43 protein-coding genes and 2 tRNA genes are annotated in these 46,475 nt (G+C 33.5%); 26 read left to right on the top strand and 19 right to left on the bottom strand.

Going from position 1 to position 46,475, the window contains the following annotated elements; translation table 11 throughout:
• Positions 1-261: 261 nt before the first annotated feature.
• From rfbD to rfbB, 3 genes are read left to right on the top strand one after another with little or no spacing between them, the layout of a single operon-like run.
• Entirely contained in the window at positions 262-1,212 is a 951-nt protein-coding gene (gene rfbD, locus ABIN61_06165) for a dTDP-4-dehydrorhamnose reductase (GenBank protein ID MEO0293788.1), read from the top strand.
• Entirely contained in the window at positions 1,202-1,765 is a 564-nt protein-coding gene (rfbC, locus tag ABIN61_06160) for a dTDP-4-dehydrorhamnose 3,5-epimerase (GenBank protein ID MEO0293787.1), read from the top strand. The genes rfbD and rfbC overlap by 11 nt, the downstream gene beginning before the upstream one ends.
• Positions 1,749-2,900 carry a dTDP-glucose 4,6-dehydratase gene (rfbB, locus tag ABIN61_06155; GenBank protein ID MEO0293786.1) on the top strand — a complete coding sequence of 384 codons (1,152 nt, stop codon included), beginning with the start codon at positions 1,749-1,751 and terminating at the stop codon, positions 2,898-2,900. The genes rfbC and rfbB overlap by 17 nt, the downstream gene beginning before the upstream one ends.
• Positions 2,901-3,006: 106 nt before the next feature.
• Here rfbB and ABIN61_06150 read toward each other — a convergent pair whose 3' ends face one another.
• A complete protein-coding gene (locus ABIN61_06150) occupies positions 3,007-3,204 on the bottom strand; it encodes a cold shock domain-containing protein (GenBank protein MEO0293785.1) in 198 nt (65 codons plus the stop codon).
• 323 nt (positions 3,205-3,527) lie between these two features.
• Here ABIN61_06150 and ABIN61_06145 point away from each other — a divergent pair, with 323 nt between their 5' ends.
• The 9 genes from ABIN61_06145 to ABIN61_06105 all read left to right on the top strand — a co-directional run bounded on the left by ABIN61_06145 (position 3,528) and on the right by ABIN61_06105 (position 14,191).
• Positions 3,528-4,436, top strand: coding sequence for a C1 family peptidase (locus ABIN61_06145; protein MEO0293784.1), 909 nt, complete (start codon positions 3,528-3,530; stop codon positions 4,434-4,436).
• 218 nt (positions 4,437-4,654) lie between these two features.
• Positions 4,655-7,021 carry an AAA family ATPase gene (locus ABIN61_06140; GenBank protein ID MEO0293783.1) on the top strand — a complete coding sequence of 789 codons (2,367 nt, stop codon included), beginning with the start codon at positions 4,655-4,657 and terminating at the stop codon, positions 7,019-7,021.
• A 42-nt stretch (positions 7,022-7,063) separates the two neighbouring features.
• Positions 7,064-8,476 carry a transglutaminase-like domain-containing protein gene (locus tag ABIN61_06135; protein MEO0293782.1) on the top strand — a complete coding sequence of 471 codons (1,413 nt, stop codon included), beginning with the start codon at positions 7,064-7,066 and terminating at the stop codon, positions 8,474-8,476.
• The gene (locus ABIN61_06130) at positions 8,469-9,206 is read left to right on the top strand and encodes an ABC transporter ATP-binding protein (protein MEO0293781.1); all 738 of its coding nucleotides are present in this window, start codon (positions 8,469-8,471) and stop codon (positions 9,204-9,206) included. The genes ABIN61_06135 and ABIN61_06130 overlap by 8 nt, the downstream gene beginning before the upstream one ends.
• Positions 9,196-9,822 (top strand): phosphoribosylglycinamide formyltransferase, encoded by a 627-nt coding sequence (gene purN / locus ABIN61_06125; protein MEO0293780.1) that lies wholly within the window; start codon positions 9,196-9,198, stop codon positions 9,820-9,822. Before ABIN61_06130 ends, purN begins: the two co-directional genes overlap by 11 nt.
• Complete coding sequence (locus tag ABIN61_06120; GenBank protein MEO0293779.1) at positions 9,812-10,807, top strand: Gfo/Idh/MocA family oxidoreductase; 996 nt, start codon at positions 9,812-9,814, stop codon at positions 10,805-10,807. The genes purN and ABIN61_06120 overlap by 11 nt, the downstream gene beginning before the upstream one ends.
• A gap of 13 nt (positions 10,808-10,820) precedes the next feature.
• The gene (lnt, locus tag ABIN61_06115; protein MEO0293778.1) at positions 10,821-12,329 is read left to right on the top strand and encodes an apolipoprotein N-acyltransferase; all 1,509 of its coding nucleotides are present in this window, start codon (positions 10,821-10,823) and stop codon (positions 12,327-12,329) included.
• Positions 12,307-13,677: an HD domain-containing protein gene (locus ABIN61_06110; protein ID MEO0293777.1), complete on the top strand. Its 1,371-nt coding sequence runs from the start codon at positions 12,307-12,309 to the stop codon at positions 13,675-13,677. The genes lnt and ABIN61_06110 overlap by 23 nt, the downstream gene beginning before the upstream one ends.
• Before the next feature lie 55 nt (positions 13,678-13,732).
• The gene (locus ABIN61_06105) at positions 13,733-14,191 is read left to right on the top strand and encodes a hypothetical protein (protein MEO0293776.1); all 459 of its coding nucleotides are present in this window, start codon (positions 13,733-13,735) and stop codon (positions 14,189-14,191) included.
• A gap of 15 nt (positions 14,192-14,206) precedes the next feature.
• Here the strand turns inward: ABIN61_06105 and ABIN61_06100 are convergent, their stop codons facing one another.
• The 6 genes from ABIN61_06100 to era form a co-directional block, all read right to left on the bottom strand.
• On the bottom strand, positions 14,207-15,007 hold the full coding sequence (locus tag ABIN61_06100) for a geranylgeranylglycerol-phosphate geranylgeranyltransferase (GenBank protein MEO0293775.1): 801 nt from the start codon (positions 15,005-15,007) through the stop codon (positions 14,207-14,209).
• A complete protein-coding gene (metG, locus tag ABIN61_06095; GenBank protein MEO0293774.1) occupies positions 15,007-17,001 on the bottom strand; it encodes a methionine--tRNA ligase in 1,995 nt (664 codons plus the stop codon). The genes ABIN61_06100 and metG overlap by 1 nt, the downstream gene beginning before the upstream one ends.
• Positions 16,974-17,774, bottom strand: coding sequence for a regulatory iron-sulfur-containing complex subunit RicT (ricT, locus tag ABIN61_06090; protein MEO0293773.1), 801 nt, complete (start codon positions 17,772-17,774; stop codon positions 16,974-16,976). Before ricT ends, metG begins: the two co-directional genes overlap by 28 nt.
• Before the next feature lies 1 nt (position 17,775).
• Positions 17,776-18,663 (bottom strand): AAA family ATPase, encoded by an 888-nt coding sequence (locus ABIN61_06085; protein MEO0293772.1) that lies wholly within the window; start codon positions 18,661-18,663, stop codon positions 17,776-17,778.
• 2 nt (positions 18,664-18,665) lie between these two features.
• The gene (locus ABIN61_06080) at positions 18,666-19,793 is read right to left on the bottom strand and encodes a peptidoglycan DD-metalloendopeptidase family protein (GenBank protein MEO0293771.1); all 1,128 of its coding nucleotides are present in this window, start codon (positions 19,791-19,793) and stop codon (positions 18,666-18,668) included.
• A gap of 107 nt (positions 19,794-19,900) precedes the next feature.
• A complete protein-coding gene (era, locus tag ABIN61_06075) occupies positions 19,901-20,752 on the bottom strand; it encodes a GTPase Era (protein ID MEO0293770.1) in 852 nt (283 codons plus the stop codon).
• Positions 20,753-21,373: 621 nt separating this feature from the next.
• Here era and ABIN61_06070 point away from each other — a divergent pair.
• The 8 genes from ABIN61_06070 (at position 21,374) to ABIN61_06035 (ending at position 28,250) form a co-directional block, all read left to right on the top strand.
• Positions 21,374-22,798 carry a hypothetical protein gene (locus ABIN61_06070; GenBank protein MEO0293769.1) on the top strand — a complete coding sequence of 475 codons (1,425 nt, stop codon included), beginning with the start codon at positions 21,374-21,376 and terminating at the stop codon, positions 22,796-22,798.
• A 430-nt stretch (positions 22,799-23,228) separates the two neighbouring features.
• Positions 23,229-23,301 (top strand) — tRNA-Arg (locus tag ABIN61_06065).
• Positions 23,302-23,324: 23 nt separating this feature from the next.
• Positions 23,325-24,002, top strand: a complete 678-nt coding sequence (locus ABIN61_06060) for a tetratricopeptide repeat protein (protein ID MEO0293768.1) — start codon at positions 23,325-23,327, stop codon at positions 24,000-24,002.
• Positions 23,995-25,080, top strand: a complete 1,086-nt coding sequence (locus tag ABIN61_06055) for a M24 family metallopeptidase (protein MEO0293767.1) — start codon at positions 23,995-23,997, stop codon at positions 25,078-25,080. The genes ABIN61_06060 and ABIN61_06055 overlap by 8 nt, the downstream gene beginning before the upstream one ends.
• Entirely contained in the window at positions 25,059-26,492 is a 1,434-nt protein-coding gene (locus ABIN61_06050; protein ID MEO0293766.1) for a rhomboid family intramembrane serine protease, read from the top strand. The genes ABIN61_06055 and ABIN61_06050 overlap by 22 nt, the downstream gene beginning before the upstream one ends.
• Positions 26,470-27,012 (top strand): HDIG domain-containing metalloprotein, encoded by a 543-nt coding sequence (locus tag ABIN61_06045; protein ID MEO0293765.1) that lies wholly within the window; start codon positions 26,470-26,472, stop codon positions 27,010-27,012. The genes ABIN61_06050 and ABIN61_06045 overlap by 23 nt, the downstream gene beginning before the upstream one ends.
• Positions 26,996-27,334, top strand: a complete 339-nt coding sequence (locus ABIN61_06040; GenBank protein MEO0293764.1) for a hypothetical protein — start codon at positions 26,996-26,998, stop codon at positions 27,332-27,334. Before ABIN61_06045 ends, ABIN61_06040 begins: the two co-directional genes overlap by 17 nt.
• Complete coding sequence (locus ABIN61_06035) at positions 27,315-28,250, top strand: radical SAM protein (GenBank protein MEO0293763.1); 936 nt, start codon at positions 27,315-27,317, stop codon at positions 28,248-28,250. The genes ABIN61_06040 and ABIN61_06035 overlap by 20 nt, the downstream gene beginning before the upstream one ends.
• On the opposite strand, the gene uvrA is transcribed toward ABIN61_06035, so the two are convergent.
• From uvrA to ftcD, 10 genes are all read right to left on the bottom strand, one after another.
• Positions 28,247-31,012, bottom strand: coding sequence for an excinuclease ABC subunit UvrA (uvrA, locus tag ABIN61_06030; GenBank protein MEO0293762.1), 2,766 nt, complete (start codon positions 31,010-31,012; stop codon positions 28,247-28,249). The two genes, ABIN61_06035 and uvrA, sit on opposite strands and share 4 nt — an antisense overlap.
• On the bottom strand, positions 30,999-32,384 hold the full coding sequence (gatB, locus tag ABIN61_06025) for an Asp-tRNA(Asn)/Glu-tRNA(Gln) amidotransferase subunit GatB (protein ID MEO0293761.1): 1,386 nt from the start codon (positions 32,382-32,384) through the stop codon (positions 30,999-31,001). Before gatB ends, uvrA begins: the two co-directional genes overlap by 14 nt.
• A complete protein-coding gene (gene gatA / locus ABIN61_06020) occupies positions 32,377-33,777 on the bottom strand; it encodes an Asp-tRNA(Asn)/Glu-tRNA(Gln) amidotransferase subunit GatA (GenBank protein MEO0293760.1) in 1,401 nt (466 codons plus the stop codon). Before gatA ends, gatB begins: the two co-directional genes overlap by 8 nt.
• A complete protein-coding gene (locus ABIN61_06015; protein MEO0293759.1) occupies positions 33,761-34,054 on the bottom strand; it encodes an aspartyl/glutamyl-tRNA amidotransferase subunit C in 294 nt (97 codons plus the stop codon). Before ABIN61_06015 ends, gatA begins: the two co-directional genes overlap by 17 nt.
• Positions 34,051-36,096 (bottom strand): UvrD-helicase domain-containing protein, encoded by a 2,046-nt coding sequence (locus tag ABIN61_06010; protein ID MEO0293758.1) that lies wholly within the window; start codon positions 36,094-36,096, stop codon positions 34,051-34,053. Before ABIN61_06010 ends, ABIN61_06015 begins: the two co-directional genes overlap by 4 nt.
• Positions 36,097-36,124: 28 nt before the next feature.
• On the bottom strand, positions 36,125-37,900 hold the full coding sequence (locus ABIN61_06005; protein ID MEO0293757.1) for an OmpA family protein: 1,776 nt from the start codon (positions 37,898-37,900) through the stop codon (positions 36,125-36,127).
• Positions 37,901-38,308 (bottom strand): cyclic nucleotide-binding domain-containing protein, encoded by a 408-nt coding sequence (locus tag ABIN61_06000; protein MEO0293756.1) that lies wholly within the window; start codon positions 38,306-38,308, stop codon positions 37,901-37,903.
• A 105-nt stretch (positions 38,309-38,413) separates the two neighbouring features.
• Positions 38,414-38,486 (bottom strand) — tRNA-Lys (locus tag ABIN61_05995).
• 47 nt (positions 38,487-38,533) lie between these two features.
• Complete coding sequence (locus ABIN61_05990; protein MEO0293755.1) at positions 38,534-39,154, bottom strand: cyclodeaminase/cyclohydrolase family protein; 621 nt, start codon at positions 39,152-39,154, stop codon at positions 38,534-38,536.
• A complete protein-coding gene (gene ftcD, locus ABIN61_05985; protein MEO0293754.1) occupies positions 39,135-40,157 on the bottom strand; it encodes a glutamate formimidoyltransferase in 1,023 nt (340 codons plus the stop codon). The genes ABIN61_05990 and ftcD overlap by 20 nt, the downstream gene beginning before the upstream one ends.
• A 134-nt stretch (positions 40,158-40,291) precedes the next feature.
• Here ftcD and ABIN61_05980 point away from each other — a divergent pair, with 134 nt between their 5' ends.
• Genes ABIN61_05980 through ABIN61_05955 form a run of 6 tightly spaced genes read left to right on the top strand, consistent with a single transcriptional unit; the run spans position 40,292 to position 44,304 of the window.
• A complete protein-coding gene (locus ABIN61_05980; protein ID MEO0293753.1) occupies positions 40,292-40,741 on the top strand; it encodes an OmpA family protein in 450 nt (149 codons plus the stop codon).
• A 28-nt stretch (positions 40,742-40,769) separates the two neighbouring features.
• Positions 40,770-41,441, top strand: coding sequence for a tol-pal system protein YbgF (gene ybgF / locus ABIN61_05975; protein ID MEO0293752.1), 672 nt, complete (start codon positions 40,770-40,772; stop codon positions 41,439-41,441).
• Positions 41,438-42,106: a MotA/TolQ/ExbB proton channel family protein gene (locus tag ABIN61_05970; GenBank protein MEO0293751.1), complete on the top strand. Its 669-nt coding sequence runs from the start codon at positions 41,438-41,440 to the stop codon at positions 42,104-42,106. The genes ybgF and ABIN61_05970 overlap by 4 nt, the downstream gene beginning before the upstream one ends.
• Positions 42,093-42,494 (top strand): biopolymer transporter ExbD, encoded by a 402-nt coding sequence (locus ABIN61_05965; protein MEO0293750.1) that lies wholly within the window; start codon positions 42,093-42,095, stop codon positions 42,492-42,494. The genes ABIN61_05970 and ABIN61_05965 overlap by 14 nt, the downstream gene beginning before the upstream one ends.
• The gene (locus tag ABIN61_05960) at positions 42,491-43,078 is read left to right on the top strand and encodes a TonB C-terminal domain-containing protein (protein ID MEO0293749.1); all 588 of its coding nucleotides are present in this window, start codon (positions 42,491-42,493) and stop codon (positions 43,076-43,078) included. The genes ABIN61_05965 and ABIN61_05960 overlap by 4 nt, the downstream gene beginning before the upstream one ends.
• Positions 43,075-44,304 carry a Tol-Pal system beta propeller repeat protein TolB gene (locus ABIN61_05955; GenBank protein ID MEO0293748.1) on the top strand — a complete coding sequence of 410 codons (1,230 nt, stop codon included), beginning with the start codon at positions 43,075-43,077 and terminating at the stop codon, positions 44,302-44,304. The genes ABIN61_05960 and ABIN61_05955 overlap by 4 nt, the downstream gene beginning before the upstream one ends.
• 82 nt (positions 44,305-44,386) lie before the next feature.
• Here ABIN61_05955 and ABIN61_05950 read toward each other — a convergent pair whose 3' ends face one another.
• Entirely contained in the window at positions 44,387-46,054 is a 1,668-nt protein-coding gene (locus ABIN61_05950) for a hypothetical protein (GenBank protein MEO0293747.1), read from the bottom strand.
• Positions 46,055-46,129: 75 nt separating this feature from the next.
• Positions 46,130-46,475, bottom strand: a 346-nt coding sequence (locus tag ABIN61_05945) for an HIT domain-containing protein (protein ID MEO0293746.1), incomplete at its 5' end; no start/stop codon positions are given.

Here is a 46,475-nt window from a genome sequence, read left to right as displayed (position 1 = left end):
TGAGCAACAAGAAACAAAGGCAATATCTCAAAAAGGAATGGAGGTATATTTATTATCGCATCTTTGAGGAGTTGAACTATTGGTTCACTCAAATCCAGTTCAGACGAGGAGTACGGTTGGAATCCAACGAGAAGACGAAATTTATAAGCCTCTTTCCCGAAATGGAGGTGTCTTTATGAAAAAAATGGGGGGTTGTCAGTATGTTCTTTTAACCATCTCTATTGACAAATTTTCCCTCCCCTCTATCTTTAAAGATAAGAAATGTCTTATCCTAAATCCATACTAATTACTGGAGCAGAAGGACAGCTCGGTTCCGAGTTAGTTGAGATATTATCCAAGAATTATAGAACTTTTGGGGCGGACCTAAAAGACTTTGATATTACCGATTTTAAAACTACAGAAAATTGTATTAAAAAGGTAAAACCTCAGATAATAATTCATACTGCAGCTTATACTGATGTAGATGGATGCGAAAAAGAAAAAGAAAAAGCCTTTAAAGTGAATTCCCTGGGCACAAGAAACCTTTCTATAGTAGCAAGAAAAATCAATGCTAAATTTTTTTATATAAGCACTGATTATGTTTTTAGTGGAGAGAAAGAAGAACCTTATTATGAATACGACCAACCAAGTCCGATAAACATCTATGGGAAAACAAAACTTTTGGGCGAAATCTTCGTTAAAGAACAACTAAATAACTTCTTTATCCTCCGTATAGCCTGGCTCTATGGAAAAAATGGAATAAATTTCATAAAGAAAATAATTCAGCTTGCCAAAACAAATGAAGAAATTAAAGTGGTTAACGACCAATTTGGTTCTCCAACTTGGACGGTAAGCGTAATTAATCAGATAGAAAAACTTTTAAGCACTGAACTTTACGGAACATATCATTGTTCCTCAGAAGGAAAATGTTCTTGGTTTGAATTTGCCCTTGAAATTCTAAAAGAATTGGGTTATAAAATAGAAAAGAAAGATAAAGAATCTATTATTCTAAAAATGGAAAATAAAGAGCTAAAAAGCAAATTTAAGGAAATAATCAAACTTAAAGGAATTAAAAGCGAAGAATTTAAATCTCTTGCAAAAAGACCAAAAAATTCCGTTCTCGAAAATTATCTACTCAAATTGCAAAATTTGAATATAATGCCTCACTGGAAAGAAGATCTTATAAAATTCATAAAACAACAAACAATAAGTTTTAGGAAAAATGACGTTTAAAAAACTTTCCATTCCCGATGTAATTCTCATAAGCCCTAAAGTTCTCAAAGACAAAAGAGGTTTATTTGCAGAAACTTACAAAAAATCCCTTTTTGATAAAGCTGGTATTAGGATTGATTTTGTCCAAGAGAATTACTCTAAATCTAAAAAAAATGTCCTTAGAGGGTTACATTACCAGATTCCTCCTTATGAGCAGGCGAAGCTCGTAAGCTGTATAAGAGGTAAAATTTTCGATGTTGTGGTTGATATAAGAAAGAATTCTCCTTTCTATGGAAAATGGGTGGGAGTTTACTTATCTTCAAGGGGGAAAAATGCTATTTATATCCCAGAAGGATTCGCACATGGTTATCTCGTTTTAAGTGAAGAAGCAGAAATAATATACAAAGTAAGCAAAGAATACTCAAAGGAACACGAAAGAGGAATCTTATGGAATGATCCTGAAATAAATATTAATTGGCCCCTTTCTGGAGAACCTATTTTATCAGAGAAAGATAAAAAACTACCAGCGTTTACCTTAGCAGAAAAGTTCGATCAAAATGAAAAAAGACAATAAATTAACAATTCTTATTACAGGAGGATGCGGTTTCATTGGAAGTAACTTCATCCGTTATGAATTAGAAAATTATAATAATGTCATAGTAATAAACATAGATAAATTAACCTATGCAGGAAATCCCTTAAATCTTATTGATATAGAAAAAAAATACGGTGTTAAATCTTTAAAGAGAAATTCTAATAAAAATCCTCGTTATTTTTTTATAAAAGGGGACATATGTGACAGGCCTCTTATTAATTCTATATTTTCCGGAGAATACTGGAAAGAGAAAAAGCTAATCAAGGAATTAAAAGACCATTTATTAGAAATTGACTGTGTAATAAATTTTGCTGCCGAGTCTCATGTAGATAGAAGTATCCTTGACCCTTCACCTTTTATAGATACTAACATAAAAGGAGTTCAGGTTCTATTAGAAGCTGCAAGAACTTATTGGAAAGGGAAAAATAAAAGTTTCATCCATATTTCCACAGACGAAGTTTATGGAAGTCTTGGGAAAAGAGGAAAATTTACGGAAAAATCCCCTCTTAAACCAAATAGCCCTTATTCTGCAAGTAAAGCTGCGGCAGATCTAATTTGCAGATCTTATCACAAAGCGTATAAAATTCCTGTAATAATTATTCGTAGTTCAAATAACTATGGGCCTTATCAATTCCCCGAAAAACTAATACCTCTTATGATAAAAAACGCTCTTGAAGGAAAAAAACTGCCTGTTTACGGCAAAGGCCTTAACATAAGAGATTGGCTTTACGTAAAAGACAATTGCCGTGCGATTGATCTTATTCTCAGAAACGGAGAAAAAGGAGAAATCTATAATGTCGGGGGAGAAACAGAGTTAAAAAATATAGAAGTAGTAAAAATAATCTGCGAAGTATTAAAAGAAAAGAACATCCTAAGCACAAATCCTGAAAATCTTATTCAATTTATTCCTGACCCAAGGGGAGACACTCACGACTTTAGATATTCTCTTGATTGCTCAAAAATAAAGAAAACTCTAAAATGGAAAAAAGAATATTCATTTAAAGAAGGTATAAGAAAGACAATTGATTGGTATATAAAGAATCAGAATTGGGTAAAAAAAGTGGTAAATGGAGAGTACAAAAAATACTACCGTCAAATATATGGTGATCTTTAGATTTTGGCATAAAAATCTCTTTTTCAAAAAAATTCGTGTAACCGAAAGTTTTTGATTTTATAAATAGAGTATTTGAGGAAAGAGATTTTTTAAGATAACCTTATTATTACAACTTCCTTACGTTCTCAGCCTTCTTACCTTTCTTCCCTTCCACAACATCAAAAGAAACTCTATCGCCCTCATTAAGCACATCCACACCTTCCCCAAGAGCAGATGCATGAACAAAAACATCTTCCCCACCTTCTACCTCAATAAACCCATAATTCTTCCGTGGATTAAACCACTTTACTCTACCTTCTGGCATTTTAAAAAAACCTCCTACTTTAACTTAAACCAAAAAACTTAACAAAAGAGGAAAACCTAAAGATGTTATTTTCAAAAAAGAATATTAATTCGAGAACCTCCCGTAATTAATACTCTAAATTAAGATATATAAAAATAAAAATTAGTCAAGTATTTTAATATGAAATTTCTCTCTACCTTCTGATTTCTTTGAAGAGTTTAAGCCAAAAAGAAAAACCCAAGTAAAAATCGAAAGAACTTATAGGTATTAAGCTTCCCTCTTTACAAATAGAAAATACCTGTTATTTTAAATAAACTTACCAAATTTTAAGGAAAGGAGGAAAAATGTATCCTATGTATAAAAAGGTAATAATCCCAGAAAGAGGAGAAATAGTGGGAACAGGATGGCTACCCCCACTCCCAGATTTACGTGACTATACAGAAGAACACCCCGAAATTGCCGAAATGACAAAGAAATTGGGCATATCTCAAGAAAAATCAAAACCACTTCCATCAAAAGTTGATTTAAGACCTTGGTGCTCTAAAGTTGAAGATCAAGGTGATTTGGGTTCGTGCACAGCACACGCCGGTATAGGGATAGTAGAATACTTTGAGAATAGAGCTTTTGGTAAATATATTGATGGCTCTCGGTTGTTTTTATACAAGACCACTCGTAATCTAATGGGTGTGACTGGAGATACTGGTGCCTGGCTAAGAAATGTGATGGGGGCTTTAGTTCTGTGTGGTGTTCCTGCGGAAAAGTACTGGCCTTATGTCATAAGCGATTTTGATAAAGAGCCCTCTGCTTTTGTGTATGCTATAGCTGAGAACTACGAAGCGATTAGATATTTCTGTCACGACCCTTTAGGTATGAACATTTCTCCTAGTAAAGTGCTTAGCAGTGTGAAGAAATACCTTGCTGCAGGCATTCCATCAATGTTTGGATTCTATGGATTTCCATCATTCAGTGATTCCAATGTCAAAGGTGGAATTCCCTATCCTTGTCCGGGAGAAAAAGCCGAATGGGGTCATGCTGTTATTGCAGTAGGTTACGACGATAATATGAAGATTAAAAATCTCAAGTGTAAGAAAGAGACAAAAGGAGCCTTATTAATTCGTAATTCTTGGGGTTCAAGTTGGGGAGATAAGGGATATGGATGGTTACCTTATGAGTATGTCCTTAATAAACTGGCCTTAGATTTTTGGTCTCTTCTCTCAATGGAATGGGTTGACACAAAGCAATTCGGGCTATAAGGAAATTTATAAGCAAGAACTTATCTAATTTTAATTTCTCTATTACCAATAAGACTAATAAGTTTTTGAGGCTAAATATATTACCTAAATAGCCTTTATGAATAAATAAGAGACTTGTAAAATAACCTAATTAAATACCTTAGAATAATTAACACTTTCCCGTTGACATAATTATTATAGATAATATAATTTATCTAAAACTATTTTTAGGAGGATTGATGAGAGAAGACAAATTTACAGAGAAAGCAAGGGAAGCTCTTTCTATTGCACAATCTTCCCTTTCAAAATTTAGTCATTCAGAAATGACTCCCCTTCACATTTTGTATGGATTACTTGATGATCCAGAAGGGATTGTTCCTCGTTTAATCGAAGATATGGGACTAAATACTGATTTAATAAAAAACAAAGTTTTAGATGCTCTTGATAGACTTCCTAAGGTATATGGAACTCATCAGATTTATCTATCCCCTTCTGCGAATAGGGTTCTCGATAATGCTTGGGAAGAAGCTCGTAGATTAAATGACAGATTTATTGGAACTGAGCATATATTACTCGCATTAACGGATGACACAGGGAAGGCAGGAGAAATCCTCCTTTCTTCGGGTATAACGAGAGAGAAAATCTATTCTTCTCTTAAAAATGTAAGAGGAGAATCAAGAATAGAAGATCGAGATGCGGAAAGCAAATACAAAATTTTAGAGAGATACACTAGGGATATTACAAAAGAAATAGGAGACCCTGTAATTAATAGAGAGAGAGAGATCCAAAGGGTAATGCAAATTTTAATAAGGAAGACAAAAAATAATCCTGTTCTTATTGGAGAAGCAGGGGTAGGAAAAACTGCAATAGTGGAAGGTTTGGCGCAGAGAATAAGAGAAAAAAGAGTTCCCGAATTACTTAAAAATAAGCGAATATTACAACTCGATCTTGCCGGACTTATAGCCGGAACAAAGTTCAGAGGAGAGTTTGAGGAAAGACTCAAAGCAATTTTGGATGAATTAGAAAAGAAAAAAGAAGAGCTCATTCTATTTATAGATGAAATTCACACCGTTGTTGGAGCTGGTGCTGCAGAGGGAGCGATGGATGCCTCTAATATGATGAAACCTTTTCTCGCAAGAGGAGCGATAAGAACAATAGGAGCAACAACAGTTACAGAATATAGAAAATATATAGAAAAAGATCCTGCTCTTGAGAGAAGATTCCAACCCGTATGGGTTAGCGAACCCTCAATCGCTGATGCAATAGAAATATTAAGAGGATTAAAAAATTCATATGAAAAATATCATGGTGTTAAAATAAATGATACAGCGATTGAGTATGCTGTTAAGCTTTCAAAAAGATATATAACTGACAGATATCTACCTGATAAAGCAATAGATTTACTCGATGAGGCTTGTGCAAAACTTCAACTTGAACGTTCTGCCATTCCAGAAGATTTAAAAAAGAAAGAAGAGAAAATAAAAAATCTACAAGAGGAAGCAAAGAAGTTGGCAGAAGAAGGAGATCATCGGGGCGCTCATAAGATCATTGAAGAAGAAGCAAAGTTAAGAGAGGAATATGAAAGAGAAAAAGAAAAATGGGGAGTATCTCATTCTTTAGATAAACCGATTACAGAGGAAGATATTGCATTTATAGTTTCTGAGTGGACGGGAATACCTGTGAGTAAGATGCTCGAAAAAGAAAAAGAGAAATTGATAAATCTTGAAGCAGAGATGCATAAAAGGATTGTTAATCAAGAACATGCAATAAAATCTGTAGCGGATGCGATAAGGAGAGCAAGGTCAGGAATCTCAAAGCCAGACAAACCTATAGGTTCTTTTATTTTTTTAGGACCAACGGGAGTTGGAAAAACAGAGGTAGCAAAAGTTCTCGCCAGAACTCTCTTTGATTCTGAGGATGCTCTTATAAGAGTAGATATGAGTGAGTTTATGGAAAGGCACTCTGTGGCAAGACTAATAGGAGCCCCCCCAGGATATGTGGGATACGAAGAAGGAGGATATCTCACAGAGGCTGTTAGGAAAAGACCATACAGTGTGATCCTTTACGATGAGATAGAAAAAGCTCACCCAGAGGTTTTCAATATCTTGCTTCAGGTCTTAGACGATGGACGATTGACAGATGGAAAAGGGAGAACAGTTAATTTTGCAAATACAGTTAATATAATGACCTCTAATATTGCTTCAGATATAATTCAAAATCTCGCAGATAATTATGAACTACTTGAAGAAAAAGTTAATGAACAGTTAAGGCTTAAAATGCGTCCTGAATTTTTAAATAGAATTGATGACATAATAATCTTTAGACCCTTAACTTTATCTCATGTAAAAAAAATTGCAGACATAATGATAGGAGACCTTTCAGAGCGACTAAAAGAATCAAATGTTCAATTAGAAATAACCGAAGCCGCAAAAGATTTGCTGGCAGAAAAAGGTTTTGATAAAACTTTTGGAGCAAGACCTCTTGCAAGGGTAATCCAAAAATTTATAGAAACACCTTTATCTCTTAAAATTATCGATGGAGAGATAAAGGGAGGGAAGGTTATTATAGATGCAGAAAATAAGAATTTTATCTTCAGAAGCTCTTGACTTTACCCTGAATAAGATTATTTTTCAAAAAAGGAGAAATTTTTGCGTAAAATCCGAATTTTTCTACCTATTATACTTATAATAATAGGAAGTGGTATTATTTTATTCCAGAGAAATCATCTGGAAAAAAGGGAGAGTCAATCTTCTAATCTTTTTGAAAACGACCCTAAAACCGAATATTTTGGAATCTATCTTAAAGGTTATAAAGTTGGGTATCTCGCTTCCAGAGTTGATTCAACAAAGGATGGTTATAGAGTTTATTCCACAACATATATGAAACTCTCTCCAATTGGCGGAATGGAAAAAGAAGTTACGTATAAAATTGTTGCCAATGCAGATTTCTCTTACAATCTAAAAGATTTTGAGTTTTCAATGTTCTCGGATAATTATCTATTTGAAGCAATTGGAAAAAGAGAACGTAACAACCTCATCGTTGAATTTACCTCCGGGGGAGTTAAAAGAAAAATCATTTACGAAATAAAGTCTTCTTATCTCCCTGCTACAATAGAAGGATTAGTTAAAACAGGTAAAATTGGAAATTTTAAATTTTTTGACCCTACTTTACCTTCCTCAGATTCCTTGTTTGATATCTCCGTTTCCGTAACCGGAAAGGATACAATAGATGGGATTCCTGTTATAAAATATGTGGTAAAACAATCAGGAATTGATGTTTTATTCTGGGTAACAGAAAAAGGAGAACTTCTTCGTTCTGAATCACCAATAGGCCTTCTGATGAAAAGAGAGAAAGGGTTAATAAAAAAAGATATAAAACCTGTGGGATTTAAATTATATGATTCTTATGCAATAAGAGTGGAAAAAGAAATAAAAAATCCTAGGGAAATTTCCTTTCTTAAAGTTCGGCTGGATTCGGTTCCTCTTTCTGGGTTAAGAATTGAAGATGATAGACAAACTCTTAATGGAAATATCCTTACCATTAAGAAGATCCAACCCGGTAGTTCTTCTTTAATTCCAGAAGAGGTAAAAGAGTTCTTAAAGCCAAGTCCTTTCATTCCATCCGATGATGAGAGAATAAAAACGATAGCAAAAGAGGTTGTTGGGGATAAAAGGGGTCTTGAAGCTGTAGAAAGAATAATCTCTTACGTTGATAAAAAACTTGAAGATAAACCAACATTCTCTATACCTGATCCAATTGAAGCTTTAAATTCTGGAGAGGGAGATTGTAATGAACACGCAGCCCTTGCAGTAGCCCTCCTCCAAGCCTCTGGAATTCCAGCAAGGGTAGAAGTTGGGCTCGTTTACATTAATGGAGCATTTTATTATCACGCCTGGGTTGGGGCTTATTTAGGAGGAAAGTGGGTCTCTTCCGATCCCGTTTTTGGGCAAGTGATAGCTGATCCTACCCATATAAAATTAGAATATGGGGGTTTTGAATCACAAGCTAAACTTTATAGAGTGATAAACAAACTTCAAATAACAGTTTTAGATTATGATTGAGCTTAAAAACGTTTCTAAAATTTTTGGGAAGATAAAAGCTGTAGATAGATTAAATCTACAAGTTAAATCTGGAGAACTTTTTACGCTTCTTGGGCCAAATGGAGCCGGAAAAACCACAACAGTCAAAATGATTACAGGACTTTTAGCACCTACTGAAGGGGAAATTTTCGTAAAAGGGATTAATCTACTAAAGGAACCAGAAAAAGCAAAGAGTATTATGGCTTATATTCCAGACGAACCCTTTATTTATCCTGAGTTAACTGGAAGAGAATTTATCTTCTTTGTTTCAAGATTATATGGGATGGAAAAAAAAGTAATAGAAGAAAAAATAGAAGATCTATTTAGTGAATTTAAAATAGGAGAATGGATTGATTCTCCTTCGGCAGGTTACTCTCATGGAATGAGACAAAAGGTAATATTCATTCAAGCTTTAATTCATAATCCGAGCGTTATAGTTATTGATGAGCCTCTTGTAGGTTTAGATCCATATTCTATTAGTGTTGTAAAGAAAGTTTTAAAAAGAGAAGTTAAAAATGGTTCCACAGTTTTTATCTCTACTCATTCTCTTCCCCTTGCAGAAGAAATTTCTGATAGAGTCGGAGTAATTGATGCTGGAAAACTAATTGAAGTAGGAAAGGTGGATGAACTTAAAAAAAGAATTGGATTAGCTACTTCCACTCTCGAAGAAGTGTATTTCAAACTAACTTTGGAGGCAAGGAATGCCTTGTAAAGTTGGGGTTTTGGTTTCTGGTAGAGGCTCAAACCTTCAGGCTATTATTGACAAAAGCCAAAAAGGAGAGATTGATGCTAAGGTTGTGGTCGTAATTTCTGATAATCCTGAAGCTTATGCCTTAGAAAGAGCAAAAAAAGCAGGAATCAAAAGCTATTACATTGATCCTGAAACCGAAAAACCTGTTTTAGTAGGAAAGGCGGAGGATAAATATATAGAAATTTTAAGAGAAAATGAGGTTGATCTTGTATGCCTTGCTGGGTTTATGAGAATAGTTAAAACAAAATTAATTTCAGAGTTTAAATGGAGAATGATGAATATTCACCCCTCTTTATTGCCTTCCTTTAAAGGACTTAACGCACAAAAAAAAGCTTTAGATTATGGTGTAAGGTTCTCTGGAGCTACTGTTCATTTTGTTACCGAGGATGTAGATGGGGGGCCCATAATTCTTCAGGCTGTTGTGCCTGTCTATCAAGACGACACAGTGGAAACTCTCTCGGAGAGAATTTTAAAAGAAGAACATAGAATTTATCCGGAAGCGATTGATCTCTTTTCAAAAAATAAATTAAGAATTGAAAATAATAAAGTTTTTATTTTAGAGCCAAATGGAAGATAAAATAAGAATAGGATTAGTAGGAGCTGGAGCTGTAGCGCAGATTGGTTATCTACCTGCCATAATGGAGAATGAAAATCTCTCTCTTGAGGCTCTCTGCGAGTCTGATGTGGAAAAGGTAGAAGTTATTTCAAAGAGATATAAGATAAAAAAGGTCTTTTTAGATTTTGAAAAGATGCTTGAGGATCCAGAAATTGATGCGGTTATAATAGCAACACCAAATTATTTGCATACACCTATGGCTATTTCTGCTATTGAATATGGAAAAGATGTTCTTTGCGAGCTACCCCTCGGTCTTGACGCCAACGAAGTAAAAAGATTAGGAAATGTGGTGGATTCCTCAGAGAGAATTTTGATGGCTGCTTTTAATGGAAAGTTTAGGCCTGATATTGAGAAGTTAAGAGAAATTGTTATTGGAGGAGAGATAGGAAAACTTTCCTTTGCTAAAGCAGGATGGCTTCGACCTCTACATGAAGAAAGACCAACAAGCTGGCGAAGAGACCCTTTAAAGTCTGGTGGGGGAGCAATTATGACCTTAGGAGTACAAATTTTAAGTTATGTTCTATATATTTTTGGATATAATGTAGCTTCTGTTATCGCTGGGCTGCATAGAGCAGAGAAAATAGAAGATTCCGGAATAGTGTTTTTACGTTATAAAGATGGAAGGTATTTATTACTTGAAGTAGGGTGGACTCTCCTTTTTGAAAAAGATTTTACTTATTTTAACCTTTATGGTAGAGATGGCGTTGCGTTACTCAATCCGTTTAAAATAAAAAAGTTAGAAGAAAATAAAGTAGTGGATATAACACCAAAACTTCCAAGGGATCTGGTAAAAGTTTCATATAAAATTCTTCTTGAGAATTTTGTTTCTTCCTTAAAAGAAAGGCGCTTAATTGATAACACATGGAAAGAGGCTTTTGTGATTGCCAAAATAATAGATGCGGCTTATAGATCCTCTGAAGAAAATAGAGAAGTTTACATAGATTAAGGTTTGTCAAAAGATGGGTAAAATAGAAAAATATTTTCAAAAAATCCCTTTTTATTTTTTCCCAATTATAAGTGGTATTTTATTAACACTTTCGTTTGCTCCTTTTAATTTTTCCTTTTTAGCCTGGATTTCTTTCCTTCCTCTTTTTTATTCTCTTAAAGATGGGAGGAAGGCCTTCCTTAAAGGTTTTATAATGGGAGGAACTTTTTTTCTTACTCTTCTTTACTGGGTTCCTCTTTCAAGAGTGGAAAATACAGTTAGATTTCAAGTTTTTTTAGGTTCATTTTTGCTTATTGGTTATCTCTCTTTATTCTTTGGAATTGCTGGGGTTCTTTACAAAAAACTCCAAAGACTTGGAGCCACATACCTTTTTCCTTTTATCTTTTCCGGATTAGAATTTCTAAGAAGTCTTTCTTCCGTTTGGGGCTTTACATGGGGCTCTATAGGTTTTTCTCAAAGCAATCTTGTAAGACTAATTCAATTCGCTGACATTGGAGGGCTTCCTCTTGTGAGTTTTTGGGTTCTTTCTCTAAATGTTATTTTATATTTACTCTTTGATGATCTCTTTAAAAAGAAAAAAAATGTCTTTATAAGCCTTTTTGTTTTTATAGCTTTTATAATAATACCTTTTTTTTATTCGGAAATTCAGCTAAACAAAAAACTTGAAATTTCTGGATATAAAAAAGTTGTGGTTATTCAGCCTAATATATTACCATTGGAAAAAAGAAGCGATAGAGTTAAGAGATTGATTAAAATAAAGAAAACAATCGAAAACAGTCCGGATGCAGACTTATATGTCTTGCCAGAAACCGCTTTCCCTTTTTCTCCTATAGATAAAATAGAAAAATTTTTTAATGACCTTGCAATGGAAAAGCGAGGTAGTATTATTACAGGGATGATTGATTGCGAAGAGAATCAGGAAGAGGTTTTTTATTATAATGCAGCCTTTGTTATTGATTCTGGAGGAATTAAAGGAAAGTATAGAAAGATTTATCTATTGCCTTTTGTAGAAAGATTACCTTTTGATGATGTTCTTCCTATATTAAGAAAAATAGATTTGGGTCAAGGGCAATACACCCCAGGAAAAGATTTCTCTGTTTTCAGAGAAAATGGGCTTAAGTTTTCTATTTATATCTGTTATGAGGCAATCTTTCCACAGCTTATAAGAGAGTTCGTTAAAAGAGGAGCAAACCTTTTGGTTAATATAACGGAAGATGGATGGTTTGGGGAAACAAGTGGTCCATACCAACATGCTCAAATGGCAGCTTTTCAATCGATCGTATTTAAAAGGTGCATTGTAAGGTCCGCAAATACAGGAATTTCTTTCATTTCAGATCCATATGGTAGAGTTATCTATAAGACTCGGATTTATAAATCTACTTTTATTATGGGAAAAGTTCCTCTAATTGAAGAAAAGACAATATATACTAAGATTGGAAATATCTTTGGGTGGATCTTCTTATGTATATGTATAGGAATTCTATTCGTTTTTTACAAAAATGATAAAAAAACAAAGTCTTGAAGAGGCTCTTAAAAAGATAAAGCCTTTAAAGAAAATAAAGGAATACGCCAAAAAGGCAAATAAGAAAGTTTATCTTGTGGGTGGTATGCTTAGAGACCTTCTCCTGGGTCTTGAAATAAATGATATTGACATTGCAATCAGTGGAAAAGGTGAAGATTTCGCTAAGGCTTTGGGTAGATATTTTAGGTTGAAAAAAAACTTAAACGAATTTAGAGTTATAAATGGAAATATAAATATTGATATATTGGGACTTGAGTCTATGGAAATCATAGAGGACCTTAAGAGAAGAGACTTTACCATTAATGCTATGGCTTATAACCTTATTGACAAAAGATTCATAGATCCTTTTAATGGAGTTAAAGATTTAGAAAAGGGAATCATAAGAGCTTTGGGAAGAAAAAATATTGTTGAAGATAGTTGCAGGATTCTTCGTGGACTACGCTTTAGAGCCTTCTTTGGGTTTGAGATTGAAGAAAATACTAGTGATTTATTTAAAGAATATGCACATAAACTCTCAGAAGCCCCACAAGAAAGAATTCATTATGAACTTATGATGCTCTTTAGTGCCCCCCAGGCTCATCTTGCTATAATGCCTGAAGTTTTTGAAGAAATATTCCCCGGTTTTATAAAAATGAAGGAAATAAAAGGTGGTAAAATCTCAGAAAATCTTTTGGAGCATTCAATATTAACCTTAAAAATGATTGAAATATTGGATAAAGATTTTTCGTTTTTTGGAGAATTCAAAAAGAAAGCAGAAATGTATTATGAAGAAAAGAAAGCCGAGATTAAAATTGCCGCTCTTCTTCACGATATTAAAAAACCAGAAACAATGCAAATTGAAAAAGATAAAGTTCATTTTTATGGTCACGATAGGCTTGCTTCAGATTGGTTCAAAAAGATAGGAGAAAAACTTAAATTTTCTTCTGAAGAAAGAGAGTACATTTCCAATTTAATTGCAAATCATATGAGGATTCACCTTCTACGAGCTCAACAAGAAGTGACAGAGAAAGCTAAGAGAAGATTATGCTTTGAGCTGGGCAGAGATGTCATAGGTTTATCTTTAATTTCAATAGCAGATCATTTAGCAACAGTTGGGAAAGAAGACAAAATTCTTACAGAAATCTGTAAACAGATTATTGAGTATTATTTTAGAATAGAAGATAAAGTGAGAGAGCCTATCTTAAGAGGAAGAGACCTCATAGAGATTTTTAATCTCTCCCCTGGCCCTATCTTTGGAGAGCTTTTAAGAAAAGCCCAAATTGCATATGAGGAAGGAGAAATCAAAACTAAAGAAGAAGCCATTTCGTTTGTAAGAAAATTAATTGGGGGTCTTGACAGAAAAGGCTGAAATGATAACATATATTGCGAAAAAGAAAGAAATATGAATAAAGGAGGAACCAAATATGAAGAAAATGATAATTTTTTCTTTCTTGTTGATTTTATTTTTTGGTTGTAAAAAAGTTAAAGACAACAAATTTACCCCGCCTGAGAATGGAATTGTTACAGAAGAAATGGCAAAGAGGTATGTAAGAGTTTCTATCGCTCTAACAAAAATCGCGGAGGAAGAAGCAGTTAAACTCGCAGAACTCAGAAAAAAATATAATATTTCTCAAGGAATGAGCGAGCTTAGTGATAGTGAATATGTAAAGAAAAATCCTGAGGTGGCAATGGCTTGGAAATCTTTACAGGAAGATTGGGAAAGGAAGAAAGACTCTGTGTATAAGGCTATGGGGATGAGTGAAGAAGAATGGGATTGGATTGCAGGAGCTATTATAACAAGAGAAAATAAGCCAATCCGAGAGTTTATAAGTAAGGAATTTGATAGATTAATGAAGGAAGAGAGTTCTTCCGAAAAGAAATAAAATATCCTTAACTCTTTAAAGTTTACTTATAAAAAGAGATATAAATCCCGGAAAAATCAATATTTTTAAGATCCTTTGGGCAGCAGAAAACCATAAAGGAGTGGGTGAAGATTTCTTTATTACAATAAGAATTGGCACTGCAATTCCGGGAATCGCACAAGAGGCGAAAAGCTTCCCAAAGATAAAAGAAGAACCTAATACACTAAAAAAAAGAACCCATAAAAGAAAAATAGCTAACAAACGTGTTTTCCTTATTCCGTAAACTACCGGAAATGTTCTTAAACCAGCTTCTCTATCTCCTATTAAATCTTCTCCGTCTTTCAATAATTCTCTTGGGAAGTTTAACAAAAATATTAATAATGAAGGTAATATTGCGTTTTTTATTCCAAGAGGTCTACTTGAAGCCACTCCTCCAACAATAATGGTTAAAGAAAGTAGTGAAGCTATAATAATATTCCCAATTAAAGGTAACTTCTTCAAGAAGGGCGTGTAGATAATTAATAAAATTGTTGCAGTAAATCCTACTATTAAGAGTTTCAAACCGAGAAATGACAATAATATATTTCCAAAGAGGAATAATATAATTGAAATTAATAATGCTTCATTTTTCTTAATTTTCCCAGAAGGAATTGGCCTTTCTGGTTTATTTATTTTGTCAATGGGGAGATCAAAGAAATCGTTAATTAGGTTCCCCCCAATAGTTATAAATATAGTGGATAAACCAGCAAGAAATATAGAAAAATTAATTTTAGAAACAGAAAGAAAGCCGCCAAGAAGAACAGTGGCTCCTGCAATAAAAGAGTTTAGAAGTCTCATTATGAAATTTTTGCTCCAGGATTAATTTCTTTATCTGGGCTAAGGATAGATAAGATCTTACCATCATCTGCTGCAAGAAGCATCCCTTCTGATTTTACCCCCATAATTGTTGCAGGCTTTAAATTTGTCGCAACCACAATTTTTTTATTTAAGAGTTCTTCCTTTTTATAATATTGCTTTATACCTGCTACAATGGTCCGTTTTTCTCCAGTATCTACAATGAGTTTATAAAGTTTATTAGAACCCTCAATCTCTTCCACTTTTTCTATTATTCCTATTTTAAGTTCTATTTTTTTAAAATCCTCTATTGTGATATAAGACATCTCTTTTTCTCCTTTAAACTGCTTCTCAATTTCTGAATCTTCAATCTTTCGGAAAAGAGGTTTTATTCCTTTTATTTTATGACCTCCTGGGACTTCTATTTCTTTCAATCTTTCCCATTCTTTCTCTTTTAGATTTAGCATTGTAAGGACTTTTTCTGCGCTAAATGGGACAAAAAGTTCCCCAATTGTTGCAAGAATATGGATCAAATGAGTGCATAGATAAATTGTTGTATTTGTCCTTTCTTTTGAGGTCTTCATAGTTTCCCAAGGCTTCATCTTATCATAATATCTATTTCCGATTGAGCTTATTTCCATCCAAAGTTTTATTGCATTTCTAAAATGGAATTCTGAAAGAGCTTTATCTATTTTATCAATCACATAATTCACTTCCCCCAGAATTTTCTTATCCTCTTTACTTAATTCCCCAATTTCTGGAATCTTACCATCATAATATTTCTCTATAAATTTCAAAGTCCTATTTACAAAGTTCCCAAAATTATTTATTAGTTCCTGATTCACTCTTTCCTGAAACTCTTTCCATTTGAATTCCGAGTCCTTTGTTTCTGGCATTATACAACATAAGTAATAGCGAAGAAAATCTGGAGGAAAATCCTTAAGATATTCATGAAGCCACACAGCAATATTTCTACTTGTAGAGACTTTTGCTCCTTCAAGATTTAAGTACTCATTTGCTGGAATCTCAGAAGGGAGGATAAAATTACCAAGACCCATAATTATAGCTGGCCAAATTATTCCATGGAATACGATATTATCTTTCCCAATGAAATGAACAAGAACTGTTTCTGGATCTTGCCAGTATTCTTTCCATTTTTCTGGTTCTCCTTTTTTCTCTGCCCATTCAATTGTTGAAGAAATATAACCAAGAGGGGCATCAAACCAAACATATAAAACTTTGTTTTTAGGCACATCTGGCAAAGGAACCGGAACGCCCCATTCTAAATCTCTTGTTATTGCACGAGGTTTAAGACCTTCTTTAAGCCAACCCTTAAGATAGCTCTTAACAGTTTTTTTCCAATTCTTTCCCTCTATCCATTTTTCTAAATCTCCTTGAAATTTATCTAATAGAAGATACCAATGCTTAGTCTCTTTCTTTACTGGAGTCGCTCCGCATAATTTACACCTTGGCTCTATCAAATGATCTGCCTCAAGCCAACTTCCGCAGGAATCGCAAGAATCTCCTCTGGCCTCTTCATAACCACAATGAGGGCAAATTCCTTCTACGTATCGATCTGGCAGGAATCTCTCACACCTCTCGCAATAAAACTCTCTTGAATCCTTTGGTTCTATATAACCTTTCTGATATAACTCAAGAAAAACTTTTTGGGAAAACTCATAATGGATCTTCCTTGAGGTTCCAGAAAAATTCTCAAATTTCACTCCAAGTTTTTCTAAGGAGTCTTTTATAATATTATGATAACGGGTTACAAGCTCCTTTGGAGAAATCCCCTCTTTTTCTGCAGCTATTGTGATTGGCACACCATTTTCATCAGTTCCACAAATATAAATTACGTCTTTTCCTTTTTTCTTTAGAAATCGAGTATAAATATCAGCAGGCAAATAAACCCCAGCAAAGTGCCCAATGTGAATGGGGCCATTTGCATAAGGTAAAGCACCTGTTACTATTACTTTTGCTTTTTTACTTGAATCCAAACTTCCCCCCTTTTCTTTATTTCTTCAATAGGAATCTCCTCCTGTGTTTCATCCGGGTAAGAAATTATCACAATACCCATCAACATATTTCTATATAGCACCTTCCCTTCTCCCTTATCTGTCCTAACAATTTCTTCTCTTTCAGGAAAAGCCTGAGTGAATTCATCATAAAAATCTGCTTCAAAATTTAAGCAGCAAAGTAATCTTCCACAAAGCCCAGAAATTCTCGAAGGACTAATATATATATCTTGATTTCTCGCGCTTTCAAGTTTTATTCTTGGTTTTTCTTTAAGAAAAGTATTACAACACAAAGCATTTCCGCACAGACCAAGTCCCCCAATAAAACCAGCATAATCTCTAATTCCAAGGTGTCTTAATTCTATTATACATTTAAACTTATTTCTCAGATCTTTAACCAGCTCTCTAAAATCTATCCTTTTCTCTGCAACAAAATAAAATTTATATCTTTTTCCATTCCATTCTCTATCCACTCCAATAACTTTCATTGGAAGTCCAAGTTGTTTAACTCTCTCTTTAAAAAACTCAAGAGCCCTTTTTTCTGCTTCTTTATTTTCCTTTAGCTTTTCTTTTTCTGTGTCATATATGATATGAGAAATTTTACCCACCGGTTGGATTTTTGAACGAATTTCTACATCTACTTCTCCTACATATTGCTCTTTTTTTATTTCACAGATAACCAACTCTCCTTTTTTTAAAGTGAATTCGGACTCCATAGGATATTTGACACCATGAAACTTTACAAAATATAACATTTTACACCTTTAGCATAAGATAAAATATTATTTTTTCCGGGCTTATATTTGAGTAATAATATTTATAAGCATTTTTAATATAAGAAAAAATCTCCCAGGCTTTATCATAAGTTATTTCTTTTCTTTTGTATCTATCTTCTACTTGCTTCTGGAGGTAAGGAAGTAAAAACTCTAACCCAAATTTCTCTACAATATCTTCCCTCCAATTTCTTATTCGAGATTTTGGATGTAAATTGAAGAATATTTCCTCAATTTCTTTTCCTAATTTTTCTTGAGAATTAAGAAACATTGTTTCTTCTATTCCTCTTCCAAAACGTTTAATATCCATACCTTTTAAAATCTCTTTTTGGAATTGAATAGAGAGAGGTTCAAATCTTATAAGTTTACACCTCGAAATTATTGTTTGAGGCAAAGCGTTTTTATCTTGAGTGATTAAGATAAAAATTACAAAAGGTGGTGGTTCTTCGAGGACCTTCAAAAAAGCATTAAAACCTTCTTCGGTTATTCTATCAGCCTCTGCAATTATTACAATCCTCCATGGATTTTCCATAGGAGTAATATAAACATACTCCTGAACTTTCCTTATAGTATCAATAGAAACGCTCCCTTTTTTTTGACTAACCAAAAAATAATTTTTATTCCTTCTCATTTCCATTAATTCACTTTGTTGGTATCCTTCATATTCTGGAAAGACAACCAGGAGATCGGGATGGACTCCTTTTTCAATTCTTTTCTCATCTTTTAATATCTCTTGACAGAAGGATAAGGCTAAAGAGAATTTTCCTACCCCTCGGGGTCCGTAAAAAAGAAGAGCTGGAGGAAAATCACCCTTTTTTATCATTGAAGATAAAATTTTCTTAGGAATTTCTTGGCCTTTTACTTCTTCCATCTTCATAATTTAATATAATCAAGCGGATTTACTGCTTTACCCCCCTTCCTTACCTCAAAATGAAGCATTGGTTTTTTCACCGAACCTGTTTCTCCAACCTTCCCTATTACATTTCCTTTTTCTACCTCTTCACCCACTTCCACATTGGTTGAGGATAAGTGACTATAAAGTGTTATAAAATTTTCACCGTGGTCTATAAGAATCATTTTACCATAACCGAGAAAGTGGTCATTGTAAACAACCTTTCCAGGTGCAACTGCTTTAACATCCGCCCCTAAAGGAGCTTCTATGTCTATTCCTTTATTTATTGTTTCCGTTCCATATTTCTCTTCCTTTTTTCTCCCAAAATATCCTATTATTGTTCCCTCAACAGGCAAACCTAATAGCTTTTTGTGAAAATATACACTGCCTGAAGTCTTCTCTTTTGTCGAAAGGCTTATTATCAATTTCTCAAGGTCTTCCATTGCCTTTTCCATTTCCTTGGACATTGCTATAGCCTTTTTTCTTTCTCCTTCAACTTTTGTTAAATATTCATTTTTTTCTTTTTTTGTTTTCTCAAGAGCAATTTCTTGCTCTTTTACTTCGTATAAGATTTCATCTAAAGTCTCTACCTTTCTTTCCATTATTTCTTTTTGTGTTTTAAGCCGTTCCTCCAGACGTTCAATCTCTTTTAAGACTCTCCTATCTTGATCCGCAATTAAAACAAGAAATTTTATTCTTTTTAGTGCATCCCCAAAGGAATAAGAAAGTAACACAACTTCTACAGGATGAAGTGGTCCATGGATATATATCTCTCTAATCCTCCTACTTAATATCTCTCTTTTTTCTTTAAGACGAGAATGGAGTTCATTTATAAGAAGTTCGATATTTTTTTTCTCCTCATTTATTATTTCTCTTTTTCTTTTTAAAGTATTAATGATCTCAGTATTAAGGCTTATCTCCTTATCAAGTTCTTGTAGTTTCCTCAAAATACTTGTCTCTTCTCCTTTTAATTTTGCTATTTTCTCCTTTTGCTCCTTTAATTGTTGACGAAGAATTTTTAATCTCTCTTCGGGAGACTTCACCTCTATAGATATAAGCGCAATTAAGATAGTCCACCAAACCAAGACTTTACCCCAAAAGCTTATCATTAGGTCTAAGAGTTTCTTCCTCTATAGACTCTCTTCTCTTAAAAAAAGGAAAAAAACTTTTTTTTATCCAAAAAAGAAAAGCAAAAATGGTAAAGATAAATTTTTTTCTATTCATAATACCCAAATTTTCTTACCTCTTTCTCATTTTTTCTCCAGTTCTTTTTAACCTCAACCCAGGTATTCATATAGACTTGATATCCAAGGAATCTTTCTATTTTTTTTCTTGACTCGCTTAGAACTTTCTTTAGTTTCTCTCCCCCTTTGCCTATTATGATCCCTTTTTGGGATTCCCTTTCTACAAAAATTTTTATATCTATCTTGTTGTCTTTCATATTCTCTACTTTTACAGCAACAGAATAAGGTATTTCCTGTCCATATTCTTCAAATATCGTTTCTCTTATAAACTCTTCTATAAAGAATCTTTCGTTTCTATCAGAAATATAATCCTCGGGATAAAAAGGTTCTCCTTCTTTCAGATATTCTAATAAAGAAGGAATTATTTTTTCTACGTTATCTCCTCTTAAAGCTGATATCGGGAAAATTTTGGTAAAACGTTTTGTCTCCAAACTTTCTTCTATTTTCTTCAAGTCTTCTTCCTTTATTAAGTCTATTTTATTTATTAGCAAAAAAATTGGCTTATTGTCTTCAATTGTAGAAAAATCAATATTCCTTGATTCTTCCCTATTATCAATTAGAACCATTACGAGATCTGCATCATTTATAGATTTATCTATTTGCGATTGCATTGCCTCTTCTAGTTTGTTTTTTGGTTTAAAATGACCTGGTGTGTCTATGAAGATGATTTGTCCTTCTTGGTTTGTCCAGATTCCAAGGATTCTATTTCTGGTTGTTTGAGGTTTATTTGAAACAATAGAAATAGGAGTTCCGATTAAACGGTTTATTAAAGTAGATTTACCTACATTAGGTTTTCCAACTATAGAAACAAAACCAACTTTCATATGAAAAAATATATCTATATGAGTTATAAAGTCAAGGGAAAGAAGAAAAGGGTCAAGATGATTAAAAGAGAGTTGAAAACTTTGTAGTTGATATTACATTATAAGAGAAAAATTAGAAAAACTCTTTATTATATTATAAGGGAGGATAGTATGAGTAAATTTATTAACTTAAATTCAAAATCCAAAAACTTCTTTTTATATTTTTTATTTATATCTTTAATTTTCAATTTTTTAAATCCGAGAAACAGAGATTCAAATAATGAAAATAATGGTTATACATACTTATACAAAGTGATGGACCAATAAAACGAAGTTTTTTACATCTATTCAGATTATAACTCTGGAGGAAATCATTATTATCCCTCGGGTTATTATAATGGTTCATCAAATATAGATGTTAATTTCAACTGTCAAGAAAACCCAGCATTCGGTAAAAGTTGTATAAGAATAGAGTGGAATGGGCAAGCGGGAAATGATGGATATAAGTGGAATGGAATTGTTTGGCAAGAACCAGAGAATAACTGGGAGGGAAATAATGGGAAAGGTTATAATTTAGAAGGAGCCACAAAATTATCCTTTTGGGCAAAATCTATTGAATCTGGATTAAAAATAATATGCGGTGTGGGTTATAAAAACGATTCTTCAGAAGAGATTAAAGATACATTCGAGTTATCTCCTAAATGGAGTAAATACGAAATTGATTTAACTGGGAAGAATCTCTCAGATATCTGTGCAGGATTCTTTTTTGTCTTTAATCAAGAACTAGATCCGAATCCAGATGGTTGTACATTTTATCTTGACGAGATTTCCTTTAATTTACCTCGCGAAGATTCAATCCGATTTCTTCAAAGTTATGAAATGTCCTCTTCAAAAAACTATAGGATGGCTAATAAGGCTTACACTTATGATAATGCTTTGGCAATGATTGCATTTTTAGTAAGAGGAACACAGGAAGACATAAGAAGGGCTAGAATAATTGGAGATGCTTTTAAATATGCTCAAGAGAACGATAGATATTATAAGGACGGAAGGCTAAGAAATGCCTATAGTTCTGGAGATATTATTCACCATCAAACTGGAAAGGCAAGATTACCAGGATGGTGGGATTCTGACAGTTCAAAATGGTTTGAGGACTCATATGATGTTGGAACTTATACTGGAGAGATGGCTTGGATTATAATTGCTTGGTTAAGTTATGATTCAATAACGAATGAAAATAGATACATCCAAAATGCTATAGATTTAGGAAACTGGATTTATGAACATTGCTATGATTCTACAGGAATTCCTGGTTATACTGGGGGCTATATAGGGTGGGAACCACAACCCACAAAAGAAAACTGGAAATCTACAGAACATAATATTGATGTTTATGTAGCTTTTAAAAGATTATATCACCATACTGGTAACGATATTTGGCTTAAAAGATCCATAAAAGCGTTAAATTTCGTGAAATCCTTATGGGACTCTTCTACAAAACATTTTTGGTCTGGCACTTTGGATAGCTTAAACATTAATGATTTTTCTCCCCTTGATGCCCAGACTTTTGGTGCACTTGCTTTAGATGAAGAGCCATATGATTGCGGATTTTTATGGGCAGAAGATAATTGTTGCGTCTCTCTTAGTGAATATAAAGGATTCCATTTTAGCAATATTTGCGATGGAATCTGGTGGGAAGGCACAGCTCAGATGTGTTGTACATACTTTGAGAAAAACAAGAAAGACAAGGCTGACACATATATAGAGGAATTACGTAAATGGCAAGAATTTTCTTCTTTTGGTAATAAGCAAGGGATAGTTGCTTGTTATCCCGATAGTATCTGGACCGGTTTAACAAGATTCTGGGGTAAATGGTATTATTATGCCGATCTGCATATAGGAGCCACTAGCTGGTATATATTCGCCGAGAGGAAAATCAATCCCTTCTGGGGCTCAAAGATGGGAAGTGTAGAAAAAAAATTAATATTACTACTACTTTATATCTCAGTCAAAATCCTTTCAATTATACTACAAGAATATTCTATAGCCTTCCAAGAAACTCTTTAATTAAACTTGCAATTTATGACCTCACCGGTAAAGAAATAATCATCCTTGAACATGGAATAAAGTCCAGTGGAAATCATTCTGTTTTATGGAATGGAAGGGACAAATATGGCAATGAGTTACCAGGAGGAACTTACTTTTGTCAATTGAAAGCTGGTTCAGATTCAAAAGTATGTAAAATTGTAATCTTGAGATAGATTTAAAGCTCTAGTTATTTATTTTATAATTTATTTATAAAATTTAATAAAAATGATTTTCTTTTCTCTAATTGTTAAATTCAAAGAAGGGAAAGACTCATATCTTAAGAGAAAAGAGGGATATATATTTTTTAATTTAACTTCCAAATCTTTCAACAGGTTCTTCCACTTTCCTAATAAGATAAGGAAATTCTATTGACAAATGAAATTTTTTTATTAAAAATATATAAGCAAATGCCCCTGTAGCTCAGTGGATAGAGCGCCGGTTTCCTAAACCGGAAGTCGTAAGTTCGAATCTTACCAGGGGTATATTCTAAAGTTGAGAGGAGAAAATGGTTAAACATAAAAAGAAAGATTTGAAACGGGATGAGTTTAAAGAAGCTATTCAAGAATTAATCATTTTTTATAAACATCATAGAAAAGTTTTTATCGGGATAATTATTGGGATAGTTGCAACTTTAATTCTTTCTTTTTCTTATAGAAAATTCAAAATTTCTCGGTTTGAGAGATCAAAAGAACAGTATAATATAGCTGTAGCTTTGTTTGATAATGGTAGATTCGAAGAAGCTAAAAGTAGATTCAAGTTATTAACTGAAGAATATTGGGGAACGATTTTCGCAAATAGAGCAGTTTTTATGTTAGCATGTATTAGTTATAAAGAAGGGAATTTAGACGAAGCTATTTCGAAGTTTCAGGATTTTTTAAAAACAAAGTATGATGAACTTTTCACCCCAAATGCTTACGAAGGCCTGGCCCAATGTTACGAACAAAAAGGGGATTTTCAGAAAGCAATAGAAAATTACAAAATTGCTCTTGATAAATTTAAAAATAATTTAGGAAAAGCCGAATGTATGATTAGTCTTGCCCGGATTTATCTTGCAGAGCAAAAAATTGAAGAAGCGAAAAAAATGCTTAAAGAAGTTATTGAAACTTCTGAAAATTATGAAATTATAAGAGAGGCGGAGAGAAAACTAAAATTGATTCAAGTTCAAGAAGAACTTAATGAATGAAAGTTTAATAGAAAAAATAAGAGAAAATATCAAAGAAAAAGAACTTGATGCTATTGTAATTACCGAACTTTATAAAATCCTTTTCCTTCTTGGTATCGAATCTTCATTTAATATTTTTGAATTATGTCTATGCCTTATTATTACAAAAGAAGAAATTCTTTTAATAGGAGATCCCTTCTCTCTATCTTTAATAAAAATTCCACCCATTATAAAGATAAGAGAGATAAATGTAAAAAATATAGAAATAATCTCCTTTTTGAATGATCTTGAAGAACTTCTTTTAGAAAAGAAGTTAAATAAAATAGGTTCTTTTGAAGAAATTAGATTACCAAAATATAAAGTAAAAAAACTTCCGGATATTTTCGACGAGAAATTTATTATTCCTGATGAGAGAAGAATTTCAATTCTCAAAGAAAATGCATTGATATGCAAAAAAGTTCTTCAGGATTCCTTAAAAGAATTAAAAACAGGTATTTCTGAGATCTCTCTGAGAAATATAATAGACGAGAAAATTTACCAATTTGGGGGAGAAAGAAGGGCATTCCCTACCAAAGTGATTTTTGGTGAAAATACATCTAATCCTTTTGGATTAAGCAACGGAAAAAAGCTAAAAGAAGGAGACCTTATATTTATTAACTTTGGAATTATAAGATCTGGGGTTGGTATAGAACTTGCAAGAACTTATCTATGGGGAGGAGAAAATAAGTTTTTAAAAAAGGTTTATAATGAAATAACAGAAATTTATGAAAAATTTCTCTCTTTTATATCATATGGAAAAATATCAAGAGAGATTTACAATTATGCATGGAAGCTCGTAAAAGAAAAGAATTATGAAAAAAATTTTTTCCCTCCTCTTAATGCACCTTTAACATTAATTGGAAAAAGATTAAAAATATCTAACACAAGTAACTTCTTGATTAAAGAAGGAACTCTCTTATATCCTCAGATGAGTTTTTATTTCCCTGGTAAATTTGGTATAAAATTTCAAGACGTGCTACTTTTAGAAAGCGGAAAGCATGTCCTACTCACTAACTTTCTAAATAAAGGAGATGAGGTTTGTTTTTCCTTTGGCCAATAAGGACGGATAGTTTAGTCAGAAGACTTCCTATTATAACTTTATCTATTATAGGATTAAATGCTTTAGTCTTTTCTATCAGTTATCCCATAGAGATAAAGCAAGAAAAAATCATTATTAGGTTAGAAGAAGAACTTAGAGAGATAGAGAAAAAAGCTTTTTCTCCTGATAATCCTACAGAAATAATAAAATATGCAAAAGATCCCAAATATTTGAGAGAAAAAATAAGAAACAGAGAAATAGAACTTCCTGAAGAACTATGGCAAAAGTGGAAAAAAAAATACGATGAATTTCAAGAAAAAATGGAAGGAAGGGTTTTTAAAAAGTATGGGTTCAGCCCTGAGAATTTTGATTTCTTTACTCTATTTACTTCTATATTCCTTCATGGGAGCTTCACACACCTCTTTGTTAATATATGGTTTCTGTGGCTAGTTGGATTAAATGTTGAAGATAGATGGGGTAGGCCTTTCTTCCTTGGTTTTTATCTTCTTTCAGGAGTTATTAGTGATCTTGTCTTTATGGCGATTACTAAAGTAGAAGGCCCTTTAATTGGAGCATCGGGAGCAATCGCAGGGGTAATGGGTGCTTTTGCAATTCAGTATTACAAATCAAAGATATATTTCCTCTTTATATGTTTTCTCCCATTTATTTACAGAATAATTCCTCTTTATGCATGGTTCTATTTACCCCTATGGTTTTTCACTGAGATTCTTAATGCAATTTATTTAACAGATTATTCTAACATTGCTTTCTGGGCTCACGTTGGAGGATTTGGATTTGGTGCTCTTTTTGCAATTATTCTTCGCCTTACTGGTATTGAAGAAAAATATTTAAAACCTCTTGTAGAGGATACTTTAAATCTTGTGGACTCTAAATTTGGAAAAGCTATTGAAGCAAGAAGTGCCGGAAAAATTGAAGAAGCAGAAAATTATCTAAAAGAGATTTTAAAAGATAATCCCTCTAATATAGATGCAGCCAAAGAATTAATAGATATTTATGTTAATAGGAACAAAAAGGAAGAAGCTTCAAGAATCGCAAAAGAAACATTCAAAAAACTTAGAATAGGAGAAAAGGAATCTTCTTTAATTTTAAATTTTTATGAAGAAATTTTAAGAAAAAATAAATTACTTTCAGTATTAAGCCAATTTGATTTCTACTTTATTTCTCAATTGTATGAGAAAAGAGAAAATTATATAGAATCCGCTAAGGTTCTTGCATCTGCTTACAAAATCAATAGAAAAACTGACGATGCTCCATACATTTTACTTCGCCTTATAAGAGCTCTTGCTCTTAGCGGAAAAGAGGATATTTTAAAAAAGGCTATATTAGAAATGAAAAATAACTTCCCCGAAATGAAGGATAAGACAATAGCAATTTTAAAGGAGATAAAAAATGGAAAGAGAAAAAGCTCTTGAAATTTTAAAGAGTAAATTAAAAAACGAACGAATAATAAAACATCTTTTTGCTGTAGAATCCTGTATGAGGGCTCTTTCACAAAAATTTGGAGGAGATGAAGAAAGATGGGCTCTTGCAGGTCTTTTTCATGATATAGATTACGAAGAGACAAAAAATGATCCCTCTTTACACGGAATAAAAGGAGCAGAATTTTTGGAGAAGTATGGGATTTCAAAAGACATTCTCTACGCAATAAAAGCCCATGCTGGGAATGCCCAACCAAGGAGAAAAATGGATATAGCTCTTCTATCTTCAGACGCTGCATCTGGCTTGATTGTAGCATCTGCTCTCGTAAATAAAGGGGGTCTTAGGGAGCTAGATACTTCGTTCGTCCTAAAGAGGTTTAAAGAGAAAAGATTTGCTGAGGGAGCTGATAGAAAGTTAATAGAAAGATGTCAAGATTTAGGCCTTACACTCGAAGAGTTTATCTCAATTTGCCTTTTGGGAATGAAGGAAATAGCAAATGTTCTTGATATTTAGTCTCTTTATCAGTTCTTATTCTGAAATAAAACCAGATTCATTATTAAAATTAAAAAAAGATGATTGGTTTTCCGAAGATAAATTTCTTCATTTTGCCCATTCTGCAGTGATTTCTTCTTCGATATATCTTATTACAAATAACATAAATAGAAGCAATAACAAGACTTCTTTTTATATTTCTTTTTCAATTTCTTCTCTTCTTGGAATTTCCAAAGAGATAAAAGATAGTAAAGAAAAGGACAATTTTGCTTCTTATAAAGATCTTGTGTTTGATCTTGCTGGTATTTTATTTGGGATTTTTCTTGTTTCAACTGAAAAATGAAGCTAAAATAGTGGGTGAACTTCCCTTTTATCTTCAATTAAATAAAAAAGATTTTGAAGAAAAAATTGAAAAATTATACGACATATTAAATTCCTGCACTCTTTGTGGAAGAAGATGTGAAGTTAATAGAAGAAATAAAAAGGGAATTTGTAATTCAGGAATAAAAATAAAGATTTCCTCAGCATTCCCTCATTTTGGGGAAGAAAGACCTCTTGTAGGAACCTATGGTTCCGGGACTATTTTTTTAAGTAACTGCAATTGTAAATGTGTTTACTGTCAAAATTTTGAAATATCTCATTTTGGAGAAGGAATAGAGATAGAGGAAGAAGAGGTTGCATATAAAATGCTTTATCTTCAAGGGCTTGGTTGCCATAATATAAATTGGGTGAGCCCAACCCATTTTGCCCCTCAACTTATAAAAGCCCTTTTCATAGCAAGAGAAAAAGGCCTTTATATCCCAATCGTGTATAATACAGGTGGATATGATTCTCCTAGACTAATAGAATTACTTTCAGGAGTAATAGATATATATATGCCAGATATTAAATATGGTAATAATGAAAATGGTTATAAATATTCAGGAGTAAAAGATTATTGGGACTTAGTAAGAATTTCTGTGAAAAAGATGCATTCTCAGGTCGGAGATCTTGTTATAAATTCTCAAGGGATTGCTGAAAGAGGATTAATAATACGTCATCTTGTCTTACCAAATAATATTGCAGATTCAGAAAGAGTTTTAGAATTTATTTCAAAAGAAATATCAAAGAATACTTTTGTAAACATTATGGCTCAATATAGACCTTGTTATAGAGCTCAAGAATTTAAAGAACTTTCAAGAGGAATAACCCAAGAAGAGTATGAAAAGGTTCTCAAGAAGGCAAAAGAACTTGGCTTAAAAAGAGCTGGAGCTCATTAGTTTTCAGAATTAATCTCAAGGACTTCTTTTAAAAATTTACCTGTGTAGGACTCTTTAATTTTAACAATTTCTTCTGGAGTTCCTTCTCCAACTAATTTTCCTCCCTCTTCCCCCCCTTCAGGGCCAAGATCAATTATCCAATCTGCACATTTTATTACATCTAAATTGTGTTCAATAACAACGACAGTATTCCCCAACTCCACAAGGCGCTCCAAGACTTTAAGAAGAAGTTTTATATCATAAGCATGTAGACCAGTTGTTGGTTCGTCTAAAAGATAAAGAGTCTTGCCCGTTGCTACTTTTGATAGTTCTTTCGCAAGTTTTACTCTTTGAGCCTCTCCCCCAGAAAGGGTCGTTGCAGGTTGTCCAAGTTTCACATAACCGAGTCCAACTTCTTGAAGAAGTTCCAATTTTTGTCTTGCCCCTCTTATATCTTTAAAGAAAGAAACAGCCTCATCAACTGTTAAATCTAAAACGTCCGCTATATTTTTCCCTTTATATTCTACTTCTAAAGTTTCCTTTTTAAATCTTTTCCCCTTACAGCTTTTACAGGTAATATATACATCAGAAAGGAAATGCATTTCAATTTTTATCTGCCCTTGACCTTGGCATTCTTCACAACGTCCACCTGGGACATTAAAAGAAAATCTTCCCTTATCATAACCTCTAATTCTCGCAGCAGGAAGCTCAGCGAAGAAATCCCTTATTGGAGTAAAAGCCCCTGTATAAGTTGCAGGATTTGATCTTGGAGTCCTCCCAATAGGACTTTGGTCTATATTTATAACCTTATCAATATATTCTATTCCCTCTATCCTATCATACTCAAGAGGTAAAAACCTTGAGCCATAAAAATGTCGCGCTAAAGCTCTATACAAAATATCAATTATAAGAGTGCTCTTCCCTGAGCCTGAAACACCTGTTACACAGACAAAACAATTTAAAGGAATTTCTATATTTATATTTTTCAAATTATTTCCTCTTGCTCCTATAATTTTAATTATCTTCTCTTTCTTTCTTCTTTTCTTAGGAACCGGTATTTTCTCTTTACCCGAAAGATATCTTCCTGTAATTGTCGAGCCATCTTTTTTTAGAGCTTCTGGAGTGCCTGAAAAAACAACCCTTCCACCTTCTATCCCTGCTCCAGGGCCAAGATCTATAACCCAATCTGCCGAAAGGATGCTTTTGAAATCGTGCTCTACCATAATCACAGTGTTCCCCATATCTCTTAGAGATTTTAAAGTTTTTATAAGTCTTAGGATATCCCTTTCATGAAGCCCTATCGAAGGTTCATCAAGAATATATATAATTCCTACAAGACCTGAACCAATTTGAGTTGCAAGATGCACTCTTTGGGCTTCTCCTCCCGCAAGTGTTTGTGTTGGACGTTCAAGTGTAAGATAATTAACTCCCACATCTTCTAAGAAACGAAGTCTATGTAGAATTTCAGGAAGTAATTCAGAAGCAATTTTTTCTCTCTCATCATCAAAGCTTATGCTCTCAATGAATTTTCTACACTGAGTTATATTCATTTTAGTCACTTCATATATATTCTTATCTTTTATTTTCACAGATAAAGCCTCTTTTCGAAGTCTTGAACCTCCACACTCAAGGCAAGGCTTTACCACCATATATTTTTCTATCTCTTCCCTAATCCAATCAGATTCTGTGTATTGATGTCTTCTATTAAGATAAGGAATTATTCCTTCCCATTCTTCTTTCCCATAAAGAATTATATTCCTTTTTTCTTTGCTAAGATTTTTCCAGGGTTCGTCTAAGTTTATATTATATCTATAGGCGAGGCTTCTCAATTCCATAGCAAGTCTTCCTCTTGGTTCCCCTATTGGGGCAATTGCTCCTTCAAAAATTGATAATTCTTCACTAAAAATTATATTTTTAGGGTCTATTTCCATTTCTGTCCCAATACCCTGGCACTTAAAACAAGCCCCATAAGGAGAGTTAAAGGAAAACAATCTAGGAGAAACTTCAGGATAACTTATTCCGCAAATAGGACAAGCAAATTTCGTGGAGAAAATCATATCAGAACCTTTCTCAATATCTCTTAATATTAAGATACCTTCTGCCTCTTCAAGAGCTGTTTCTACAGAATCAGCTATCCTACTTCTTATTTCTTTTTTTATTTTTATTCTATCTACCACAACTTCAATATTATGAGGCTTATTTTTATCAAGTTCTGGAACTTTTTCTATTTCAAAAATTTCACCATCTATTATCACTCGAACAAATCCTTTTTCCCCAATTCTTTTCAATTCATTAGAAAAAGTCCCTTTTTTACCCCTTGCTATTGGAGCAAGAATATAAACAGGAGTTCCTTCAGGAAGATCTAAAATCTGTTCCACAATCTCATCCACAGTCTGAGAAGAAACTTCTCTTCCACAATTATAACAATATACTGTTCCTGTTCTTGCAAAGAGAACGCGGAGATAATCGTAAATCTCTGTTACAGTTCCGACTGTAGAACGGGGATTCTTAGAAAGTTTTCTTTGTTCTATAGAAATAGTAGGGGATAAGTTTGTAATAGACTGAACATCAGGTTTATCCATCACCCCAAGAAATTGTCTTGCATATGCAGAGAGAGATTCTATGTATCTTCTCTGCCCTTCTGCATAAATTGTGTCAAAAGCAAGCGAAGATTTACCCGAACCTGAGATTCCTGTTATTATAACTAACTTATCACGAGGAATCTCAACATCTATCCCTTTTAAATTATGAACAGAAGCTTTTTTAATTTCAATTTTTTTCATATTCAGAGAGTATTCTCGAAACTTCTTTTGGATCAGCTCTTCCTTTCGTTTTTTTCATCACTTCTCCCACAAAAAAACCTAATAATTTCTTTTCTCCTTTTTTAAAGCGTTCAAATTCCTTCGGTTGCTCTTTAAACACCTCTTCAATAACTTTTTTCAGGGCCTCTGGATCAGAGATTTGTATTAGATTTCTTTCCTCCACAATCTCTATAGGAGACTTCCCGGTCTCTACCATTAATTTAAAAACTAAAGAACCATTAATTCTTGATAATTTTCCAGATAGAACCATTTTTATTATATTTGCAAGGTTCTCCGCAGAAATATCTGGTTCTTGAAAATTTCTATATTCCCTTATAAGCCATCTACTAATTTCAAGAGGCTCATTTAGAATTCTTAAAGTTTCTTCAAATAATTTAGAGGCTTTCTTTGAACCAGAGATTATCTTAGCCTCTTCTTCACTAACTCCAAGATTTTTGTATCTTTCCATCCTCTCTTCAGGTAATTCTTCTAAACTTTTTCTAATTTCCTCAATCCATTCTTCTTCCAAAACGAGAGGCGGTAAATCTGGCTCAGGGAAGTATCTATAATCTGAAGCTTCCTCTTTCGCTCTACCTATTCTGGTTTTGCCAGTCTTTTCAGAATAATGAATAGTTGCCTGTTCAACAATTCCTCCTCTTTCTAAAATCTCTATCTGACGTTTTACCTCGGATCTAAGGGCTCTTCCAACAGCTCTAAAAGAATTTAAATTCTTTATCTCTGTCCTTGTGCCAAGTTTTCCTTCTTCCTTACTAACAGACACATTTGGTTCACATCTGAGTTCTCCTTTTGCCATAATAGCGTCTGAAACCTGAGTAAATTCCAAAATTTTTTGCAGTTTCTTCAAATAAGCAAGAGCCATCTCAGGAGAATCAATATCTGGTTCTGTTACAATCTCTATTAAAGGAATCCCAGCTCTATTATAATCAATTAGAGATTTATCCTTTTCATGAATTAGTTTCGCGGATTCCTCTTCAAGATGAACTCTTTTTATTCTAACTTCTTTTCCTTCCACCAATATTTTCCCAGAAGTAGCTAATGGAGATTTATACTGAGTAATTTGATACCCCTTAGGAAGATCAGGATAAAAATAATTTTTCCTTGCAAAAATTGACTTTTTGTGAATCTCACAGTTCAATGCAAGAGCAGCTCTTATGGCTAATTCAACAGCTTTTTTGTTTAAAGAAGGAAGAACCCCAGGAAGCCCAAGGCAAATTGGACAAACATTTGTATTTGGAGCTTCCCCAAAACTTGTAGGGCAACCACAGAACAGTTTTGTAGTTGTCTTTAGTTGAGCGTGAACTTCAATTCCTATTGTGACTTTATAATCATTCATAGGAAAGCCCTTTAAAAGGTTTTATTTTTTCTACAAGTTTAACAAGAGAGAGAAGCCCCTTTTCGTCAAAATGTCTTCCCATTATTTGATAACCAATCGGTAAGTGACCTACAAAACCTGCCGGAGCTACTATTGCAGGAATTCCTGAGAGATTAGCTCCTGCTGTAAGACGATCTGGGATGTGCATCCTTATAGGATCATCCGTTCTTTCTCCTATTGGAAACGCTGGAGTTGGAGTTGCAGGAGTAAAAAGATAATCAACTTCTTTAAAACATTCCTCAAATTCCCATGTAATTATTTTCCTTATAAGATCTGCTCTTTCATAATATTCGGCAATAGCTTCGGAGGAGAGAACAAATGTCCCAACAAGAATTCTTCTTTTGACCTCTGGAAGGAAACCTTCTTCTCTTGATTTTCTTATTGTTTCTAAGAAATCTTTTCCCTCTTTTCTTAAACCATATCTAACCCCATCATATCTTGCAAGATTAGAAGAAGCCTCAGCATAAGAGATAACTTGATAAGTAGAAATTATGTAATCTGTGCTTGGTAAAGAGACTTTTTTAAAAGAAAACCCTTCTTTTTCTAAAGCTTCTTTAATTTCCATTACTTTATTATAAACTTCCTCATCAATTTCTTCAAAATATTCCTCTGGAATTCCTATTTTTATTCCCTTTTGTGGAAACTCTAAATTTTCGTAATCTTCAACTTCATTAGTTGAAGAGGTAGAATCTCTTTTATCATATCCTGCTATTACACTTAACAGAAGTCCAACATCTTCTGAGTTTCTTCCTATAATCCCTATTTGGTCTAAAGAAGAGGCGAAAGCAACAAGCCCATATCTTGATACTCTACCATAAGTTGGTTTAAGTCCCACAAGTCCACAATAGGAAGCAGGTTGCCTAACCGAACCTCCAGTATCAGATCCAAGAGAGATAATAGCACTTCCGGAAGCTAAAGCTGCTGCTGAGCCACCGCTTGAGCCTCCTGGAACTCTTGATAAATCATAGGGATTCTTTGTGGGGCCATAAAATGAACGCTCTGTAGAAGAACCCATTCCAAATTCGTCAAGATTTGTTTTCCCTATAAAAATCCCTCCCTCACTCTCAATTCTCTCAATTACAGTGGCAGAATAAGGAGGAATAAAACCCCTAAGGATACCAGAACCACAAGTTGTAGGAACCCCTTTGATATTTATATTATCCTTAACTGCGATTGGTATGCCTCTTAATCTTCCTTTCTTAGATCTTTTTAAACTTTCTCTTGCAAGTTCTTCCGTAACCGTTATAAAAGCGTTAATCTCCGGATCAATATTTCTAAGACATTCCTCCAGTAGTTCAAGAGGGGTATATTCTCCCCTTTCAAATTCTTTGTGGTAATTAGCTATTGTCTTCATTGATAATTTTATTTATTGTGAAATGATTATTAATTGGATTTACAGTATTTAACAAAACCTCTTTCACTGGAAGAGGTTTCTCTTCTTTGTCTTCCCTTAGGATCAATTTTTCTATTTTAAGGTAATTACTAGAAAGTGGACAACTAATTTCCACTTCCTGGATTTTCTGGATATGTTTAATAATCTTATCAAGATCTTCCTGAAGTTTTTTCTCTTCATCTTTATCTAGCTGAATATTTGCAAGTTTTGAGAGGTGTTTTATATCTATCTTTTTCATTTCAAAAAACTTCTTTTTATCTTTTTTGTCTCTCCACCAAAAGAGATTAAAAGTTTATCTCCATCTAAAACTTCTAAGACTTTTCCTCTGCCGAATATTGGATGTTCTACCCAAATACTTGTCTCATCAAAATTCTTTCTCCTTTCTCCTATTCGCTCGGTTGTTAAATCTATAACCTCCTTATAAGGAAGCTCCCATAAGAAAGAAGAAGGGAGGATCATTTTCCTACCTTCCCATCCTGCTCCCGGATTATTGAAATAAGAAAGATACAATTTTTTCTTTGCTCTTGTCATTCCAACGTAAAAAAGCCTCCTTTCCTCTTCTATATTTCCTTCTTTAATACTTCTATAATGTGGAAGAAGACCCTCTCCAATTCCAACAATAAAAACAACTTCAAATTCAAGTCCTTTTGTATTATGTAAAGTCATTAAGTTGACAGCTTCGGCTTTCTCATCCCAATAATCAATTTCGGTTTTAAGTCCCACATCTATCAAATAATCTTCAGGTGAAGTCTTACCTGAACGCTCAATAAATTCATAAACCGCAGATACCAGTTCCTGAATATTCTCAATCCTTCCCTCTGACTCTTCTGTATCCTCTTTTTTTAGAATTTCTATATAACCCGTTTTTTCTATTATAGAATTTATAAGCTCATCAATCCTTTTTATTTTCTCAAGTTCCCTTATAAGATTTACGAAATCTTTAACTCTTTTTTCTTCTTCAGCAAGCTCCTCTGAAGCTTCCCACAAAGAAATGTTTTTTTCTTTACTTATTTTTTCTATTCTTTCTTTTGTTGCTTTACCTATCCCTCTTTTCGGAGTATTCAAAATTCTTGAAAAAGAGATAGAATCATTCTTATTTACAATAAACTTGATATAAGAAATAATATCTTTTATTTCCTTCCTTTCGTAAAATTTAACGCTTCCTACAATTTTATAAGCTATATTCTCTCTTAAAAGCGCTTCTTCTATAGCTCTTGATTGGGCATTTGTTCTATATGTTATTAGTATTTCTTTTTTACTATAATTTTCCATCTCTTTTTTCAAAAATTTTATTAGCTTTTCGGCCTCTTCTTTCTCTGTTGTTCCTGAAAATAAAGTGATTTTCTCCCCTTCTGGAGCTTCTGTCCAAAGTTTTTTCTCTTTTCTAAAACGATTATTTTTTACAACAGAAGAAGCTACTTCAAGAATTCTTTTTGTAGATCGATAGTTCTTCTCAAGTTTGTAAACTTTTGAATTAGGAAAGTCCTCCTCAAAATTCAATATGTTGTTTATATCCGCTCCTCTAAATCCATATATAGATTGATCATCATCCCCCACTACAAACACATTGTCATATTTCAAAGATAATCTTTTTAGTATTTCATATTGGGCTGTATTAGTATCTTGATATTCATCTACCAATTTATGGATAAATCTACCATTTAGTTTTTCTCTAACATTTTCGTTTTTTTCTAATAAATTATATAGATTAAAGAGAAGATCATCAAAATCCATTGCATCATTTTCTTTAAGTCTTTCTTCATACTTCTTATAAACCTCTTTTAGTAACTCTGTTTTATAATCATAGGGAGTAAATTCATCTGGCAAAATTAACTTATTTTTTAGGTTTGATATCATCCTATGCGTATAAGAAAGAGGAAGATTCTTTTCCTGGATACGAAGTTCTTTCATTACCTCACTTATGAGATTTCTTTCATCTTCAGAGTCATATATAACAAAGTTTTTAGAATAGGGGAGGTAATCAGAAAATTCTCTAAGAAGCCTAGCACAAACAGAATGGAAAGTTCCAATCCAGATTCCTCTAATAAGAACACCCACTAAATTTCCCAACCTTTCTTTCATCTCATCCGCCGCTTTATTTGTAAAAGTAACTGCAAGAATTTGATGCGGTTTCACACCTAAGATTCTTAAAAGATAAGCAATTCTATAAGTAATCACTCTCGTTTTACCACTCCCCGCTCCGGCGAGAACCAGAGCGGGTCCTTCGGTATGCATTACTGCTTTTATCTGCTCTTCGTTGAGTTCTTCTTTGAAGTTCAAAATTTAAGAAATAAAGTTCTACATTTCTTTATTCTGTTGCAATAACCTTAAACTCAATCCTTCTATTCTGCCATCTCCCTTCACGAGTTGTATTAGGAGCAATTGGTTGAGTTTCTCCATAACCTCTTGTTGTAAGACGGATAGGACTTATCCCTCTTTGAACAAGATAGTTCTTTACAGATTCTGCTCTTAGCTCAGATAGTCTCAGGTTATAAGCTTCATCTCCAACAGAATCTGTATGTCCAGAAATTTCAACCTTTACATTTTCGTTGGCCTTTAAAATTTCTACAACCTTATCAAGAATAGGATATTGATCTGGAGGTATTGTTGCTTTACCGGATGGGAAATTAATTCCTTGGAGAACGATTTTCTCTTCTTTTTCTAACTTCTTCACCAATTTCACATTCTTTATCGTGGTTTCACCTTTCTTTATTTCGATTGGGAAAGTCTCAGGTAAATATCCATCAGCAGAAATACGAACGTTATAAGTTCCCACCTCGAGCTCTTTCTTAAACACACCACTAACCCCATCAGATGCAATGGAAGGTATTTCTGTCCCTAAGAATTCTATTTTTGCAAGAAGGGGCGTTTCTTCTCTAAAAGCACTAACAGTTCCTGTAAAGATTCCTGTCTCTACCACCGGAACTTCTTTTTTCTCTCTTCTTAGAACAGTATTTATACTAATTGTAGAAGAAGACTTCACAGTTATAGAAGCTTCTTTTGGAAGATAACCCTCTTTTGAAAGCTTCATTTTATAAACTCCTGGATCAATCTCTATATCAATCTTTCCATCCTCTCCTGTTTGATAACTAAGACCTGTCTCCTCAAAGGATACTGTTACTATTAAAGGTTCGTTCGTCTCTTGATCGGTCACCATTAAAGAAATAACACCTTTCTTGGGTTTTTCTTCTTTCTTCTTTTCTATAAGAGTGCTCTGTATAGTGAATCCCAGCCGATATCTCCATTGTCCTCCTTCATCAAATAATGCATCCGGAACAAAATCTGTGGAGTCGTTAAATACGTAGTCAACCCCAAGGTCAAAAGAAAATGTCCTTGGGACGAGAAATCTAATCCCAAAAGAACCTATTAAAGTATCAGGATTATCTTCTTCAGCTATTATATCTTTTACCTCAAATAGGAAACGAGTGTATGAACCTGCTGCAAGCTCAAGACCACCACCAAACCTGATCAAGCTAGGTCTTGATTCTCCACCCGGAATAATGGAACCCGTCTTCCAGATTTTTCCTCTTTTAACATATCCTCCATTTAAGTGGACAAGAAGAGGATATATCTCAAGATCACTTAGAAGATCTAACGCAAAATCTGGAGCATGTCTTATTCCAGGATAGAAAGTCTCCATTAAAATTTCTTCTTTATTGGTTGGTTCAAATGGATTAAATGCTGTTCCAATGTGTCCTCCAACTAACCATTTGAAAACCGGTTCTTCCTCTTGTAAAAAACCTCCTACAATGGGCAAATAAAACTTTATTCCTCCATAAATATTTTTCCACCCCATTTCAAACTCTGTTTCATCAGGGCTAAAGAATGCATTGCTATATGCGTATTTACTATAAACCGTTGCTCCAAGATAAATCTCAAGAGGATCCACAACCCCATAGGTAAAACCAAATTTTCCATCTGTAACAAAATGGGAACGGGAACCAAAATTTTGTCTAGCTGCGGTAAGATGAGCATTAAAAGCTAATGTTGTCATAGGTAAAGTTCTTGCAGAATAAAGATTAAAACTTCCACTTCCGGTAGAAAAACTTACGTAACTAAAGGTTAATAGTAATATTAAAGACATTTAAACCTCCTTTTTTTTCCAGATTTTTTGTAAAAAGTTTTTAAATTTAGGATTATGTAAAAGAGCTCTATTAATGTGATGGTAAGACTCAAGAGAATTACTTGTGCGAGAAACTCTGCGACAAAGCTCTGCACATAAACTCAAAGCAATCTTACTTAGCAATTTTGGATTTTTTTTGTATAATTTTTCTAAATCCCTTTTTGTTATTTCTATTAACTTTAAATCTGTCAGTGCCTCTACAGTTGCACTCCTTAAATCTCCCCTCAAAAGACTCATCTCCCCAAAAAAATTTCCTTTTTCAAGAGTTGCAAGAAGAATGTCTTCTCCTTTCCTTTTTAGTAACACATTTACTTTCCCTTCCGCTATAATATACATTGAATCACCTTTTTCGCCTTCTTTTACGATTATTTCCCCCTTTTTTTTCTCAATTAAAGGAAGTTCCTTTATAAAAAGGCTATCTTCTTCAAAATAATTAAGTAAGTTTATTTTGCCTCCTTTTAACTTATTCTTTTATAGGTCGTGAAGGAATCGAACCTTCGACCCCCGGCTTAAAAGGCCGGTGCTCTACCGACTGAGCTAACGACCCAAATATTTTTATTATATTATATAAAATAAAATAAAATAATCAACCCTTTATTTAATCTTTTTTATTACAATTGACTCAATTTCTTCTTTAAGAGCTCTCACTTCATCTAAAATTTCTCTTTGCCTTTTCTCAATTTCCAAAGAGTATTCTGAATCTTTCAAAAATTTTAAATTAATAAGGACATTAAAAGACGCACTTTTACAAGCAGAAAAAGCTATCTCTCCTGCAATCCCTACATCACTAATGGCATTCAAATTCCCAATTTTTGCCATTATCAATGTTAGTTCCAAACATTTTTTACTCTTTTCCATCACTTTTAAAGGAACTTCTATTGCTTTTTTTGTTGCTTTTTCTATTTCTTCCTCTCTTCTTTTCTTCTCTTCTTCAGTTTCTCTTGGTAAGCTAAAAGAAGCCAAGAGTTTTGTAAAAGCTTCCATATCCTCATAAAAAAGTAAAAGAAATTCTTCATTAAGATTCTTCGCTTCATCAATTACCTCTTTAGCCTTATCCCAGGCTTCCTCATATTTCTTTTTACCATATGTGAGATTTCCAACCATCATTGTAAGAGAAGAAGAAAATGCTCCAAGAAGAGCAGTAACAGAACCTCCTCCTGGGGTTGGAGAAGAAGAAGAAAGTCTTTCTATAAAATCAGAGATTAAAATATCCATTTATATTTTTTAATTTATATTCAAGGATCTTATTATTAGGTTCAAACTTCTCTTTTTCTGAAAGTCCAAGACAATTAATAGCTATTTCAATTAACTCTTTCTTCCTTAAGGAATTTCTACCTTTCGAATAGAACTTACCACTCTCAATTAGCGCTTCTTCCGGAATAAGCCCAACTAATTCACTACCTCTTACCTCAACACAAAGTTTCTCTGCTTCTTTTTTTACCTCTTCAAAGAGAAGATAAAGAGGTGTTTTTTTGAAGTCCGTCAAATTAGAAGAAACTTGAGCACAGCCTAATTCTTCTATATACCATCCAATTGCTCTTACACCTTTCAGTTTTCCCGGTACTCTCACTTTCCTACCGTTACTCACCTTCATAAAACCTGATTCTCTTATTTTTCCTGCGATTTCACTTGCAATTCTTTTATCTTTTGTATTAAGGTTTATATTAAAAGCAATTAACAAGTCTCTCGCTCCTATTAATGTTGCCCCCTTTCTTTCATCCATCTTCGCTTCTCCAAAGTCTGGTTTCCAAAAAGGTAAGTGAATTCTTTCCTTAAGCCCTTCGTATTCAAATTTTCTTATGGTAGATAAGTCCTCTCTCTCTTTAGTAGAGGAAGCTTTCCCATATAGGTATACTGGAATTTTAAGTTCTTCCGCGACTTTTTCTCCAAGACTCTTTGCAATCTTTATGCATTCCTCCATTTTAGTATTTTTAATAGGAATAAATGGACAAACATCAATAGCTCCGATCCTTGGATGAACACCTCTGTGGTTTCTCATATCAATTAATTCGGAAGCCTTTCTATACAATTTAAAAGCTGCTTCCTCTATTCCTTTTGGAGTCCCAACCATCGTTAAAACAGTCCTATTCGTCGAAAAGCCTGAGTGAACATCTAAGATGAAAACCCCAGATGTTTTTTCTACTTCTTTTATTATTTCTTCTATTTTATTTTTATTTCTTCCTTCAGAGAAGTTTGGAATACATTCAATAAGTTTCATTCTTTTAATAATATTAAGGAAATAGTCAAAGTCAAGAAGGGGGATTGATTCATTTGAAAGAAATTTGCCTATTGACATTTTTACTTTTTTGATTATTTATATTTCCAAACACAAACAAAAGAAAGGAGGAGAGGATGCGTTATCTAAAATTAGCATTAGCAAGTATATTGGTGATTGTTTTACTCCTTGGTTGTCCAAGAAGACAAGAAGTAGTAGTGGAAGAACCAGAAGAAGTGGTGGAAGAAAAAGCTCCTGAGAGACCAGCTCTAGTTTTAAACAGGATATTCTTTGATTTTGATAAATCAGATATACGTCCTGATGCAGCTGAGGTTCTAAAACAGAATGCTGAGATGCTAAAGTTATATCCTGAAGTAAATGTTGTTATTGAAGGGCATTGTTGCGAAATTGGAACTGCTGAGTATAATATGGCTCTTGGCGAAAGAAGAGCAAAAGCCGCTTATGATTATCTTGTAAATCTTGGCGTTCCTTCAACTCAGCTATCCACAATCAGCTATGGTGAGGAAAGACCTCTTGACCCAAAAGATCTTAAGAAAAACAGAAGGTGCGAGTTCACTATAAAGTAAATAATTAAAGTTAAGTTTAACTTAAAAAATGCTTTTTAAAAATTTAAAAAAGGTAGGGAGTGCTTTTATTGCACTCCTTGCCTTAAAAGGATGTACTACAAGAGCAAGGTGGAATAATTATTTCTGGGAGCTTGACAGTTTAAGGTATTATACTTCTAAACAATCAAAAGAAATAACTCAATTAAGAGCAGATTTATATACAAAGATGGAAGAACTTACCGAAAAATTAGAAATGTTGAATAACAGATTAAGCGAAACAGAAGCCCTTCTTGCTACAAGAGGAAGAGCTAAAAGTGCTGTCCCAGACACTGGGGAAGGAGCTTCTATACCTCCAGAAGCAAGAATAACTTATGAATCAGCTTACCTAAACTATGTGAAAGGTAATTATTCTGAAGCAATAAGTGGATTTAAATCTTATCTTAAAGTTGCTCCCAATTCGTCTCTCTCTGACAATGCCTTATACTGGATTGGAGAGTGTTATTATGCGATGGGAAAAATGCAAGAAGCAGTTGACACATTTAATGAATTAAAAAACGTTTATCCTGAAAGTAACAAAGTCCCTACGGCTTTATATAAAATCGGATTAATCTATAAAGAAGCAAAAGATTTAAAAACCGCAAGGATGTATTTCGAAAGGGTGTTAACCGAATTTCCAAATTCGCCAGAAGCTAATCTTGCAAAAACTCAATTGAAAAAATGAATATCTTTCAAGTTTTTCTTGAGTCAGGCTTTGTTGCCCAAATTATAATGATTATTTTGGTTTTCTCTTCTATTTCTTCCTGGGCTATATTTTTTAAAAAACTACATGATTTGAAATCAATAAGAAGAATGAATCAAAATTTTTTTACGAGTTATCAAATTATAAAAAACTCTGAAGAAATAGAAAAACAATTATATTTATTGGATAAAAGCTCTTACGGAAAAATTTTAAAAAGTGGTCTTGAAGAATTTAAAACACTAAAAACAAGCTCCAACCCTAAAAAAGTAGAACTTGCTGATAATATAAAACTCGCAATGGAAAGAACAAAAATAAGCGAAATAGAAAACTTAGAAAATAGCTTACCTGTCTTAGGGACAATTGTAGCCACAGCTCCTTTCTTAGGGCTTTTGGGAACCGTGTGGGGAATTATGGAAGCCTTTTTAGAGATTAGAGCTAGGGGCTCAGCACACATTACAGTTGTCGCTCCAGGAATATCTGATGCTTTAATCACGACTGTCTATGGACTATTAGTGGCAATACCAGCTTTAGTATTTAATAACTCCTTAAGGAGTAGGATAATAAAATTGGATTCAGAACTTGATAAATTTATAAGTGAGGCATTTGCAAATCTCAAAAAGAAATTAGTTGAAAGTGAAGAGAAATAACGGTCTAATTCAAGACTTAAATATCACAAATCTCGTTGATGTCGCTCTTACAATTTTAGTCGTTTTTATCATAACCGCTCCAATGATGACCCCTGGAATTAGTGTAGATTTACCCGAAATAGAAGCTTCACTTCCTCAAGACGAAGAAGGATTAACAATAACAATAAAAGAAGATAAAACTCTGTTCATAGAAGATTCCCCCATTTCCTTAAAGGATTTCGAATCGAAGCTTACTACAATATTAAAGGAAAAACCTCCTGGTGTAATTGTTTATCTTAAGGCAGACAAGAGTTTAGATTATGGTTTTGTCGTTAAAATTATAGGTAAGATTAAAAAGGTAGGTGTGAAAGAATTAGGGCTTGTGGCAGAAGTTTCGGAGAAAGAATGAATCGCTACTATCTTTTTTCTTTATTACTCCATTCCACAATTTTCTCTATTGTTGGAATATCCACAAGAAGCAGTTTTAAAAAGATTCCTCAGATTGAAGTTTATAAGGTCAGTTTTGCGCCCCTTCCTCAACCAAAAGTGGCAAGTAAACCTCTTCCTTTAGAGGAAAAAACAAAACCTCAAAAAGAAAAAAAGAGACCTCCAGAAAACAAAAAGAAGGAAATAAAGCAAGAAACCACCTCAAAAACAACTAAAGGATTGCCAGATATTACCCCTCGAATTTATACGGGAAGCGGGAGAGGTTTTACTTATTCTTATTATCTAAACATTTTATTAAATAAAATTGCGGGAAATTGGAATAATCCTTATCGAGAAAAAGATGTTATTTTAAAAAGCATTGTTTACTTTGAGGTAGATAAAGATGGTGTAATTTCAAATATTCGTCTTGAATATGATTCTGGAGATAATTTATATAATGAATCCACAATAAGAGCCGTCTCTCTTACAAAGAAGCTTCCGCCTCTACCTGAGGAATTTTCTGAAGATTACCTAAAAGTCCACTTAGAATTCTTAACAGGAAAATGAAAAAGTTTATTTTTACTCTAATATTTATTTCTGTTTCTAAGATTCTTTTCGCCCAAGAGGTCTTCCTTAGACTCACTGACTATGGGGGAGGGAAAATAAATCTATTTATGGAAACATTCAAGGCTGAGGGTTCTTCTACTTTTAAGAAAAATATAGAAATAATTGAGGGAATTATAAAATATGATCTTGATTACTCTTTATATTTTGATATTTACTCGGACACCTCTTCTCTTCAAAACCCTGATAAAAGTGGGGTAGTCCTGCAAGGAATTGGAAATGAACCAAACTTAGAAATTATTTTAAAGGATTTAAAGTCAAAAGAAAAAATAGTGGCTTTTAATTTAGAAGTTAAAGGTGAATTAAGAAGCTTTGCTCATAAAATCTCAGATAATATTATTGAAACCCTAACGGGAGAAAAAGGAATTGCTTCAACAAAAATTGTATTTTCTTATAAAAAAGGACCAGCAAAAGAATTAGGATTAATTGATTATGATGGCTATAATTTTATTCCTCTTACGGTAAATGGTAGTTTAAATCTTTTTCCAACTTGGGAACCTTCTGGAGGAAGGATATTATATTCTTCATATGATGTTGATCGGCTAGTGTTAAATTTATTAGATCTTAACACAAAAAGTCTAAGAACAATTTCTTCTTATAAAGGGTTAAATTATGCACCAGATTGGTCTCCGGATGGGACAAAGGTCGCTTTAACTCTCTCAAAAGATGGAAACGCTGAAATTTATATTCTTGATTTGGAAAATAAAAAATTGAATAGGCTCACTTACACAAGTTCGGTTGACTGCTCTCCTGTTTTTTCTCCAAATGGTAGAGAAATTGCCTTTGTCTCTGACAGATCTGGGACACCTCAGATTTACATTATGGACATTTACGGGGGGAATCTTAGAAGATTGACTTACCATGGTAATTATAATACTTCTCCTTCCTGGTCGCCAAGAGGTGATTTAATTGCATATGTTTCAAGGCAATCAGATTATTCTCAACAAATCTTTATTACAGATATTAATGGCTTTCAGCCAGTCCAGGTCACCTTTGAAGGGAACAACGAAGATCCATCTTGGTCTCCAGATGGATTACATATTGTTTTTACTTCTAATAGAACAGGACAGTATGAACTTTGGACAATGAACTGGGATGGAACAAGACAACGTAAACTCACAAATGGTTTTACTATATTTTCTCCAGAGTGGTCCCCTTTTTTAAAGTAAATTAAGAGTCTTCAATTTTACATATAATAAAAAAGAACCCCTAAGGTTTTTACCTTAGGGGTTCTTAAGATGAAATCAATAACTATCTAATAACAATAGTAGCTGAGATCTTTAAAGACTTAAACCAATCTGTAGAGAGTAACTCTCCTTCTCCATCAAACATCCCAATAAGATCAAGAGATAAATCTCTGGAAGGCTTCCAACCGAGGCCATAAGTGTAATATACAGACCTACTTGTAGAACCTTCTGTGGCTTCTCCATCTGTGTAAACTACCTCATCATCTATTGTTTCCGTTCTACTACCATCTCCACGAACAGTAGTTACGGTGTTCCTCTGGATAGAGTTTTCATCATACTCTTGGGAAGAAGTCACAGAAGACTTCGAAGTAATTCCCAAAGCTCCAAAACGGAGAGCCCAATCTTTATGTTTACCAAAGCTTATCTCAATCCCTGTTGGTATAGCAATATTATTTATACTTAGCTTCTGGGTCCTAACTAATGAAATTCCTCCTTCTTCGGTTCTCGTAGAGTCAGCCCAATCATTTACCCCATTCCCATTATTAAAAGTATAACGATTATCTAAAGAGTAATCTAAATCATACTTTAAAGTTCCAGAGAGATTATTATAAATTAAGCCAACCCCCCAACGAACATTTGGGCTTATCTGCCACTCTGCTTTTCCGAAAAGACCCATATTCCACCCTGAAGGAGATATTGAACCAATAGTACCACCATTTTCAACTTCATCTATAAGGATTATTCCAGTTGCTATCTGATCCCGATAGATCTCATGGAGATATTCAGAATACTCATAATCTCCACTACCAAAAATCATTCCAAGATTACATCCAAGTTCCCATAAACCAAATTCATTTACATCACCAAGTCTAAGAGAAACTCCTATAAGATTTTCTTTAACATTATCTTTAGAATTATATAAATTTGAATCAAGTAGCTCATCAATCTGGGCATCTGAAGGAGAGAAGTCCTGGAAAAATCTTGAAAAACCACTCTCCTCATCATTCATCGCACCCATAATTAGGTATAAGTCCCCTCTCAGTTCAAGCCCTTTATATGGTCTTGTATAAGAAAGAGCTAAAAGATTTACAGGAATAGAGTTTTCCATTTTCTCATTCTCATTCTCCTTCTGATAAGCTGTAATCCTAGAATTATCAATGTCATTTTCTATATATTCTGTAGTTTCATCAGAATCTTCTCCAGTTTTTACACCAATTCTTTTGTAAGTTAGAGCTAGATTAGAACCTTCACCTAAAACTTTTCCAATATTTAGAAGTATACAATTTCTATCTTCACTTTCATTAGAAGTTGTGATTGTTTCTGTAGTTCTCTTTACATCAAAAGGCTCATCTGTATCCGTGTTAAGAAGATCAACAAAAGTAGATGAGTTATCTATAGAACCAATATAATTTGCATTACCATAAAATATAGCAGCTTTCCAACCCTTATAAATTGGGCTTATAGCTCCAATCACGACTGCATTTTCTGAGTTTGAGTTATCAAACTGGGTTTCTGTACCTGAGACAAGGTTACTCAAGTTTGTGTATATCCGAGCTCCTTCCACTTTAAAAATATCCGTTCCATCTATTCCGTTATCAAGGTCGTCTTCAATGGAAGCTGTGGCTTGATGCCTAAAGGACTCAAGCTTAAACGGTTCTTCAATAATAATTACATCAGCATTTACTACTAATACAAGAAGCAGCCCACCTACCAACATACATAACCTCTTCATAAGAACACCTCCTTAAAGTTTTGGTTTAAGATTTCCTTCTTAAGAATTATAAAGAATTTCTTTATTTTGTCAATACTATTTTTTAACTTTTTTAAAATTTTCTTTGTAGGTCTTAAGTAAAAGTTCATACGACTCACGAAAAGACATTGGGATAACCTTAGTTTCACCAATTATTGGCATAAAGTTTGTATCCCCATTCCATCTTGGAACAATATGATAATGTAAGTGGTCCTCAAAGCCCGCTCCAGCCACTCTTCCAAGGTTCATTCCGATGTTAAATCCTTCAGGATTCATCGCCTCCTTTATTACCTTTAGCCACTCCTGAAGGAGCGTAGTAAGCTCGTAAATTTCCTCTCTACTAAGTTCCTCAAGAAAACCTGTGTGTTTATAAGGAGCAAGCATTATGTGGCCATTATTATAA

It is taken from the genome of candidate division WOR-3 bacterium (assembly GCA_039804165.1).
Classification (GTDB): domain Bacteria; phylum Hydrothermota; class UBA3072; order UBA3072; family UBA3072; genus JAFGHJ01.
This window is presented reverse-complemented; position numbering and strand designations above follow the sequence as displayed.

Excerpts from the sequence above, each read along its gene's own strand:
- purN (MEO0293780.1), top strand. The coding sequence starts at position 9,196 with ATGCCTTGTAAAGTTGGGGTTTTGGTTTCTGGTAGAGGCTCAAACCTT.
- ybgF (MEO0293752.1), top strand. The coding sequence starts at position 40,770 with ATGCTTTTTAAAAATTTAAAAAAGGTAGGGAGTGCTTTTATTGCACTC.
- ABIN61_05960 (MEO0293749.1), top strand. The coding sequence starts at position 42,491 with ATGAATCGCTACTATCTTTTTTCTTTATTACTCCATTCCACAATTTTC.
- ABIN61_05955 (MEO0293748.1), top strand. The coding sequence starts at position 43,075 with ATGAAAAAGTTTATTTTTACTCTAATATTTATTTCTGTTTCTAAGATT.
- ABIN61_06120 (MEO0293779.1), top strand. The coding sequence starts at position 9,812 with ATGGAAGATAAAATAAGAATAGGATTAGTAGGAGCTGGAGCTGTAGCG.
- ABIN61_06130 (MEO0293781.1), top strand. The coding sequence starts at position 8,469 with ATGATTGAGCTTAAAAACGTTTCTAAAATTTTTGGGAAGATAAAAGCT.
- ABIN61_06085 (MEO0293772.1), bottom strand. The coding sequence starts at position 18,663 with ATGGAAGAAGTAAAAGGCCAAGAAATTCCTAAGAAAATTTTATCTTCA.
- rfbD (MEO0293788.1), top strand. The coding sequence starts at position 262 with ATGTCTTATCCTAAATCCATACTAATTACTGGAGCAGAAGGACAGCTC.
- ABIN61_05950 (MEO0293747.1), bottom strand. The coding sequence starts at position 46,054 with ATGAAGAGGTTATGTATGTTGGTAGGTGGGCTGCTTCTTGTATTAGTA.
- ABIN61_05970 (MEO0293751.1), top strand. The coding sequence starts at position 41,438 with ATGAATATCTTTCAAGTTTTTCTTGAGTCAGGCTTTGTTGCCCAAATT.
- era (MEO0293770.1), bottom strand. The coding sequence starts at position 20,752 with ATGAAAGTTGGTTTTGTTTCTATAGTTGGAAAACCTAATGTAGGTAAA.
- rfbB (MEO0293786.1), top strand. The coding sequence starts at position 1,749 with ATGAAAAAAGACAATAAATTAACAATTCTTATTACAGGAGGATGCGGT.
- ABIN61_06145 (MEO0293784.1), top strand. The coding sequence starts at position 3,528 with ATGTATCCTATGTATAAAAAGGTAATAATCCCAGAAAGAGGAGAAATA.
- ABIN61_06105 (MEO0293776.1), top strand. The coding sequence starts at position 13,733 with ATGAAGAAAATGATAATTTTTTCTTTCTTGTTGATTTTATTTTTTGGT.
- rfbC (MEO0293787.1), top strand. The coding sequence starts at position 1,202 with ATGACGTTTAAAAAACTTTCCATTCCCGATGTAATTCTCATAAGCCCT.
- ABIN61_06040 (MEO0293764.1), top strand. The coding sequence starts at position 26,996 with ATGTTCTTGATATTTAGTCTCTTTATCAGTTCTTATTCTGAAATAAAA.
- ABIN61_06140 (MEO0293783.1), top strand. The coding sequence starts at position 4,655 with ATGAGAGAAGACAAATTTACAGAGAAAGCAAGGGAAGCTCTTTCTATT.
- ABIN61_06150 (MEO0293785.1), bottom strand. The coding sequence starts at position 3,204 with ATGCCAGAAGGTAGAGTAAAGTGGTTTAATCCACGGAAGAATTATGGG.
- lnt (MEO0293778.1), top strand. The coding sequence starts at position 10,821 with ATGGGTAAAATAGAAAAATATTTTCAAAAAATCCCTTTTTATTTTTTC.
- ABIN61_06080 (MEO0293771.1), bottom strand. The coding sequence starts at position 19,793 with ATGATAAGCTTTTGGGGTAAAGTCTTGGTTTGGTGGACTATCTTAATT.
- ABIN61_05990 (MEO0293755.1), bottom strand. The coding sequence starts at position 39,154 with ATGGATATTTTAATCTCTGATTTTATAGAAAGACTTTCTTCTTCTTCT.
- ABIN61_05980 (MEO0293753.1), top strand. The coding sequence starts at position 40,292 with ATGCGTTATCTAAAATTAGCATTAGCAAGTATATTGGTGATTGTTTTA.
- uvrA (MEO0293762.1), bottom strand. The coding sequence starts at position 31,012 with ATGAAAAAAATTGAAATTAAAAAAGCTTCTGTTCATAATTTAAAAGGG.
- ricT (MEO0293773.1), bottom strand. The coding sequence starts at position 17,774 with ATGTTATATTTTGTAAAGTTTCATGGTGTCAAATATCCTATGGAGTCC.
- ABIN61_06045 (MEO0293765.1), top strand. The coding sequence starts at position 26,470 with ATGGAAAGAGAAAAAGCTCTTGAAATTTTAAAGAGTAAATTAAAAAAC.
- ABIN61_06110 (MEO0293777.1), top strand. The coding sequence starts at position 12,307 with ATGATAAAAAAACAAAGTCTTGAAGAGGCTCTTAAAAAGATAAAGCCT.
- gatB (MEO0293761.1), bottom strand. The coding sequence starts at position 32,384 with ATGAATGATTATAAAGTCACAATAGGAATTGAAGTTCACGCTCAACTA.
- ABIN61_06060 (MEO0293768.1), top strand. The coding sequence starts at position 23,325 with ATGGTTAAACATAAAAAGAAAGATTTGAAACGGGATGAGTTTAAAGAA.
- gatA (MEO0293760.1), bottom strand. The coding sequence starts at position 33,777 with ATGAAGACAATAGCTAATTACCACAAAGAATTTGAAAGGGGAGAATAT.
- ftcD (MEO0293754.1), bottom strand. The coding sequence starts at position 40,157 with ATGAAACTTATTGAATGTATTCCAAACTTCTCTGAAGGAAGAAATAAA.
- ABIN61_06005 (MEO0293757.1), bottom strand. The coding sequence starts at position 37,900 with ATGTCTTTAATATTACTATTAACCTTTAGTTACGTAAGTTTTTCTACC.
- ABIN61_06055 (MEO0293767.1), top strand. The coding sequence starts at position 23,995 with ATGAATGAAAGTTTAATAGAAAAAATAAGAGAAAATATCAAAGAAAAA.
- ABIN61_06015 (MEO0293759.1), bottom strand. The coding sequence starts at position 34,054 with ATGAAAAAGATAGATATAAAACACCTCTCAAAACTTGCAAATATTCAG.
- ABIN61_06100 (MEO0293775.1), bottom strand. The coding sequence starts at position 15,007 with ATGAGACTTCTAAACTCTTTTATTGCAGGAGCCACTGTTCTTCTTGGC.